38 protein-coding genes and 2 pseudogenes (1 of these 40 cut by a window edge) are annotated in these 45,861 nt (G+C 72.8%); 19 read left to right on the top strand and 21 right to left on the bottom strand.

The window, feature by feature from the left end:
• The 8 genes and pseudogenes from AB0412_RS13350 to AB0412_RS13315 all read right to left on the bottom strand — a co-directional run.
• Positions 1-243, bottom strand: a pseudogene (locus tag AB0412_RS13350) (glucose-6-phosphate isomerase); the annotation flags it as partial.
• Positions 236-1,168, bottom strand: a complete 933-nt coding sequence (opcA, locus tag AB0412_RS13345) for a glucose-6-phosphate dehydrogenase assembly protein OpcA (protein WP_366402664.1) — start codon at positions 1,166-1,168, stop codon at positions 236-238. The pseudogene AB0412_RS13350 and the gene opcA, both read right to left, overlap by 8 nt.
• Complete coding sequence (zwf, locus tag AB0412_RS13340) at positions 1,165-2,751, bottom strand: glucose-6-phosphate dehydrogenase (protein ID WP_366402663.1); 1,587 nt, start codon at positions 2,749-2,751, stop codon at positions 1,165-1,167. Before zwf ends, opcA begins: the two co-directional genes overlap by 4 nt.
• A 340-nt stretch (positions 2,752-3,091) precedes the next feature.
• Positions 3,092-4,513, bottom strand: coding sequence for a glycoside hydrolase family 16 protein (locus tag AB0412_RS13335; RefSeq protein WP_366402662.1), 1,422 nt, complete (start codon positions 4,511-4,513; stop codon positions 3,092-3,094).
• A gap of 309 nt (positions 4,514-4,822) precedes the next feature.
• Positions 4,823-6,925, bottom strand: coding sequence for an MMPL family transporter (locus AB0412_RS13330; protein ID WP_366402661.1), 2,103 nt, complete (start codon positions 6,923-6,925; stop codon positions 4,823-4,825).
• 128 nt (positions 6,926-7,053) lie between these two features.
• Positions 7,054-7,725: a response regulator transcription factor gene (locus tag AB0412_RS13325; RefSeq protein WP_366402660.1), complete on the bottom strand. Its 672-nt coding sequence runs from the start codon at positions 7,723-7,725 to the stop codon at positions 7,054-7,056.
• Entirely contained in the window at positions 7,722-8,915 is a 1,194-nt protein-coding gene (locus AB0412_RS13320) for a sensor histidine kinase (RefSeq protein WP_366402659.1), read from the bottom strand. The genes AB0412_RS13325 and AB0412_RS13320 overlap by 4 nt, the downstream gene beginning before the upstream one ends.
• Positions 8,916-8,948: 33 nt before the next feature.
• Positions 8,949-9,734, bottom strand: a complete 786-nt coding sequence (locus AB0412_RS13315) for an IclR family transcriptional regulator (RefSeq protein WP_366402658.1) — start codon at positions 9,732-9,734, stop codon at positions 8,949-8,951.
• A gap of 257 nt (positions 9,735-9,991) precedes the next feature.
• Here AB0412_RS13315 and AB0412_RS13310 point away from each other — a divergent pair, with 257 nt between their 5' ends.
• Positions 9,992-11,329, top strand: coding sequence for a 6-phospho-beta-glucosidase (locus AB0412_RS13310; protein WP_366402657.1), 1,338 nt, complete (start codon positions 9,992-9,994; stop codon positions 11,327-11,329).
• A gap of 612 nt (positions 11,330-11,941) precedes the next feature.
• On the opposite strand, the pseudogene AB0412_RS13305 reads toward AB0412_RS13310, so the two are convergent.
• A pseudogene (locus tag AB0412_RS13305) lies at positions 11,942-12,982 on the bottom strand (ATP-grasp domain-containing protein); the annotation flags it as partial.
• A 321-nt stretch (positions 12,983-13,303) separates the two neighbouring features.
• Between AB0412_RS13305 and AB0412_RS13300 the strand changes: the two are divergent.
• Together AB0412_RS13300 and AB0412_RS13295 are read left to right on the top strand one after the other, a co-directional pair.
• Positions 13,304-14,164, top strand: a complete 861-nt coding sequence (locus AB0412_RS13300) for a metallophosphoesterase (RefSeq protein WP_366402656.1) — start codon at positions 13,304-13,306, stop codon at positions 14,162-14,164.
• Complete coding sequence (locus AB0412_RS13295) at positions 14,161-14,838, top strand: 4'-phosphopantetheinyl transferase superfamily protein (protein WP_366402655.1); 678 nt, start codon at positions 14,161-14,163, stop codon at positions 14,836-14,838. Before AB0412_RS13300 ends, AB0412_RS13295 begins: the two co-directional genes overlap by 4 nt.
• Positions 14,839-14,885: 47 nt before the next feature.
• Here AB0412_RS13295 and AB0412_RS13290 read toward each other — a convergent pair whose 3' ends face one another.
• From AB0412_RS13290 to AB0412_RS13280, 3 genes are all read right to left on the bottom strand, one after another.
• Entirely contained in the window at positions 14,886-15,122 is a 237-nt protein-coding gene (locus AB0412_RS13290; protein ID WP_366402654.1) for a hypothetical protein, read from the bottom strand.
• A gap of 173 nt (positions 15,123-15,295) precedes the next feature.
• Positions 15,296-15,835, bottom strand: a complete 540-nt coding sequence (locus AB0412_RS13285) for a toxin-antitoxin system, toxin component (protein WP_366402688.1) — start codon at positions 15,833-15,835, stop codon at positions 15,296-15,298.
• A 31-nt stretch (positions 15,836-15,866) separates the two neighbouring features.
• The gene (locus AB0412_RS13280; RefSeq protein ID WP_366402653.1) at positions 15,867-16,526 is read right to left on the bottom strand and encodes a helix-turn-helix transcriptional regulator; all 660 of its coding nucleotides are present in this window, start codon (positions 16,524-16,526) and stop codon (positions 15,867-15,869) included.
• Positions 16,527-16,749: 223 nt separating this feature from the next.
• Between AB0412_RS13280 and AB0412_RS13275 the strand changes: the two genes are divergently transcribed.
• The 13 genes from AB0412_RS13275 (at position 16,750) to AB0412_RS13215 (ending at position 31,103) form a co-directional block, all read left to right on the top strand.
• Complete coding sequence (locus tag AB0412_RS13275; protein ID WP_366402652.1) at positions 16,750-17,409, top strand: hypothetical protein; 660 nt, start codon at positions 16,750-16,752, stop codon at positions 17,407-17,409.
• A 70-nt stretch (positions 17,410-17,479) separates the two neighbouring features.
• A complete protein-coding gene (locus tag AB0412_RS13270; protein ID WP_366402651.1) occupies positions 17,480-18,643 on the top strand; it encodes an FAD-binding oxidoreductase in 1,164 nt (387 codons plus the stop codon).
• Positions 18,640-18,939 carry a (2Fe-2S)-binding protein gene (locus tag AB0412_RS13265; protein WP_366402650.1) on the top strand — a complete coding sequence of 100 codons (300 nt, stop codon included), beginning with the start codon at positions 18,640-18,642 and terminating at the stop codon, positions 18,937-18,939. Before AB0412_RS13270 ends, AB0412_RS13265 begins: the two co-directional genes overlap by 4 nt.
• Positions 18,929-20,314, top strand: coding sequence for an FAD-dependent oxidoreductase (locus AB0412_RS13260; protein ID WP_366402649.1), 1,386 nt, complete (start codon positions 18,929-18,931; stop codon positions 20,312-20,314). Before AB0412_RS13265 ends, AB0412_RS13260 begins: the two co-directional genes overlap by 11 nt.
• The gene (locus AB0412_RS13255) at positions 20,311-21,204 is read left to right on the top strand and encodes a dihydrodipicolinate synthase family protein (protein ID WP_366402648.1); all 894 of its coding nucleotides are present in this window, start codon (positions 20,311-20,313) and stop codon (positions 21,202-21,204) included. Before AB0412_RS13260 ends, AB0412_RS13255 begins: the two co-directional genes overlap by 4 nt.
• 12 nt (positions 21,205-21,216) lie before the next feature.
• On the top strand, positions 21,217-22,218 hold the full coding sequence (locus tag AB0412_RS13250) for a proline racemase family protein (RefSeq protein ID WP_366402647.1): 1,002 nt from the start codon (positions 21,217-21,219) through the stop codon (positions 22,216-22,218).
• Positions 22,215-22,883 carry a GntR family transcriptional regulator gene (locus AB0412_RS13245; RefSeq protein ID WP_366402646.1) on the top strand — a complete coding sequence of 223 codons (669 nt, stop codon included), beginning with the start codon at positions 22,215-22,217 and terminating at the stop codon, positions 22,881-22,883. Before AB0412_RS13250 ends, AB0412_RS13245 begins: the two co-directional genes overlap by 4 nt.
• A 57-nt stretch (positions 22,884-22,940) precedes the next feature.
• A complete protein-coding gene (locus AB0412_RS13240) occupies positions 22,941-23,939 on the top strand; it encodes a LacI family DNA-binding transcriptional regulator (protein WP_366402645.1) in 999 nt (332 codons plus the stop codon).
• Between the two features lie 157 nt (positions 23,940-24,096).
• The gene (locus AB0412_RS13235) at positions 24,097-25,440 is read left to right on the top strand and encodes an extracellular solute-binding protein (RefSeq protein ID WP_366402644.1); all 1,344 of its coding nucleotides are present in this window, start codon (positions 24,097-24,099) and stop codon (positions 25,438-25,440) included.
• A 5-nt stretch (positions 25,441-25,445) separates the two neighbouring features.
• Positions 25,446-26,399, top strand: coding sequence for a sugar ABC transporter permease (locus tag AB0412_RS13230; protein ID WP_366402643.1), 954 nt, complete (start codon positions 25,446-25,448; stop codon positions 26,397-26,399).
• Complete coding sequence (locus AB0412_RS13225) at positions 26,396-27,259, top strand: carbohydrate ABC transporter permease (RefSeq protein ID WP_366402642.1); 864 nt, start codon at positions 26,396-26,398, stop codon at positions 27,257-27,259. The genes AB0412_RS13230 and AB0412_RS13225 overlap by 4 nt, the downstream gene beginning before the upstream one ends.
• Before the next feature lie 33 nt (positions 27,260-27,292).
• The gene (locus AB0412_RS13220; RefSeq protein WP_366402641.1) at positions 27,293-28,882 is read left to right on the top strand and encodes a glycoside hydrolase family 13 protein; all 1,590 of its coding nucleotides are present in this window, start codon (positions 27,293-27,295) and stop codon (positions 28,880-28,882) included.
• 61 nt (positions 28,883-28,943) lie between these two features.
• Positions 28,944-31,103, top strand: coding sequence for a discoidin domain-containing protein (locus AB0412_RS13215; RefSeq protein ID WP_366402640.1), 2,160 nt, complete (start codon positions 28,944-28,946; stop codon positions 31,101-31,103).
• A 44-nt stretch (positions 31,104-31,147) separates the two neighbouring features.
• Here the strand turns inward: AB0412_RS13215 and AB0412_RS13210 are convergent, their stop codons facing one another.
• From AB0412_RS13210 to AB0412_RS13200, 3 genes are read right to left on the bottom strand one after another with little or no spacing between them, the layout of a single operon-like run.
• A complete protein-coding gene (locus AB0412_RS13210) occupies positions 31,148-32,110 on the bottom strand; it encodes a PDR/VanB family oxidoreductase (protein ID WP_366402639.1) in 963 nt (320 codons plus the stop codon).
• Positions 32,107-32,277, bottom strand: coding sequence for a hypothetical protein (locus AB0412_RS13205; RefSeq protein WP_366402638.1), 171 nt, complete (start codon positions 32,275-32,277; stop codon positions 32,107-32,109). The genes AB0412_RS13210 and AB0412_RS13205 overlap by 4 nt, the downstream gene beginning before the upstream one ends.
• Positions 32,274-33,344 (bottom strand): aromatic ring-hydroxylating dioxygenase subunit alpha, encoded by a 1,071-nt coding sequence (locus AB0412_RS13200; protein WP_366402637.1) that lies wholly within the window; start codon positions 33,342-33,344, stop codon positions 32,274-32,276. The genes AB0412_RS13205 and AB0412_RS13200 overlap by 4 nt, the downstream gene beginning before the upstream one ends.
• 292 nt (positions 33,345-33,636) lie before the next feature.
• Between AB0412_RS13200 and AB0412_RS13195 the strand changes: the two genes are divergently transcribed.
• Positions 33,637-35,688 (top strand): phosphocholine-specific phospholipase C, encoded by a 2,052-nt coding sequence (locus tag AB0412_RS13195; RefSeq protein ID WP_366402636.1) that lies wholly within the window; start codon positions 33,637-33,639, stop codon positions 35,686-35,688.
• A 121-nt stretch (positions 35,689-35,809) separates the two neighbouring features.
• On the opposite strand, the gene AB0412_RS13190 is transcribed toward AB0412_RS13195, so the two are convergent.
• Together AB0412_RS13190 and AB0412_RS13185 are read right to left on the bottom strand one after the other, a co-directional pair.
• Positions 35,810-36,763 carry a hypothetical protein gene (locus AB0412_RS13190; RefSeq protein WP_366402635.1) on the bottom strand — a complete coding sequence of 318 codons (954 nt, stop codon included), beginning with the start codon at positions 36,761-36,763 and terminating at the stop codon, positions 35,810-35,812.
• Positions 36,760-37,662 (bottom strand): phosphatase PAP2 family protein, encoded by a 903-nt coding sequence (locus AB0412_RS13185; protein WP_366402634.1) that lies wholly within the window; start codon positions 37,660-37,662, stop codon positions 36,760-36,762. The genes AB0412_RS13190 and AB0412_RS13185 overlap by 4 nt, the downstream gene beginning before the upstream one ends.
• A gap of 156 nt (positions 37,663-37,818) precedes the next feature.
• On the opposite strand from AB0412_RS13185, the gene AB0412_RS13180 reads away from it, so the two are divergent.
• Entirely contained in the window at positions 37,819-38,433 is a 615-nt protein-coding gene (locus AB0412_RS13180; RefSeq protein WP_366402633.1) for a TetR/AcrR family transcriptional regulator C-terminal ligand-binding domain-containing protein, read from the top strand.
• Between the two features lie 189 nt (positions 38,434-38,622).
• Here AB0412_RS13180 and AB0412_RS13175 read toward each other — a convergent pair whose 3' ends face one another.
• Complete coding sequence (locus tag AB0412_RS13175) at positions 38,623-39,636, bottom strand: DUF2510 domain-containing protein (protein ID WP_366402632.1); 1,014 nt, start codon at positions 39,634-39,636, stop codon at positions 38,623-38,625.
• A gap of 250 nt (positions 39,637-39,886) precedes the next feature.
• Here AB0412_RS13175 and AB0412_RS13170 point away from each other — a divergent pair, with 250 nt between their 5' ends.
• A complete protein-coding gene (locus AB0412_RS13170; RefSeq protein ID WP_366402631.1) occupies positions 39,887-42,571 on the top strand; it encodes an AAA family ATPase in 2,685 nt (894 codons plus the stop codon).
• Between the two features lie 319 nt (positions 42,572-42,890).
• Here the strand turns inward: AB0412_RS13170 and pcaD are convergent, their stop codons facing one another.
• The 3 genes in view from pcaD to pcaG are tightly spaced (each overlapping or abutting the next) and all read right to left on the bottom strand, a layout consistent with a single transcriptional unit that may run on beyond the window.
• Positions 42,891-44,018, bottom strand: coding sequence for a 3-oxoadipate enol-lactonase (gene pcaD / locus AB0412_RS13165; protein ID WP_366402630.1), 1,128 nt, complete (start codon positions 44,016-44,018; stop codon positions 42,891-42,893).
• Entirely contained in the window at positions 44,015-45,352 is a 1,338-nt protein-coding gene (gene pcaB, locus AB0412_RS13160) for a 3-carboxy-cis,cis-muconate cycloisomerase (RefSeq protein WP_366402629.1), read from the bottom strand. The genes pcaD and pcaB overlap by 4 nt, the downstream gene beginning before the upstream one ends.
• On the bottom strand, positions 45,349-45,861 hold the 3' portion of the coding sequence (gene pcaG / locus AB0412_RS13155; protein WP_366402628.1) for a protocatechuate 3,4-dioxygenase subunit alpha. The gene runs 93 nt beyond the window's last position; 513 of the gene's 606 nt are visible here — the last part of the coding sequence; its start codon lies beyond the right edge, outside the window — the gene reads right to left on this strand; its stop codon occupies positions 45,349-45,351. The genes pcaB and pcaG overlap by 4 nt, the downstream gene beginning before the upstream one ends.

Here is a 45,861-nt window from a genome sequence, read left to right as displayed (position 1 = left end):
GTCCCGCAACCCGAACACATCCGTCGCCACCGCCAGCTCCCGCAGCAACGCCAGCGTCTCGTCGGTCACCAGATGCTTCGAGTAGTCGATGTACAGATCACCCACGCGCAGGACATAGCGCTCCGCGCGGGACGGGTCGGCGGCGAACAGCTCGCGCAGGTCCGGCCGGGGCAGGGCGTCCGCGCGGTGGTCGTCCAGGGCGGCCCACTCGGGGCGCCGGGTCGGCACGGGGGTGTCAGGCATGGGCGGGGATCCCCTCGGCCTCGCCGCGCAGGGCGACGGCGTACATCTCGTCCGCGTCCAGGCGCCGCAGTTCCTCGGCGATGAGCTCGGACGTGGGCCGGACCTTCAGGGCGAGCCGGCGGGAGGGCTGGCCCGGCAGGGACAGCGTGGCCAGCGGGCCCTCGGGCCGGTCGATGACGATCTCGCCGTCGACGGTGCCCAGGCGGACGCCCGTCACCACCGGCCCCGGCGTCTCCACCCGCTCCACCGGCACCTTCAGCCGGGCCTCGAGCCAGCGGGCCAGCAGCTCCGCACTCGGGTTGTCGGCCTCGCTCTCCACGGCCGCCGAGGTCACCTTCAGCCGGGCCTGGTCGAGGGCGGCGGCCAGCATCGAACGCCAGGGGGTCAGCCGGGTCCAGGCGAGGTCGGTGTCGCCGGGCGCGTAGGTGCGGGCCCGGGTCTGCAGGGCCTCCAGGGCGTGCTCGGCGGCGTACAGATCCGTGATGCGGCGCTGGGCCAGCGCGCCCAGCGGGTCCTTCGAGGGGTTGTCGGGGGAGTCCGCGGGCCACCACACCACCACCGGCGCGTCGGGAAGCAGCAGCGGCAGCACCACCGAGTCGGCGTGCTCGGACACCTCGCCGTAGGTGCGCAGCACGATGGTCTCGCCGGTGCCTGCCTCGGATCCGACGCGGACCTCCGCGTCCAGCCGCGGGTGGGTGCGCTCGCGCGGGGTGCGGGCGTGCCGCTTGATGACGACCAGGGTGCGGGAGGGGTGTTCGTGCGAGGCCTCCTCGGCCGCCTTGATCGAGTCGTAGGCGTTCTCCTCGTCCGTGACGATCACCATCGTCAGCACCATCCCCACCGCGGGGGTGCCGATCGCGCGGCGGCCCTGCACCAGCGCCTTGTTGATCTTGCTTGCCGTGGTGTCGGTCAGGTCGATCTTCATGGCCTGCGCCAGCTCCGTCCGTCTCGTGCGAGCATCTCGTCGGCTTCCGCGGGTCCCCAGCTGCCCGAGGCGTACTGCGCGGGTGTGCCGTGAGACGCCCAGTACTCCTCGATCGGGTCGAGGATCCTCCAGGACTCTTCCACCTCCTGGTGACGGGGGAACAGGTTGGCATCCCCCAGGAGGACATCCAGAATGAGCCGTTCGTACGCCTCCGGGCTGGACTCGGTGAACGACTCGCCGTAGGCGAAGTCCATCGTCACGTCCCGGATCTCCATCGACGTGCCCGGCACCTTGGAGCCGAACCGCACCGTCATGCCCTCGTCCGGCTGCACCCGGATGACGATGGCGTTCTGCCCGAGTTCCTCGGTGGCCGTGGTGTCGAAGGGGGAGTGGGGCGCCCGCTGGAGGACCACCGCGATCTCGGTGACCCGGCGGCCGAGCCGCTTGCCGGTGCGCAGGTAGAAGGGGACGCCCGCCCAGCGGCGGTTGTCGATGCCCAGCTTGATCGCGGCGTAGGTGTCGGTGACGGAGGCCGGGTCGATGCCGTCCTCCTCCAGATAGCCGCGCACCTTCGTGCCGCCCTGCCAGGCCGCCGCGTACTGACCGCGCACAGTGTGCCGGCCCAGGTCCTTCGGCAGCCGCACCGCCCGCAGGACCTTCAGCTTCTCGGTGAGCAGCGAGCCGGCGTCGAAGGCGGCCGGTTCCTCCATCGCGGTGAGGGCGAGCAGCTGGAGCAGGTGGTTCTGGATGACGTCGCGGGCGGCGCCGATGCCGTCGTAGTAGCCGGCCCGGCCGCCGATGCCGATGTCCTCGGCCATCGTGATCTGGACATGATCGACGAAGGACCGGTTCCAGATCGGCTCGAACATCTGATTGGCGAAGCGCAGTGCCAGGATGTTCTGGACGGTCTCCTTGCCCAGGTAATGATCGATGCGGAAGACCTGCTCCGGATCGAACACCTCGTGCACGATCGCGTTCAGCTCCTCGGCCGACTTCAGATCGTGCCCGAACGGCTTCTCGATCACCGCACGCCGCCAGGCGCCCTCGGGGCTGTCGGCCAGCCCGTGCCGCTTCAGCTGCTGGACCACCTTCGGGAAGAACTTCGGCGGTACGGAGAGATAGAAGGCGTAGTTGCCGCTGGTTCCGCGGGACCGGTCCAACTCCTCGACGGCCGCGCGCAGTTGCTTGAACGCCGAGTCGTCGTCGAAGTCGCCCGGGATGAACCGCATGCCCTCGGAGAGCTGCTGCCAGACCTCCTCGCGGAAGGGGGTGCGGGCGTGCTCCTTGACCGCGTCGTGCACCACCTGTGCGAAGTCCTGGTCCTCCCAGTCCCGGCGGGCGAAGCCCACCAGGGAGAAGCCCGGCGGCAGCAGCCCGCGGTTCGCGAGGTCGTACACGGCGGGCATCAGCTTCCGGCGGGACAGGTCACCGGTCACGCCGAAGATGACGAGCCCGGACGGGCCCGCGATCCGGGGCAGCCGGCGGTCCTGGGCGTCCCGCAGCGGATTCGACCAGCCGGCCGCCGGTGCGGTGGGTGGCACCGCACCGGCATCCACCGGATCCTGGGTCGTCTCGTCGGTCATCGGGCGTCAACTCCCTTGTCGTCCAGCGACTTCGTCACCGCGTCGAGCCTCCGGCGCCGCGGGTGCACGGCCCGGCACGATCAGCTCCTCCCATACAGGGTGTCCCGGTATGCCGGATCCTTCACTTCCGGCCTGTTCGCCGGTCCCTGCGGGAGACCGTCTGCGCCCGGTATGTCGGCATGTTTCGACTCTAACTCCCCGCCGTCCCCGGAACGCGTCGGATCATCGCCTGACCTGCGGTGATGCCCCCGTCCGGGCGGCGGACGCACGAGAAAGGGGGCCCCACGCGTGCGTGGGGCCCCCTTCTGTCCGGCCGGGGAGGGCCGGTGTGGGGGGTGGATCAGTGGGCGAAGGTGAACCAGTTGACGTTGACGAAGTCGGCCGGCTGGCCGCTGGTGAAGGTCAGATACACGTCGTGCGTGCCCGTCACGGAGCTGATGTTCGCCGGGATCGTCCGCCAGGACTGCCAGCCGCCCGTGTTGGCCACCGCGAAGCTGCCCACGGGCGCGTTGCCGCGGCTGTCCAGGCGCACCTCGACCAGTCCGCTGACGCCGCCCGCCGCGCCGCTCGCCACGCGGGCGGAGAACTGCCGGGCCGGGTTCGATCCGAAGTTCACGCCCTTGAAGTGCAGCCAGTCGCCGTTCGCGAGCGCGCCCACGTTCTGGCCGCCTCCCGAGTCCGCCGTGGTCTCCGTCATGACGCCCGACTGACCGTCGTAGGACTCGGCCTGGATGGTGCCGTAGGCGTCGCGGTTGCCGCTCGGCGGCGGAGTGGTGCCGCCGCCTCCTGAGGTGAGCACCTGCACGTAGTCGACGAGCATGGAATGACCGGGCTGGGTGCCGGCGTCCGGACCGCCGCCGAAGGCGTCGGGGAAGCCGCCGCCCATCGCCACGTTGAGGATGATGAAGTATCCGTGGTCCGTGGCGTTCGACCACGTGGTGGCGTCCACCTGGTTCTCCCGCACGGTGTGGAAGTTGGTGCCGTCGAGGTAGAAGCGGATCTCCTCCACGCTCGCCGAGCGGTCCCACTCCATCCGGTACGTGTGGAAGCCGGCCTGACAGGTCGTGCCCTGGCAGGTGGTCGAACTGCCGATGCCGCTGTTCTCGTTGCAGGGACCGCCCGGTGCGGTGCCGCAGTGCATCGTGGCGAACACCGTGTTCAGGCCCTGCGTGTTCTCCATGATGTCCAGCTCGCCGACCGCCGGCCAGTTCCAGTAGTTGCCGCGGTAGGGGGCGCCGAGCATCCAGAACGCCGGCCAGTAGCCCTTGGCGGCGGCGCCGGTGACGTTCGGCACCTGGATACGGGCCTCGACGCGCAGCTTTCCGCCGGACGGGGGCTCGAAGTCGGTGCGGTTGGTCTCGATACGGCCCGAGGTCCAGTTGCCGGCGGCGTCGCGGCGCGGGGTGATCCGGAGGTTGCCGTTGCCGTCGAGGGAGACGTTGTCCGTGCTGGAGGTCATCGTCTCGATCTCACCGGTGCCCCAGTTGGCGGGGCCGCCCGGGTAGCCCTTGCCGGTCGCGTACTGCCAGCGGGAGGTGTCGACACCGCTGCCGGCGGGCCCGTCGAAGTCGTCGACGAAGAGCTGGTTCCAGCCCGACGGGGGAGGCGGCGCGGAGGCGCTGGCGGACGGGGTGCCGACGGTCGCGGCGGCCGCCGCGAGGCCGAGCGTGCTGACGACGGCGAGCAGGGCCCGTCGCACGGGGCGGTGTCGGGGTCTGCGAGAGGTACGAGTGGTGCGTGGTGTGCCGGAGGTGTCACTCATGTGGGGATGCCTCTCGGGTACGGATGGCCGAATGCGGGGAGTGCCCTGCGAGCGCCGGTCGCCGTTCTGAGAGCGCTCTCAAGGGTGCCGCCAATGTGCTCCGTGCCCCTTCGGTCGTCAAGAGGTGTAACCGAGAAAGTCCTTGCGGGATCGGTGAGTTCAGCTCATGAAGGGTGCGAATGGGGGCAAGCGCGCTGTGCTCGCCCACGGGGACGCCGGACGCGGCGCCCGGGGACGGTTCCCCGGGCGCCGCGCCTGCCCTCGCGCTCGACCGTTCGACTGCGCGCCCGCGGGACGGGCCCGGTCCGCTCAGACCTTCTCCGGCACCCTCGGCCGCGGCGTCTCCTCCTCGTGCAGCCCGATGCGCTCGTGCGCCCGGCGCAACGGTGCCGGGGCCCACCAGGCGCGGCGGCCGAGCAGGGCCATGGTGGCCGGGACGAGGAGCATGCGGACGATCGTCGCGTCGATGAGGACGGCCAGGGTGAGGCCGAGGCCGATCTGCAGGATCGGGGAGAAACCACCCGTCATGAAGGCGCCGAAGACGACGGCGAGCAGCAGGGCCGCGCAGGTGCCCACGCGGCCGGAGCGGCGCAGTCCCGTCACCACGGCCTCGCGCTCGTCGCCGGTGTGCTGCCGTGCCTCGCGCATCCGCGCCAGGATGAACAGCTCGTAGTCCATGGCGAGTCCGAACGCGATCGCGACGATCAGGGGCGGCGCGGTGAGACTGAGCGCGCCCAGACCCTCGGCGCCCAGCAGCCCGGCCAGATGACCGTCCTGGAACACCCACACCACCACGCCCAGCGCGGCGCCCAGGCTGAGCAGGGTGGTCACGATCGTGCGCAGCGGCAGCAGCACGGAGCCGGTGAACGCGAACAGCAGGAGCAGGATCCCGCCGAGCACGGTCACGACCGCCCAGGGCGCCCGGTCGGCGAGCATCGCGCGGAAGTCCACCAGTCGGGCGGCCACGCCCGTCACCTCGACCGGCTCGTCACCGCGCAGTTCCCGTACCCGTTCGACCAGTTCGGTGGCCGCCGCGCCGTCGGCCTCGCCGGGCGGCCGGACCTCGATCACCGCGGCCCCGCCGGGCAGTTCCCGGGTCACGGCGCCAGGCGACAGGGCGCGGATCCGGTCCGCGGTCGCGGCGTCGGTGCCGGGCTCGACCACGACACTGATGGGCGAGACCCCGGTGCCCGGCGGGAAATGGTCGCCGACGATGTCGTACAGCTGCCGCGCCTCGGTGTCCGTGGGCAGCTGCCGGGCGTCGCCGACGGCGATCCGCATCCCCGACACGGGCAGCGCCAGCACCAGCAGCGCCGGGACCACCACGGCCAGCACGGCGATCCTGCGCCGGGCCGCGAAGGCGGCGATGCGCCCGAACAGCCGCCCCTCCGCGCCCTCCGGCCGTGCCTTCGCCGGGGCGATCCGCCCGCCGAACCGCGCCAGCAGCGCGGGCAGCAGGGTCAGCGCGGCCAGCATGTCGACCACGACCACCGCGGCGACGGCCAGCCCCATGCTGCGCAGGAACACGCTCGGGAACACCAGCGGCCCGGTCAGACTGACCGCCACCGTCAGCCCCGAGAACAGCACCGTCCGCCCGGCCGCGGCGACCGTACGGTGCACCGCCTCGACGACGTCCTCGGTGTGCCGGCGCTCCTCACGGAACCGCACCAGCATCAGCAGCGCGTAGTCCACCGCGAGCCCGAGCCCCAGCATCGTCGTCACCTGGATCGCGTACACGGAGATGTCGGTGACCTCGCTGAACGCGAACAGCGCCAGGAACGCCCCCGCGATCCCGCTCACCGCCACCAGCAGCGGCAGCAGCGCCGAGCGCAGCCCGCCGAACACCACGAGCAGCAGCGCCAGCACCACCGGCAAGGAGATCAACTCGGCGTTCTTCACGTCCTGCTGGGCCCGTTCGCCGAGCTGCTCCCCGAGCAGCGGGCCGCCGCTCACATGGACGTGGGGGGCGTCGATCTCCTTGATGCGCTCGACCGCCGCGTCCAGCGTCCGCTCCTCGGCCGCGTCCTCCAGCCCGCCCGCCAGGGTGACCGAGACCAGCAGCGCCCGCCCGTCCTCGGCGGTCAGCCCGCGCGTGGCGTACGGATCCGGTACGGCGGCGACCCCGGCGATGTCGCGCAGGTCCGCCACCGTCCGCTCGACCTCGGCGCGCAGCTCCGGATCGCGGACGGCGGTGCCCGCCACCACGCCGGTGATCGAGTCGCCGGCCGGATCCGCCCGGTCCAGGTACCGGGCGGCCGACTCGGACTCGGTTCCCGGCACTTCGGCCACATTGTCGGACAGCCGCGCGAACACGCCCGTCCCCAGCCCGAATCCGAGCAGCAGAAACAGCCCCCACAGGAGCATCACGGTCAGAGGGCGGCGAGTAGCCGCCCGGGCGAGTGCGAGGAGCACGGTCCCTCCCGGCGAGTGTGAGTCGGTGACGCCCTCAGACTCGTGCCGGACGGGGTGCTGCCGGATCGCCGACGGGAGCGGTTCGCGGGCCTCGCCCGTGCGGGGGAGGCGCGGGCCGGACTCACCCGTCAGGGGGATCCCGGGGTGACCAGACCCGACTCGTACGCGCAGATCACGGCCTGCACCCGGTCCCTGAGACCGAGTTTGCTCAGCACGTTGCTCACATGCGTCTTGACCGTGTGCTCACTGACGAACAGGGTCGTGGCGATCTCCGCGTTGGACAGCCCCCGCGCCAGCAGACGCAGCGTCTCCACCTCACGCGCGGTGAGGGCGTCCAGGCGCTGCGGGGTGGCGGACTCGGCGGCGGCCTGCTCCCGGCGCCGCCGCACGAGGTCCGCGACCAGCCGCCGGGTCACCGTCGGCGCGAGCAGCGAGTCACCGGCCGCGACCACCCGCACCGCGTGCACCAGGTCGTCACGGCGCACGTCCTTCAGCAGGAACCCGCTGGCACCCGCGTACAGCGCGTCGTACACGTACTCGTCCAGGTCGAAGGTGGTCAGCATGACGACCTTGCAGTCCGACTGCGCGCACACCCGCCGCGCCGCCTCCAGGCCGTCCATCACCGGCATGCGGATGTCGAGCAGCAGCACGTCGGGAGCGTGCCGGCGCACCGCCGCCACCGCCTCCTCGCCGTCACCGGCCTCGGCGACCACCTCGATGTCGTCCTGCGCGTCCAGGATCATGCCGAACCCCGCGCGCACCAGCTCCTGGTCGTCGGCGACGACCACCCGGATGCTCACCCGAGGGCCGCGGGCCGGCCGACGGACACGGGCAGCCGTACGACGACCCGGAAGCCGCCGTCCGGGCCGCTGCCGGTCTCGGCGCTGCCACCGCAGGCGGCGGCCCGCTCCCGGATGCCGATCAGCCCGTGCCCGCCGCCGGACACGGACGGACCCCGCCCGTCGTCGGTCACCGTGAGCATCAGACAGTCCTCCGCCCAGTCCAGTTGCACGGTCGCGCAGGAAGCGTACGCGTGCTTCACCGTATTGGTGAGGGCTTCCTGGACCACACGGTAGGCGGCGACCTCCGTGTCCGGGGGCAGCGGGCGCGGCTCGCCCCTGGTGCGCAACTCGGTGCGCAGACCGGCCGACTGCCCGACCTGCCGCACCAGCCCGGGCAGCGCCGCCACCCCCGGCTGCGGCAGCCGCCCGGCCGCCTCCCCCGGCCGCTCCTCCTTCAACACGCCCAGAATGCGCCGCAGTTGTGCCATCGCGTCCCGGCCGGTCGAGGCGATGGTGTCGAACGCGGCCTCCGCGCGCTCCGGATCCTTGCGCACCACGACCGGACCGGCCTCCGCCTGCACCACCATCAGGCTCACCGCGTGGGCCAGGATGTCGTGCATGTCGCGGGCGATCCTGGCCCGCTCCTCGGCACGGGCCCGCGCGGTGTCCGCGGCCCTCTCCCGTTCCAGCCGCCCCGCCCGGTCCTCCAGTTCGGCGGTGTAGGCGCGCTGCACGCGGGCCAGCATCCCGAGGGCGTAGGCGCAGACGACGCTCATCAGCTGGAAGGCGTACTCGTAGGCCCGCTCGCCGTCCTTGTGGTGCATGGTGACGACCACCCCGATCAGCCACCCCACCAGCATCAGCCTGCGTTCCCAGCGTCTGCCCTGCGCGGCGATCGTGTAGAGGGCGACCATCCCGCCGTACATCACATCCGGCGGGGGCGCGTGGTACACCGCCTGCACCGGGGTGGCCACCGACACCACGCACGCGGTGGCGAACGGCGCCCGCCGCCGCCAGATCAGCGGGACGGCCGTGGCGGCACCGATCAGCCAGCCCCGCCAGGTCAGCCGCTCGTCCCCCTCGGACGGGAAGATCCATTGCAGGGACACCGCGAACAGCACCAGCGCGGCGAGCGCCGCGTCCACGGCGTACGGATTCGCCGTGCGCCACCGGGTGACGACGGGCGTGAGGGCGTTCCGGAAGGACATCAGCGGCTCCTCGGGGCGGGGGCCGCTCCAGTATCACGAGCGCCCGGCGGAGCGGTCCTCACCGGTGAGAGGGATATCCGGCTGCCAGCCCAGCGCCCTCGCTATGCCGCGGGCCGCCAGCCGCAGTGCCGGGACCAGCACCGGGACCTGGGCGTCGGCGTGCGGGACCACGACCGACACGGCCGCGGTGACCGAGCCGTCCGGTCCGCGCACCGGCGCGGCCACCGACAGGGCGTCCTCGGTGACCTGCCGGTCGCTCACGGCGACCCCCGAACGGCGCACCTCGGCGAGCATCCGCCGCACCCGCACCGGGTCGGTGACGGTGTACGGGGTGAAGGCGGCGAGCGGGCCCGCGCAGTACTCCTCCTGGAAGCCCGGATCGCTGTGCGCGAGCAGGGCCAGACCGACACCGGTGGCGTGCAGGGGCCAGCGGGCGCCGACCCGGATGTGCACCCCGACCGCCGAGCGGCCCGACAGCCACTCGGTGTAGACGACCTCGCTCCCGTCGCGCACCGCGAGCTGCACGTTCTCGTGCGTCGCCTCGTACAGGTCCTCCAGATACGGCAGCGCCACCTGCCGCAGGGCGAGCCCGCGCGGGGCGAGCGCGGCCAGCTCCCACAGCCGCAGCCCGATGTGGTACCGCCCGGCCGCGTCCCGCTCGAGCGCACCCCACCGGCCGAGCGCCCCCACCAGCCGGTGCGTGGTGGTCAGCGTGAGCCCTGCCCGGCGGCTGATGTCCGTCAGGGTCAGCGCCGGATGCTCGTGATCGAAGGCGGCGAGGACGGCGAGCAGCCGGTCGGGGGCGGAGGAGTGGGTCACGGGGGTGGCTTTCGGACGGGGGCGGGGACTGTCAGCTGAGTCGGAGGGGGCCGGGCGTGGGACGGCGGCGACCTGGGCGCGTGCGGATGATGGCGGGCCGGGTGTGCGTGGTGCGTGCGGGCGGTGGTGGACCGGGTGAGCGTGGCCCGGGTGGCCGGCGCCGCGCAAGACCCTGGGTGCGGGCGTCCGTGGACGACGCCGAGGAGGCGGTGGCGGCGCGTTAAGGTGCACGTCGGCGGCGTGGGAAGGGTGCGGACGTGAGGCTGGCGATTCTGGGCGGTGGCGGCTTTCGCGTGCCGCTGGTGTACGGGGCTCTGCTCGGCGACCGCGCCGAGGGGCGGGTCACCGAGGTCGTGCTGCACGACGTGGACGCCGGTCGGCTCTCCGCCGTGCGCCGGGTCCTCGCCGAGCAGGCCGCCGGCCGGCCCGACGCGCCCGAGGTCACCGTCACCACCGAACTCGACGAGGCGCTGCGCGGCGCCGACTTCGTCTTTTCCGCGATCCGTGTCGGCGGCCTGGAGGGCCGCGCTCAGGACGAGCGGGTCGCCCTCGCCGAGGGGGTCCTCGGTCAGGAGACGGTCGGCGCGGGCGGCATCGCCTACGGCCTGCGCACGGTCCCCGTCGCCGTCGACATCGCCCGGCGGGTGGCCCGGCTCGCCCCCGACGCCTGGGTCATCAACTTCACCAACCCCGCGGGCCTGGTCACCGAGGCCATGTCCCGCCACCTCGGCGACCGCGTCATCGGCATCTGCGACTCACCCGTCGGCCTCGGCCGCCGCATCGCCCGCGTGCTGGGCGCCGACCCGGACCGGGCGTGGATCGACTACGCCGGTCTCAACCACCTCGGCTGGGTACGCGCCCTGCGCGTCGACGGACACGACCTCTTGCCGCGCCTGCTCGCCGACCCTCAGCTGCTCGGCTCCTTCGAGGAGGGCCGGCTGTTCGGCGCCGACTGGCTGCGGACCCTCGGCGCGATCCCCAACGAGTACCTGCACTACTACTACTTCAACCGGGAGACCGTCGCCGCCTACCGCGGCGCGGAGCGCACGCGGGGCGCCTTCCTGCACGACCAGCAGGCCCGGTTCTACGCCGAGATGGCCGACCCGCACGCCCCCGCCCTGGACCTGTGGAACCGCACCCGCGCCGAACGCGAGGCCACCTACATGGCCGAGAACCGCGAGGCGGCGGGCGCCGGCGACCGCGACGAGGACGACCTGTCCGGCGGCTACGAGAAGGTGGCCCTCGCCCTGATGCGGGCCATCGACCGCGACGAGCGCACCACCCTGATCCTCGATGTCCGCAACCGCGGCACCCTCTCCGCCCTGGACGCCGACGCCGTCGTGGAGGTGCCGTGCCTGGTCGACGCGAACGGCGCGCACCCCGTCACCGCCGACCCGCTGTCGGCGCACGCAGCCGGACTGGTGTGCGCGGTCAAGGCGGTCGAGCGGGAGATCCTGGCCGCCGCGGAGTCGGGCTCGCGCAGCACCGCGGTGAAGGCCTTCGCGCTGCACCCGCTCGTCGACTCCGTGAACGTGGCCCGCAGGCTCGTCGACGGCTACAGGGCCGTCCATCCGGGGCTGGCCTATCTCACGTAGCCATACAGCCCGGCCTGTCCGGGGTGCGCCGTCGTGCGCATCGGGTCGGCCGGTCGCCCCCCGTGACAGCGGCCGACCGACCCGAGCCCCCCGTTCCCCCGTGCTTCCCCCCGGAGCGCCCCCCGGCGCCTCGCACTGTTAAGAGCACCAGGCCGGCCGCCTGATACACCCTCCGCGAAAAAATCATGGAGAAAAGACGGGAGCGGCGGACTGGTCGGTGCCGGCGGTCCCGCTCATGGGCTCCACGGGCGCCGCGGGCGCGGGCACGGCGCCGAGCGCTGACGCGGACGGCGCCGGGGGAGAGGGGACGCCGGCGAGCGCGGACGGCGCCGGCGCCGGCGACGAGGCAGAGGGGACGCCGGCGAGTGGGGAGGGCGACGGCGAGGGCGACGGCGAGGGTGTCGGGGCAGCGGGACCGGCGCTCAGAGGTGACGGAGACGGGGCAGAGGTACCGGAAGTCAGAGGTGACGGAGACGGGGCAGAGGTACCGGAAGTCAGAGGTGACGGAGACGGGCCAACGGACCCGGTACTCACGGGCGACGGAGACGGGCCCGGGGACGCGGCGCTCACCTGCGAGGCCGGCGGTCGCGAGGACGACACCGCCGCCTCCGCCCGCTGGTGCGGCAATGTCACCGGACGCAGCGGACGCGGACCGGCGACCACCGTGTAGTCCTGGCCGAGGAACGGCGGCGTGAGCTCGCCCGGGTCGTCGCCGAGCGCCAGCCGGACCGCGGCCCACGGTGCGTTCACCCCGCACAGCGCCAGCTGGTGCAGCCCGCCGGCCGGACGCGTGTTGACGTCCATCAGCACCGGCCGGTCACCCAGCATCCGGAACTGGATGTTGGACAGGTGGTGCAGACCGAAGCCCTCCGCGATCCGCCGGGCCGGCTCCAGCCACTGCTCGTGCAGGGTGAAACCCCTGCGACGGCCGTTCTTGGTGCGCCCGACCGCCAGCCGGATCCGGTTGTCGGGCCCGGTGAGACAGTCCACCGACACCTCCGGCTGCTCCAGCCGCGGCATCACCAGCCAGTCCACCGGCTCGTCGGCCCGCCGCACCGCCTCCAGCACCAGGTCCAGCGGAACCTGCGGGCCGGGAAAGCCGTTCAGCTGCGCCAGCGAGAACGGCGTACGGGTGATCACCCGGAAGCCCACGCCACCCGCACCGGAGGCGGGCTTGAAGCAGGCGCGATACCCCCGGCCCTCCAACTCGTCCACGGCCGCGAGGAGTTCGTCCGCCGAACGGACCCGCCACCACGGCGGCACGGGCACCCCGATCGCCTGGACCGCCTCGTAGGCGATCACCTTGTCCTCGAAGACGGCCACCGCCTCGGGCGTCGGCGCGAGCAGCGCCGTACCGGCCGCCTCGAACTCGGCGCGGTGCGCCACGATCGCCGCCTGGTGCAGCCGGGGCACGAACACGTCGATGCCGCGCCGCTCGCACTGGGCGAGCGCGTACTCCACGTACGCCGCCGCGGACAGGCCCTCGGGCTCGAGCTCGGCGGTGTCGGCGGCGGCCAGCACGGGGGAGTCGGGGTCGCCGTGCGTGGCGTGGATCTCGACCGCACGATCGCTGGGATTTCGCCGCAGCTGATCCATGAAGAACACGTTCTCCGCGTACGTGCGGTTGAGCCAGACGCGTACGCGAGAGGCCATGCAGGCCGCCTTTCACGGTGTGCGGGCAGGGCTCGGCGGCCCGTGCCCGGGCAGGAGGAAGGAAGGGTCACCAAACCGCCCTGGGCGAAGGGCTGCTGCGGCGGTGGTGTCGGCCAGATCATACGGCCTTAGCGGAGGCCGGCGTGCAACGCGCGTGTTACGGCTGAACGCCGATCACGACCGCCCGCGGCGCACCTGTCCGAGTCCCCCCGGTCAGCGGGGTGCGCCGGGCGGCCGCTCTTGTTTCCGGCGGCACGGATGTGATCTCGTGGGGGTGTTCGAGCGGCGTTTCGGATCGAGCGAGTCCAAGGGGGGCGACCGGTGACGTCCACGGCCGGTGGGGGCGGACAGCTGTGGGCCGTCAGCGACCTGCACATCAGCTACCCCGAGAACCGTGCGCTCGTGGAGCGGATGCACCCCGAGTCGGACAGCGACTGGCTGCTGGTGGCGGGCGATGTCGCGGAGACCGTCGACGACATCCGCTGGGCCCTGAAGACACTCTCCGGCCGGTTCGCCCAGGTCGTGTGGGCACCCGGCAACCACGAACTGTGGACCCACCCCAGCGACACCGTCACCCTGCGCGGCGTCGCCCGCTACGAGCATCTCGTCGAGGTCTGCCGCGAGCTGGGCGTACTCACCCCCGAGGACCCCTACCCCGTGTGGGAGGGCCCCGGCGGTCCGGTGACCGTGGCGCCGCTGTTCCTGCTCTACGACTACTCGTTCCTGCCGGCCGGCTGCCGCACCAAGGACGAGGGCCTGGCGTACGCGCACGGCACCGGCGTCGTCTGCACCGACGAGTATCTGCTGCACCCCGACCCCTATCCGAGCCGGGAGGCCTGGTGCCGGGCCCGGGTCGCCGAGACCGGCCGCAGGCTCGAGGCACTGCCGGGCGACATGCCCGTCGTGCTCGTCAACCACTACCCCCTGCACCGGCATCCGACGGACGTCCTGTGGCACCCCGAGTTCGCCATGTGGTGCGGCACCACGCTCACCGGCGACTGGCACCGCAGGTTCCCCGTGCACACCATGGTCTACGGCCATCTGCACATCCCGCGCTCCACCCGGCAGGACGGGGTCCGCTTCGAGGAGGTGTCGGTGGGCTACCCCCGCGAGTGGCGTACGCGGCAGCAGCCGCCGGGCCGGCTGCGCCGGATCGCACCGAGAGAGGACGAACACCGGTGATCGAGGAGCTGCTGCCGCAGACGGTGGTGGTCGTGGAGGCCCGCGGCGACGAGGGCACCGACGCCCCGCTCTTCCCCGCGGAAGAGGCGCTCATGGCGAAGGTGGTCGACAAGCGGCGCCGGGAGTTCACCGCCGTGCGCTCCTGCGCCCGCCGCGCCATGGAGAAGCTCGGGGTGCCCGCGCAGCCGGTGCTGCCCGGGGACCGCGGCGCCCCCGGCTGGCCGGCCGGGCTCATGGGCAGCATGACCCACTGCGACGGCTACTGCGCCGCCGCCCTGGTCCGGGCCGGCGATCTCGCCTCCCTCGGCATCGACGCGGAGGTCCACGCGCCGCTGCCCGAGGGGGTGTTGTCCGCGGTCGCCCTGCCGGCGGAGACGGTACGGATCGGCAGGCTGTCCGCCGAGCGGCCGGAGGTGCACTGGGACCGGCTGCTGTTCAGCGCCAAGGAGTCCGTGTACAAGGCGTGGTTCCCGCTCACCGGCAAGTGGCTGGACTTCACCGAGGCCGACATCGAGCTGTACGCAGACCCCGGCGAGCGCAGCCGCGGCGGGTTCCGCGCCACCCTCCTCGTCCCCGGCCCGCTGGTGGGCGAGCGCCGCCTCGGCCGCTTCGAGGGCCGCTGGATCGGGGAACGGGCCCTGATCGCCACGGCGGTCGCCGTGCCGCACGGGTGAACCCGCCCGGCGCGCGGCCGGGTTCGCCCGTACGGCGGGGAGCGGGCTCAGCCCTCCGGGCACCAGTCACGCAGCATCCGGAAGAACTCCTCCTCGTTGCCGGTCAGTCCCGCGCGGGCCAGGGCCGCCTCCGCCTCCTCCAGCACGGCGGGCGGCACGACGGGAGGCCTGAAGGCGTCCGGCGGTCCGGTCCGCGTGTCGAAGGCGGCGCGCACGGTGTGCAGCAGCCGCAGATAGGCCTGAACGGCGGTGCGCTCGCGGTCGGTCAGTACGGCGGTGGGCATCGCTCGGCTCTCCCCGTGTCGTGATCGAAGGTCCCGCGCCCCCGGCACGCGGGGCACGCACCTCCAGCTTGCCGCCCACCACTGACAATCGCCCCGAACCGCGGCGCCCACCGACCGCAGCCTGCCCCCGACCGGCCCTGGCCGCCCCGGAGGTCGCGGCCGTCCCGACCGGGCTAGCCCTTCGGTCCCAGATACCCCAGCGACACCTCGATGCGGCCCGCCAGGTGGTCCCGCTGCACCGGACCCCGCAGCGACGAACCGGCCAGCCATGTACGGCACTTGCTGGCGAGGAGCAGGCCGAAGGTCTCGGCCTCCTTCTCGTCGGCCAGGTCGAACCGGGTGCGCGCGGCGACCTTCAGGACCGTGGCACGCAGGTCGTCCTCGTCGCAGGTCTCGTTCAGTAAGCGGGTCGCCACCTCGGCGCCGGCGACATGGTGGCCGTGGTGTCCGGCCGTCATGTGCCACAGTTCGTGGCCCAGGATCACCAACTGGTGGTCCGGGGCGGTGCGTTCCTCGATCACCACGAGGTCCTGGTCCGCCATGTCGAGCCACAGCCCGCTCGCCGTGCCGGGCGGGAAGGCCGCCGTACGGAACAGCACCGGCCGGCCGCGGCGTCTGCTCATGGCCTCGCACAGCGCGCCGTACAGGTCCGTGGGCCGCGCCGGGACGGGAAGCGTCAGCTCCGCGACCAACTCGCCGCACAGGCGGCGCATCTCCCTGCCGATGCCCACAGTTCTCCCCAGGTCAGGACTCGGGCCGCTGGACGCTCTCCAGGAGCATGTCCAGCCACTCCGCGACCTTGTCGCGGTGCTGGTCGGTGGGCAACTGCGCGGCTCGCCAGGCGATCCCGCGCACCCCGTGGTCCTGCAGCAGCCGCTCCAGCGGGTCGTCGGCCGCCGCGGCCGCCTTCCGCTCGCGGTCCGCGAGCTTCTGCAGCAGATCCTGCTCCGTGTGCTGGAGCGCGCTCGCCAGCGCCTCGGGGTCCTCGGCGGTGAGGAAACCCGCGTGCACCCGGAAGAACCGCTGGATGGCGTCGCAGTGCTCCATCGTGGGACGCCGGTCGCCGTTGATCAGCGCGCCGGCCTGCTGCCGTGACATCCCCGCGCCGTCGGCGATCTCCTGTTGCGTGTACCGGCGCCCGTTCGGCTTCAGCCGGGTGCGGCGCAGCAGGTCCAGCCGCTGTACGAACCGGGTCTGCACATCGGGCTCGCCCGCGGGCCGGCCGCTCAGCAGCGCCTTGACTACGGGCTCCGGGACACCGGAGGCGACGGACAGCCGGCCGGTGTCGAAGACCTCGGCGTGCGGCACTCCGAGCCGGTCGGCGAGCGCGGTGACGCGGGCGACGACCGCGGACAGCGCGGCCGTCGGCGCGGTGCCCGGATCCTCGAAGCCCCCACCCGTCACCGACAGATCTCCTATGTCTCTCACAGGCTTCTCACAAGCGTTCGCCGTGAACTTCACGGAGACTAGCCCCAGGATCGAACTCACATCCAGGCATCGCCACAACTGTGGCCAATTTCAGCCGTCAACCGGCACGGAATGCCACGATAGTTGACACGCGTTGCGTCCGGGCAGCAGGATCGGGGCGCCGCGTCAAGGCCGCACAGGCAAGAGGGGTGACCTCCCGATGGCATATCAGGCAGGAGGGCAGCGGCCGGCACCGCGGCCCGTCCCCGAGACACCCGAGGCCCAGGCCTACCTGGAGGACTACGCCGCGTTCCTCGAGGCCGTCACCTTCCCCTCCCTGGTGGTCGACCACCGCTGGGACGTGCTGCTCACCAACAGTGCTTTCCGGTCACTTTTCCGGGAGGTCGGCCCGCATCCGACGGCCATGCCCGGCGACAACTTCCTGCGCTTCGTCCTCTTCCACCCGGACGCCGCGACCGTGCTGGGCGATCACGAGTCCAGCTGGTGCCTGCCGATGCTGGCCCACTTCGCGCAGACCACCGAGCGCTACGGCCACGATCACGGCCTGCAGGCCATCCGCCGCGACATCGCCGAGGACCCCATCATGGAGGCCGCCTACCGGCACGGCCTGCCGCACTGGCTGCGCGTCGTCGGCGAGCGCGCCGCCGAACACGACGGCGCCGTACGCCCGTTGCGGCACCCGGATCCGCGCTGGGGAGCCACCGACTGCCGTATCGTCGCCGAGACGACCGGCACCCTGAAGGACCTGGGCTGCACCCGTCTGACCCTGGTCCTGCGCGAGGCGCGCCGCGCACCGGTCAGGCCCCGCAGGCCCCGTCGTGCGGTCTCCCACCTGAGCGTGGTCCCCGCGGCGGACTGAACCGGGCCGCACCTCACCCCGTCGCTTCCGCCCTCTTCTGCCCGACTGTGCTGTGTGACATAGTACTGGCGTGAGCGAGTCGCTGACCTGCGATGTCGTGGTGGTGGGCGCCGGGATGACGGGCGCCGCCTGTGCCCTGTACGCGGCCCGAGCGGGCCTGGACGTGATCGTCGTGGACCGCGGCCCGGTCGCCGGCGGCACCACCGGCGCGGGCGAGGGGAACCTCCTCGTCTCCGACAAGGCCCCCGGACCCGAGCTCGAACTGGCCCTGCTGTCCCTGCGGTTGTGGTCCGAACTCGCCGAGGAGGCCGGCCAGGAGATCGAGTACGACCCCAAGGGCGGACTCGTCGTCGCCGGGACACCGGCCGCACTCCACGGACTCGAGCGGTTCGCGGCCGCGCAGCGCGCCGCCGGAGTACGGGCCGACCCCGTTCCCGCCGACCGGCTCGCCGCTCTCGAACCCCACCTCGCCCCCGGCCTCGCGGGCGGCGTCCACTATCCGCAGGACGCCCAGGTGATGCCCGCCCTCGCTGCCGCCCACCTGCTACGCGCCTCCGGCGCCCGCCTCCTCACCGGCCGTGAGGTGACCCGCGTCCTGTGCAGAACCGACGGCACCGTGCGCGGCGTCCGCACCGACCGGGGCGACCTGCACGCCCCCGCGGTCGTCAACGCGGCCGGCACCTGGGGCGGCGAACTGGCCGCCCGCGCCGGGGTGACGCTGCCCGTCCTGCCCCGCCGCGGCTTCGTCCTGGTCACCGAACCCCTCCCGCCCCGCATCCGGCACAAGGTGTACGCCGCCGACTACGTGGCCGACGTCGCCAGCGACTCCGCCGCACTCCAGACGTCCCCGGTGGTGGAGGGAACGGCCGCCGGACCCGTCCTGATCGGCGCCAGCCGCGAACGCGTCGGCTTCGACCGCACCCTGTCCCTGCCGGCGGTACAGGCCCTCGCGGCGGGCGCCACCCGCCTGTTCCCTTTCCTCTCCGGAGTACGTGCCCTGCGCGCCTACGCCGGCTTCCGCCCGTACCTCCCCGACCACCTGCCCGCCATCGGCCCCGACCCGCGCGCCCCCGGCCTGCTGCACGCCTGCGGCCACGAGGGGGCGGGCATCGGACTGGCCACCGGCACGGGACACCTGATCGCCCGCGCGCTCATGGGGCACGGGCCCGAGCCGGCCCTCGCTCCCTTCCGCCCCGACCGCTTTCCCGATGCGCCGCAGGAGGCCGAGGAATGAACCCCCTGGACCTGGCCGGGGCCCGTCCCGGACCCGCGTTCACCGTCACCTTCGACGGGCGGCCCCTCGACGCCCTGCCGGGCCGGACCATCGCCGCGGTGCTGTGGGACGCCGGGATCACCTCATGGCGCACCACCCGCGGCGCGGGACGACCCCGGGGCGTCTTCTGCGGCATCGGCGTGTGCTTCGACTGCCTGGTCACCGTCAACGGCCGCCCGGACCAGCGGGCCTGTCTCGTCCCGGCACGCCCCGGCGACGTGATCCGCACGCAGGAGGGGACGGGCCGTGGGCACTGACCTCGCGGTGATCGGCGCGGGACCGGCCGGACTCGCCGCGTCCCTCGCGGCGGCGGCACGCGGCGTCCGGGTCACCCTCGTCGACGCGGGCACCGAGCCGGGCGGCCAGTTCTACCGGCAGCCCTCCGCCGGACTGCGCGCCCGGCACCCCGAGGCACTGCACCACCGGTGGCGCACGTGGACGCGGCTGCGGGACGGGCTCGCCGCGAGCACCGTGCGGGTCCTCACGGACCATCATGTGTGGTGCGTGGAAAGGACCTCGGACGGCTTCGTCGTGCACGCGCTGCTCGGTCCCGAGCAGGAGCAGCCCGTCGAGGTGCACGCCACCACGCTGCTGCTGGCCACCGGTGGCTACGAGACCGTGCTGCCCTTTCCCGGCTGGACCCTCCCCGGTGTGGTCACGGCGGGCGGGGCACAGGCCCTGCTCAAGGGCGCCCTCGTCGTCCCCGGCCGCACCGCCGTCGTCGCCGGCACCGGGCCGCTGCTGCTGCCGGTCGCGACCGGACTCGCCGCCGCGGGCGTGTCCGTCGGCGCCGTGGTCGAGTCCACCGGCCTCGGACACCTGACCCGGCACGGCACGTCCCTCGCCGGCAGATTCCCCGAGGCAGCCCGATACGCCGCCCGGCTGCTGCGGCACCGGGTACCGTTCCTCGCCGGCCACACAGTCGTCCGGGCCCACGGCGACGACCGGCTGACCGGCGTGACCGTCGCCGCCCTCGACGCACACGGCCGCGTCAGGTCCCGCACCCAGCGGCACCTGCCCTGCGACACGCTCGCCGTGAGTCACGGCATGCTGCCGCACACCGACCTCGCCGAGACCCTGGGCTGCCGCCTCGACGGTCTCACCGTGGCCGTGGACGACCAGCAGCGCACGGACGTCCCCGGTGTCTGGGCGGCCGGCGAGACCACCGGCATCGGCGGCGCGCCCCTCGCCCTCGCCGAGGGGCATGTCGCCGGCCGGTCCGTCGCCGCCCACCTGCACGGCACCCCCTTCGATCCCGCACCGGCCGCCCTCGCGTCCCGCGCCCGGCAGCGGAAGGCCGCCGACGCCCTGCGCCGCGCCTACCCGCCCCCCGCCCGCTGGACCGACCAGGTCACCGACCACACCGTCGTCTGCCGCTGCGAGGAGGTCACCGCGGGCGAGATCCGCGCGGCCGTCGGGCTCGGCGCCGCCGACACGCGGAGCGTCAAGCTGCTCACCCGTGCCGGCATGGGCTGGTGCCAGGGCCGGATGTGCGGGCCCGCGGTCGCCGGGCTCACCGGATGCGAACCCAGCCCCGTCCGGCGCCCGTTCGCGCGCCCCGTGCCGCTCGGCGTCCTCGCCGCACAGCATCCCGGACCCACACCGCCCCCTTCCGAGGAAGGATCCTCATGACCGACCACGACCGCCCCTGGCGCGGCGTCCTCGTCGCCACCGCCCTCCCGCTGAACGACGACCTCTCCGTGAACCTCGACCGCTACGCCGAGCACTGCTCCTGGCTGATCGACAACGGCTGCGACGGCGTCGTACCGAACGGCTCCCTCGGCGAGTACCAGGTGCTCACCCCCGAGGAGCGGGCCCGGGTCGTCGAGACGGCGGTCGCCGCGGTCGGCGGGGAGCGGGTGATGCCCGGCGTGGCCGCCTACGGGTCCGCGGAGGCCCGGCGCTGGGCCGAGCAGGCCGCCGGGGCCGGGTGCCGCGCCGTGATGCTGCTGCCGCCCAACGCCTACCGCGCCGACGAGCGTTCGGTCCTCGCCCACTACGCCGAGGTCGCGAGGGCAGGGCTGCCCGTCGTCGCCTACAACAACCCCGTCGACACCAAGGTCGACCTCGTACCGGAGCTGCTCGCCCGGTTGCACGGCGAGGGACACATCCACGCGGTGAAGGAGTTCTCCGGAGACGTCCGCCGCGCCTACCGGATCGCCGAACTCGCCCCCGGACTGGACCTCTTGGCCGGGGCCGACGACGTCCTGCTGGAACTCGCCGTCGCGGGCGCCAGGGGCTGGGTGGCCGGCTACCCCAACGCGCTGCCCCGCTCCTGCGTGGACCTCTGGCGCGCCGCCACGAGCGGTGACCTGGAGAACGCGCTGCCGCTGTACCGGCAGCTGCATCCCCTGCTGCGCTGGGACTCACGCGTCGAGTTCGTCCAGGCGATCAAGCTGTCCATGGACGTCGCCGGCCGCTACGGCGGGCCCTGCCGTCCACCGCGTACGCCGCTGCTGCCCGAGCAGGACGCGGCCGTGCGCGCGGCCACCGAGAAGGCCCTCGCGGCCGGACTCGCGTAAGGAGAGGGCATCGTGCGCAGCACACTCGTCCTGCACGCCGTCGACTCGCACACCGAGGGCATGCCCACCCGGGTGATCACCGGCGGCGTCGGGACCGTCCCCGGCGCCACCATGAACGAGCGGCGGCTGTACTTCCGTGAACACCGGGACCACATCAAGCAGTTGCTGATGAACGAGCCGCGCGGGCACTCCGCGATGAGCGGCGCGATCCTCCAGCCGCCGACCCGGCCCGACTGCGACTGGGGCGTCGTCTTCATCGAGGTCTCCGGCTATCTGCCGATGTGCGGGCACGGCACCATCGGCGTGGCGACCGTGCTGGTGGAGACCGGCATGGTCGAGGTCAGCGAACCGGTCACCACCATCCGCCTGGACACACCCGCCGGCGTCGTCGTCGCCGAGGTGGCCGTCGAGGGCGGCGCCGCCAAGGCGGTGACCCTGCGCAACGTGCCGTCCTTCGCCGTCGGCCTCGACCGCCGGGCGACCCTGCCCGACGGCCGCACGGTGACGTACGACCTCGCCTACGGCGGCAACTTCTACGCCATCCTGCCGCTGGCCCGGTTCGGCCTGCCCTTCGACCGCTCCCGCAAGGACGACATCCTCGCCGCCGGACTGAGCCTGATGGAGGCGATCAACGCGGCCGAGGAGCCCGTCCACCCGGAGGACCCGTCCATCCGCGGCTGTCACCACGTCCACCTGTACGCCCCCGGCGCCACCGCCCGGCACTCACGCCACGCCATGGTGATCCACCCCGGCTGGTTCGACCGCTCACCGTGCGGCACCGGCACCAGCGCCCGCATGGCCCAGCTGCACGCACGCGGAGAACTTCCCCTGCACACCGAGTTCGTGAACGAGTCGTTCATCGGCACCCGCTTCACCGGCCGGCTGCTCGGCACCACCGAGGTGGCGGGCCGGCCGGCCGTGCTGCCCAGCTTCACCGGCCGCGCCTGGATCACCGGCACCGCGCAGTACCTGCTGGACCCCGAGGACCCCTTCCCGGCAGGGTTCGTGCTGTGAACCGCGACGATTTCGTCCTGCCGCGGCTGGACGGCCGGAAGCCGAGCTACCGGGAGCGTGTCGCGGACGCCCTGCGGGCCGCGCTGATCGCCGGCGAGCTGCGCCCCGGCGAGGTCCACTCGGCCCCCGGTCTGGCCGCCCGCTTCGGTGTCTCCGCCACCCCGGTGCGCGAGGCGCTGCTCGACCTCGCCAAGGAGGGCCTGGTCGACACCGTGCCCAACAAGGGGTTCCGGGTCACCGCCGTCTCCGAGCGGCAGCTCGACGAGTACACGCACATCCGCTCCCTGATCGAGACGCCGACGACGGCCCAGCTGGCCACGACCGCCGACACCGCAGCCCTGGAGGCGCTGCGCCCGGTCGCCGAGGAGATCGTCACCGCGGCCGTCGCCGGGGACCTCATCGCGTACGTCGAGGCCGATCTGCGGTTCCACCTCGGGCTGCTGGCGCTCGCCGGCAACGAGCACCTGGTCGAGGTCGTACGGGACCTCAGGCGCCGCTCGCGGCTGTACGGGCTGACCGCGCTGGCCGAGCAGGGGCGGCTCCAGGCGTCGGCCGAGGAGCACCTGGAGATACTCGACGCGCTGCTCGACCGGGACGAGGACGCCGTACGGGCCGTGATGACCCGCCATCTCGGGCACGTCCGAGGTCTCTGGGCAGCGCGTTGACAAGAATTTTGCGCAACTCCGCAAGCAGCTTGCGTTTCTTGCGCTACGCTTGCGCTCATGACACGTCGACTTGCTGTGGTGGCGAAGAAGGTCGGGGTCAGCGAGGCCACGGTCAGCCGGGTGCTCAACGGCAAACCGGGAGTCTCCGAGGCCACCCGGCAGGCGGTGCTGTCCGCGCTGGACGTGCTCGGCTACGAGCGGCCCACCCAGCTGCGCGGTGAACGCGCCCGGCTGGTCGGCCTGGTGCTGCCCGAGCTGCAGAACCCGATCTTCCCCGCCTTCGCCGAGGTCATCGGCGGCGCGCTCGCCCAGCTCGGCCTGACGCCGGTGCTGTGCACCCAGACCCGGGGCGGCGTCTCCGAGGCGGACTATGTGACGCTGCTGCTCCAGCAGCAGGTCTCCGGCGTCGTCTTCGCGGGCGGTCTCTACGCCCAGGCCGACGCGCCGCACGACCACTACCGGCAGCTCGCCGAGCGCAACATCCCGGTCGTCCTGGTCAACGCGGCGATAGAGCACCTGGGTTTCCCGGGTGTCTCCTGCGACGACGCGGTGGCCGTGGAGCAGGCGTGGCGCCATCTGGCCTCGCTCGGGCACGAGCGGATCGGGATGGTGCTGGGCCCCGGTGACCATGTGCCCTCCGCCCGCAAGCTCGCCGCCGCCCGCGCGGTCGCCGGGGAGGTGCCCGAGGAGCACGTCGCCCGCGCCATGTTCTCCATCGAGGGCGGCCACGCCGCCGCCACGCGGCTCATCGAGCGGGGCGTCACCGGCTTCATCTGCGCCAGCGACCCCCTCGCCCTCGGGGTGGTACGCGCCGCCCGGCGCAAGGGACTCGACGTCCCGTCGCAGATCTCGGTGGTCGGGTACGACGACTCGGCGCTGATGAACTGCACCGAGCCCCCGCTGACCACCGTCCGGCAGCCCATCGAGGCCATGGGCAAGGCGGTGGTGGAACTGCTGAACGCGCAGATCAACGGCAGTTCCGTGGCCGCCGAGGAGCTGCTGTTCGAACCCGAGCTGGTGGTGCGCGGGTCGACCGCGCAGGCGCCCCGGACCTGAGCGAGCGGCCGTCCGTCTCTGAGATCCACTTCTCTGTCGAATAATTTCAATCTCTACGCGACATCTTGCGAAGCGATGTCGACGGTGCTTGAGTGTGCCCCGCCCACCGCAGCTGTTCCGCGGGGTTCACTCGCTCCTGCCCAAAGGGGTTCCACCGATGAGAAGCACCGGGATCCGCCGTACCCTCGTCGCGCTAGGCGTCGGCGCCCTCACGCTCACCGCTTGCGGATCGAACGACGACGATGCCGCCGGCGGCAAGACCCGCATCACGGTCAACTGCATGCCTCCGAAGAGCGCCAAGGTCGACCGGCAGTTCTTCGAGGAGGACGTCGCCGCGTTCGAGAAGAAGAACCCGGACATCGACGTCGTCCCGCACGACGCCTTCCCCTGCCAGGACCCGAAGACGTTCGACGCCAAGCTCGCCGGCGGGCAGATGGAGGACGTCTTCTACACCTACTTCACCGACGCCAAGCACGTCGTCGACATCAGGCAGGCGGCCGATCTCACCCCGTACGTCAAGGAGTTGAAGAGCTACGAGACCATCCAGAAGCAGCTGCGGGACATCTACACCATCGACGGCAGGGTCTACGGCATCCCGCGCACCGGCTACTCCATGGGGCTGATCTACCACCGGGAGCTGTTCGAGAAGGCCGGACTCGACCCCGACCGGCCGCCCACCACCTGGGCCGAGGTCCGCGCCGCCGCCAAGAAGATCGCCGCTCTCGGCGACGGCACCGTCGGCTACGCCGACTACAGCGCCCAGAACCAGGGCGGCTGGCACTTCACCGCCGAGCTGTACTCGCAAGGAGGCGACGTCGTCAGCCCCGACGGCAAGAAGGCCGCCATCGACGGCCCCGAGGGCCGGGCCGTCCTGCAGACCCTCCACGACATGCGGTGGAAGGACAAGTCGATGGGCAGCAAGCAACTGCTCGTCATCAACGACGTCCAGCAGATGATGGGATCCGGCAAGCTCGGCATGTACCTCGCCGCCCCCGACAACATCCCGATCCTGGTGAAGGAGAAGGGCGCCGAGTACCAGGACATCGCCATCGCCCCCATGCCCGGCGGCAACGCCACCCTCATCGGCGGCGACGGCTACATGTTCAACAAGAAGGCGAGCCCGGCGCAGATCCGCGCCGGACTGAAGTGGCTCGACCACATGTTCCTCACCCCCGGCGACGGCTTCCTCGGCGACTACGCCCGCGCCGCCGAGAACGACGCCCCCGTCGGCCTGCCCGAGCCCCGCCTGTTCACCGGCGCCGCCGACGCCAGGGACCAGCAGGTCAAGAAGGCCCACGCCAATGTCCCGGTGGAGAACTACCAGGCGTTCCTCGACGGCAACGAGAACCTGGAGATGAAGATCGAGCCGCCGCACGCCCAGCAGCTCTACTCCGTCCTCGACGGTGTCGTCTCCGCCGTCCTCACCAAACAGGACGCGGACATCGACAGGCTCCTGAAGGACGCCTCCGGCAAGATCGACGGCATCCTGGCCCGGAGCTGACCGGGATGAAGACCGTCGCACGCCGCACCGTCGACGCGGTCGAGGTCCGCGCCGTCGAGGCACCGCCCCCGGCAGGGGACCGGGGGCGGCGCCGCCTCACCGGGCAACTGCGCGCCTACGGCTTCCTCCTCGGCGGCCTGGTCTGCTTCGCCCTGTTCTCCTGGTACCCGGCGATCCGCGCCATCGTGATCGCCTTCCAGAAGTACACACCGGGCTCCGAGGCCGAGTGGGTCGGCACCGCCAACTTCACCCGCGTCCTGAACGACCCCGAGTTCGGGGCGGCCTGGCGCAACACGCTCACCTTCACCCTGCTCGCCCTGCTGATCGGCTTCGCGATCCCGTTCGTGCTCGCCCTCGTCCTCAACGAACTCCGGCACGCCAGGGCGTTCTTCCGCGTGGTCGTGTATCTGCCGGTGATGATCCCGCCGGTGGTCAGCGCCCTGCTGTGGAAGTGGTTCTACGACCCGGGGGCCGGCCTCGCCAACGAGGCACTGCGCCTTCTGCACCTGCCCACCTCGAACTGGTCCAACGGCGCCGACACCGCACTGGTCTCCCTGGTCATCGTCGCCACCTGGGCCAACATGGGCGGCACCGTCCTGATCTACCTGGCCGCCCTGCAGTCCGTCCCCGGCGAGCTGTACGAGGCCGCCGAGCTCGACGGAGCGAGCCTGTGGCAGCGCATCCGGCACGTGACGATCCCGCAGACCAGGTTCGTCATCCTGATGCTGATGCTGCTTCAGATCATCGCCACCATGCAGGTGTTCACCGAGCCGTTCGTGATCACCGGAGGCGGACCGGAGAACGCCACCGTCACCGTCCTCTACCTCATCTACAAGTACGCCTTCCTCTACAACGACTTCGGCGGCGCCTGCGCGCTGAGCGTGATGCTCCTCGCCTTGCTGGGGCTGTTCTCCGCCGTCTACCTCCGCCTCACCCGCTCGTCCGAGGAGGCCGCATGAGCAGCACCCGCACCCTCGTCTCCCCGGCCGTCCTGGCCCGCCCGCGCGGCAGGGCCGTCTACTGGACCGTGTTCACCGGCGTCGTCGTGCTGTTCGCGCTCGCCTTCCTCTTCCCCGTCTACTGGATGGTCACCGGTGCCATGAAGTCACCGGACGAGGTGGCGCGCACCCCGCCCACCCTCGTCCCCGAGCAGTGGACCACCGGCGGGTACACCGACGCCTGGGAGCTGATGCAGCTGCCCACCCACCTGTGGAACACCGTGGTGCAGGCGGCCGGCGCCTGGCTGTTCCAGCTGGTGTTCTGCACCGCCGCCGCCTACGCCCTGTCCAAGCTCCGGCCCGCCTTCGGCAAGGTCGTCCTCGGCGGCATCCTCGCCACCCTGATGGTCCCGGCGCAGGCCCTCGTCGTCCCCAAGTACCTCACCGTCGCCGACCTGGGCCTGCTCAACGAACCGGCCGCCATCTGGCTGCCGGCCGTCGCCAACGCCTTCAACCTCTACCTGCTCAAGCGGTTCTTCGACCAGCTGCCCCGAGACGTGCTGGAGGCCGCCGAGATGGACGGCGCCGGCAAGCTGCGCATCCTGTGGTCGATCGTGCTGCCCATGTCCCGCCCCGTGCTCGGCGTGGTGTCGATCTTCGCCCTGGTCGCCGTGTGGCAGGACTTCCTGTGGCCGCTGATGGTGTTCTCCGACACCGGCAAACAGCCGATCAGCGTGGCGCTCGTGCAGTTGTCGCAGAACATCCAGCTGACCGTGCTCATCGCCGCCATGGTGATCGCCAGCATCCCCATGGTCGCGCTCTTCCTCGTGTTCCAGCGGCACATCATCGCCGGGATCAGCGCGGGCAGCACCAAGGGCTGACGCCCTCCCTCCCCGAACAGAAAGGCACGCACCGTGGGACAGCCCACCCCTGCCCGCAACGACGCCGACTGGTGGCGCTCCGCCGTCATCTACCAGGTGTACGTCCGCAGCTTCGCCGACGGTGACGGCGACGGCACCGGCGACCTCGCGGGAGTCCGCGCGAAACTGCCCTACCTCGCCGGACTCGGCGTGGACGCCCTGTGGTTCAACCCCTGGTATCTGTCGCCGATGAAGGACGGCGGCTACGACGTCGCCGACTACCGGGCGATCGACCCCGCGTTCGGCACCCTCGCGGAGGCGGAGAAGCTGATCGCCGAGGCCCGGGAGACCGGCATCCGCACCATCGTCGACATCGTGCCCAACCACGTCTCCGACCAGCACCCGTGGTTCCGCGCGGCGCTGGCCGGCGGCCCGGAGCGCGAGCTGTTCCACTTCCGCCCCGGACGCGGAGCGCACGGCGAACTCCCGCCCAACGACTGGACGTCCGAGTTCGGCGGCCCCGCCTGGACCCGGCTGCCCGACGGCGACTGGTACCTCCACCTGTTCGCCCCCGAACAGCCCGACCTCAACTGGGCCCACCCGGTGGTCCGCCAGGAACACGAGGACATCCTGCGGTTCTGGTTCGAGCGGGGCGTCGCCGGCGTCCGCATCGACTCCGCCGCCCTGCTGGTGAAGGACCCCCGGCTGCCCGACTTCGTCGCGGGCCGCGACCCGCACCCGTACGTCGACCGCGACGAACTGCACGACATCTACCGCGGCTGGCGGGCCGTCGCCGACGCGTACGGCGGCGTGTTCGTCGGCGAGGTGTGGCTGCCCGACACCGAACGCTTCGCCCGCTACCTGCGCCCCGACGAACTGCACAGCGCCTTCAACTTCTCCTTCATGACCTGCCCCTGGGACGCCGCCCGGCTGCGCGCCTCCATCGACGACACACTCGCCGAGCACACCCCCGTCGGCGCCCCCGCCACCTGGGTGCTGTGCAACCACGACGTCACCCGCACGGTCACCCGCTACGGCCGCGCCGACACCGGCTTCGACTTCGCCACCAAGACCTTCGGCACCCCCACCGACCTGGCCCTCGGCACCCGCCGGGCACGCGCCGCCGCCCTCCTGACGCTCGCCCTGCCCGGCTCGGTCTACCTCTACCAGGGCGAGGAACTCGGCCTGCCCGAAGTCGAGGTGGCCCCCGAGCACATCCAGGACCCGATGCACGCCCGGTCCGGGGGAGTCGACCCGGGACGCGACGGATGCCGGGTGCCGCTGCCGTGGGCCGCGGACGAACCGTACGCGGGCTTCGGCTCACGGGACACCGCGCCCTGGCTCCCGCAGCCGGACGACTGGCCGTCGTACGCCGTCGACCGCCAGCAGGACGACCCCGGCTCCATGCTCACCCTCTACCGCGAGGCCATCCGCATGCGCCCCGCCTTCGGCGACGGTCCCCTCACCTGGCTCCCCGCCCCCGACGGCGTCGTCCACTTCAGCCGCGAGGGCGGCGCGCGCTGCCTGGTGAACCTCTCAGGCACCCCCGTCGACCTGCCCGAGCACACCCGGGTACTGCTCACCAGCGGCCCGCCGGCCGCGGACGGCCGGCTGCCCGGCGACACCGCCGTCTGGCTGGTCTGATCCGGCCGGCCACCCTCACGACCCGCTATCCCCGTACCCCCACCACGAAGGGATCAGCACCATGCACAGAAGTCTCAGAAGCACCTCGGCGACCGCCACGGCCGTCGCGCTGGCCGCGGGCACGCTCGTCGCCCTCGCGCCCGCCCCGGCGCACGCCGCCGCGGGCGCCACCCTCCCCTTCACCTCCGTCGAGGCCGAGTCCGCCACCACCACCGGAACGAAGATCGGTCCCGATCACACGCAGGGCACCCACGCCGCCGAGGCGTCCGGCCGGCAGGCCGTGCGCCTGAACACCGGACAGCGCGTGGAGTTCACCGTGCCGCGCGCCGCCGACGCCGTGAACGTCGCCTACAGCGTCCCCGACGGCCAGTCCGGCGCCCTGAACGTCTACGTCAACGGCCAGAAGCTCGCCAAGACCCTGCCCGTCACCTCCAAGTACTCCTACGTCGACACCCCGTGGATCGCCGGATCCAGGACCCACCACCTCTACGCCAACGGCCGCATGCTGCTCGGGCAGCACCTCCAGGCCGGCGACAAGGTCGCCTTCGAGGCGGCGAACGTGCAGGTCACCGTGGATGTCGCCGACTTCGAGCAGGCCCCGGCGCCGGCCTCCAAACCCTCCGGTGCCGTGGCCGTCACCGACAAGGGCGCCGACCCTAGCGGCCAGGGCGACTCCACGCAGGCCTTCCGGGAGGCCATCGCCGCAGCCCGCGGCGGCACGGTGTGGATCCCGCCGGGGGAGTACCGGATCACCTCCTCCCTGAACGGCGTCCAGGACGTCACGATCCGCGGCGCCGGCCACTGGCACTCGGTCGTGCGCACGTCCCGGTTCATCGACCAGCCGAGCTCCTCGGGCAACGTCCACATCAAGGACTTCGCGGTCATCGGCGAGGTCACCGAGCGCGTCGACTCCAGCCCCGACAACTTCGTCAACGGCTCGCTCGGACCGAACAGCTCGGTCTCCGGCATGTGGCTGCAACACCTCAAGGTCGGCCTCTGGCTGACCGGCAACAACGACAACCTCGTCGTGGAGAACAACCGCATCCTCGACACCACCGCCGACGGCCTCAACCTCAACGGCAACGCCCGCGGGGTGAAGGTCCGCAACAACTTCCTGCGCAACCAGGGCGACGACGCCCTCGCCATGTGGTCCCTGCACGCTCCCGACACCGACAGCAGCTTCGAGAACAACACCATCAGCCAGCCGAACCTCGCCAACGGCATCGCCGTCTACGGCGGCACCGACATCACGGTCAGGAACAACCTGATCTCCGACACCAACGCCCTCGGCAGCGGCATCGCGATCTCCAACCAGAAGTTCCTCGACCCCTTCCACCCGCTCGCCGGCACGATCACCGTCGACGGCAACACCCTCGTGCGCACCGGCGCGATGAACCCCAACTGGAACCACCCCATGGGCGCGCTGCGCGTCGACTCCTACGACAGCGCCATCGAGGCCCAGGTCAGGATCACCGACACGACCATCACCGACAGCCCGTACAGCGCCTTCGAGTTCGTCTCCGGCAGCGGGCGCGGCCACGCGGCGAAGAACATCACCGTCGACGGGGCGACCGTGCGCGGCACCGGCACCGTCGTCGTCCAGGCCGAGACCCAGGGCGCCGCCACCTTCCGCAACGTGACCGCGACCGGCGTGGGCGCCGCCGGGGTCTACAACTGCCCCTACCCGGCCGGCTCGGGCACCTTCACCCTCACCGACGGCGGCGGCAACTCCGGCTGGGACAGCACGTGGCCGGACTGCTCCACCTGGCCCGAGCCCGGCCAGGGCAACCCCGGCCCCGACCCGGACCGCAACCTCGCCCAGGGCCGTCCCGCCACCGCCACCGGCTCCCAGGACGTCTACACGCCCGGCAAGGCGGTCGACGGCGACCCGAACACCTACTGGGAGTCGACCAACCACGCCTTCCCGCAGTCCCTCACCGTCGACCTCGGCTCCGCGCAGCCCGTACGCCGTCTGGTGCTGAAGCTGCCCCCGCAGCCCGCGTGGCAGGCCCGCACCCAGACCCTGTCTGTGCAGGGCAGCAGGGACGGCTCGGCGTACTCGACGGTCGTCGCGTCGAAGGAGTACCGCTTCGACCCGGCCACCGGAAACACGGTGACCATCCCCGTCGACGCCGACCTGCGGTACCTGCGCCTGCACGTCACCGGCAACACCGGCTGGCCGGCGGGCCAGTTCAGCGAAGTGGAGGCATATCTGTCCTGACCGGCCGACCGTCCTCCTGACCGAGTCCGTTGCCGGCCTGCGCGTCACAGGTCCAGCACGAGCCGCCGCCCACGGCACCGGGACACACAGATGAGCATCGTCTCCCCGGCGGCCCGCTCCTGCTCGGTGAGGACACAGTCGCGGTGGTCGGGGGTGCCCTCCAGCACGTCGGTCTCACAGGTGCCGCAGCTGCCCTCGGTGCAGGAGTAGAGCACCTCGACTCCCGCCGCGCGCACCGCGTCGAGCACGGAGACGTCCGGTGCGACGGTGAGCGTCCGGCCACTGCGGGCGAGAACCACCTCGAACTCGGCGCCGGACGCGGCGGGCTGCTCGGCGGGCCGGAAGCGCTCCACCCGCAGTATCTCCGCCGGGCACCGCTCCTGCATCGCGTCGAGGAGTGACCCGGGTCCGCAGCAGTAGACGAGCGTGCCGTCGGAGAGGCCGTCCAGTGCCGCGGCCAGGTCCAGCTGTCCCGTCTCGTCCTCGGGGGCGAGGGTGACCCGGTTGCCGTAGCGGGCAGCCAGCTCCCCCGTGAACGCCATCGACCGGCGCGTGCGCCCGCCGTAGAGCAGTGACCAGTCGGCGCCCGCCGCCTCGGCCGCGGCCAGCATCGGCAGGATCGGGGTGATGCCGATGCCGCCGGCCACGAAGCGGTAGCGGGCGGCGGGCTCCAGCCGGAACCGGTTGCGCGGCCCGCGTACCCGCACCTTGTCGCCGGTCCTCACCTGCTCGTGCACATGAGCCGATCCTCCAGCAGCCTTCGGCCGTGGGGACCCCCGCCGCCCGGCGGGCTCCCGCAGCACGGCGATCCGCCACGCCCGCCGGTCGGCGGGGTTCCCGCACAGCGAGTACTGCCGCTCCAGACCCGGCCCCAGCAGGAGGTCGATGTGCGCGCCCGGCTCCCACCCGGGGAGCGCCTCGCCCAGCGGGTGGCGCAGGGTGAGCGCGAGTACCCCTTCGGCGGCGAACTCCCGCCGTTCCACGACGAGTTCGCTCTCATAGGTCATCGGCCCGCTCCCTGCGGCTCGTGCCCCCGCGGGTGGGCGAGCATCCACTCCCACATCTCCACGGGGTCCTGGGCGGTGTGCTCGCGGCCGCAGTGACAGGTGCCGTGCAGCAGATCGGTGCCCGGCAGCCAGTCGATGCGGTAGATCTCGCCGCTGCGTCCGGTCATCGGACCTGCTCCACGGGCTTGTCGCCCTCCTCCACCAACCGGGCGAGGATCCGGCGCGCGGCCAGGCCGCCGGTGTCGATGTTGATGCTGAGCTCCTGGTAGCCCGTCCGTTCGGTGCCGAGTGTCCTCTGGAGCAGGTTCAGCGCGGTCACGTCCTGCATCACCACCGTGTGGTTGCTGGCCCGCAGGAACTCGGTGACCTCGGCGTCGTCCGTGGCCCAGTCGCGGGAGACCGCCCAGAAGTCGTACACCTTGCCGTCCGCCGACGGGGTGATCGCATAGGTGATCTCGGTGTGGAAGCCGCCCGGGTCCGTGCCGTCCGGCTCGGGCAGCACGCCCACGGGGGCGATCCTGCTGTGCAGGACATACAGACAGGGGGCGTGGTACTCGATGTCCTGCCAGCGGGTGATGCGCCCCTCGATGCCGGTCGAACGGGCGTAGAAGGGCGGGCACTCGGCGTCGTCCATGTGCCGGCTCACCCGCACGATGCCGGCGCCCTCGTCGACCTCGGTGGTGATCGGTGTCTCGGCGACCTCGGGGGTGCCGATGTACCCGCCGTGCAGATACGTCTCGTGGGACAGGTCGAGGAGGTTGTCGACCAGCAGCCCGTAGTCGCAGTCGATGGGCTCCATGCCGCGCACGGTCACCCAGCCCGGCGCGTCGAGGTGCCGGGCGCGCGGAAGGGTCGCAGGGTCGGCGAGCGCCGGGTCGCCGATCCACACCCACACCAGCGAGTCCTGCTCCATCACGGGGTAGGAGGTGACCCGCGCGGTCCTGGGCACGCGTTTCTGGCCCGGCACGTACACGCACGTGCCCCTGGTGTCGTACGTGAACCCGTGGTAGCCGCACACGATCCGGTCCCCGTCCAGCCGGGTCGGGGCCTCGGAGAGCGGATAACGCCGGTGCACGCAGCGGTCCTTGAGCACGACCGGCCTGCCGTCCTCCTCGGTCCGGTACAGCACGAGCGGCTCACCGAGCACGGTCCGGCCGAGCAACTCCCGGCCCACCTCGTGACTGTAGGCGGCGACGTACCACTGGTTCCTGGCGAAAGCGGTCATATGAGGCATGGGCGTCCCTGTCCCTCTCGGCGGGGCGTCCCCGCCCCGCGTGCCGTGCCGTCGTCGCCTCCAGGCTGGTGACGCACGCCACAACCGGGCAAGGCCGCTTCCGTCTGACGGAGCCCGGCCGGTCTCCGCCGGAGTGCCCCCGGCCGCCGCGACCGGCCTCCCGTACCGGCGAGCTTCACCCCGGCGCCATCGCACCCTTCCCCGATGTTCGGTTCCCCTGGAACACTCCTTCCGCGCGCACCGCACCAGCCCCGGCCGGCCCACCCCCCTCACGGCGAGAGGTCACTCATCCATGTCCGAAGTCAACCGGCGACGTTTTCTCCAACTCGCGGGCGCCACAACGGCGTTCAGCGCGCTGTCGGCCAGCATCGAGCGGGCCGCCGCGCTGCCGGCCGCGCGCCGCACCGGTTCCCTCGAGGACGTCGAGCACATCGTCGTGCTGATGCAGGAGAACCGTTCCTTCGACCACTACTTCGGCCGGCTCAAGGGTGTCCGCGGATTCGGCGACCCGCACCCCGTGACCCTGGCGGGCGGCAGGTCGGTGTGGCACCAGACCGACGGCACCAAGGAGGTGCTGCCGTTCCACCCGGACGCCGACGACCTCGGCATGCAGTTCCTCGAAGGGCTCCCGCACGGCTGGCCCGACGGCCAGGCCGCCTACAACAACGGCAAGTACGACAAGTGGCTGCCCGCCAAGGGCACCACCACCATGGCGTACCTCGACCGTGAGGACATCCCCTTCCACTACGCCCTCGCCGACGCCTTCACCGTCTGCGACGCCTACCACTGCTCGTTCATCGGCTCCACCGACCCCAACCGCTACTACATGTGGTCGGGCCACACCGGCAACGACGGCAAGGGCGGCGGCCCGGTCCTCGGCAACGACGAGCTCGGCTACGACTGGACGACCTACCCCGAGCGGCTGGAGCAGGCCGGGATCTCCTGGAAGATCTACCAGGACATCGGCGACGGACTGGACGCGGCCGGTCACTGGGGCTGGATCGAGGACGCCTACCGCGGCAACTACGGCGACAACTCGCTGCTGTACTTCAACAAGTACCGCAACGCCAAGCCCGGTGACCCGCTGCACGACAAGGCCCGCACCGGCACCGACGTGAAGAACGGCGACGGCTACTTCGACCGGCTGCGCGCGGACGTCAAGGCCGGCCGGCTGCCGCAGGTCTCCTGGATCGCGGCCCCCGAGGCCTTCTCCGAGCACTCCAACTGGCCGTCGAACTACGGCGCCTGGTACATAGCCCAGGTGCTGGACGCGCTGACCTCCAACCCCCAGGTGTGGGCGAAGACCGCGCTGTTCATCACCTACGACGAGAACGACGGCTTCTTCGACCACGTCGTGCCGCCGCTGCCGCCGAAGTCCGCCGCGCAGGGCCGCTCGACGGTCGACGTCTCCCTGGACGTCTTCCAGGGCAGCGCCACACACCGCGAGGGCTTCTACGGGCTCGGCCCGCGCGTGCCGATGCTGGTCGTCTCGCCCTGGAGCAAGGGCGGTTACGTCTGCTCGGAGACCTTCGACCACACCTCGATCGTCCGGTTCATGGAACGGCGTTTCGGTGTGGAGGAGCCGAACATCTCGCCGTGGCGCCGCGCCATCTGCGGCGACCTGACGTCGGCCTTCGACTTCTCCCGCACGGACAGCCGCCCGGCCGCGCTGCCGGACACCGACGCCTACGAGCCGCCGGACCGCGAACGCCACCCCGACTACCGTCCGACGCCCCCGGCCGACCCGAGCCTGCCCCGGCAGGAACGGGGCCTGCGCCCGGCGCGTCCGCTGAAGTACGCCCCTGCGGTGGACGGTTCGGTGGACCCGGAGGACGGAACGTTCACGCTGGCCTTCGCCTCCGGCGCCAAGGCGGGCGCCGCCTTCCTCGTCACGTCCGGCAATCGCACCGACGGCCCCTGGACCTACACGACCGAGGCGGGCAAGACCCTCACCGACACGTGGAACTCGGTGTACTCGGGCGGCTCCTACGACCTGACCGTGCACGGCCCGAACGGCTTCCTGCGCGTCTTCAAGGGCTCCAACAGGACCGCGGGCTGCGAGGTCACCGCCCGCCACACCGGCGACGACATCCGCCTGACGTTCACCAACCAGGGCACGGGCACGGCCCGCCTGCGCCTGACCAACGCCTACGGCGGGAGGACCAGCACGGTCACCGTCCGCCCCGGCAGCACCGTCCACCGCACGATCGACCTGCGCGCGAGCCGCCGCTGGTACGACCTGACGGTGACGTCAGCGGCGGACGCCGCGTTCCACCGCCGGTTCGTGGGTCACGTGGAGAACGGCCGGCCCGGGGTGAGCGACCCGGCGATCATCACGGACTGACGGCACGTGCCGCGGTCAGGGGGCGGTTCGGCCTCCTGACCGCGGAACATCCCTCGCGTCGGCGCCCGGCGCGCCGCAAGGCCGGTGCGTCACAGGGCGAGTGCGCCGCGGGGCGGGTGCGTCACAGGGCCGCGGCGTGTTCCGCGGCGGGCCGGCGCGGTGGCAGGGCCGGGGCGGGCGGTGCCGGATCGGTGCCGTCGGCGGTGTGGTCGTGGCCGGCGCCGGCCGGTTGGTCCGCCGGGGTGTGCGCCGGTGGGGCGGCTGTCGACCGGGTCAGGAGCAGCACCCCCCACGCCGCGAGGCCCGCACCGGTCAGGGCCGACAGGACGCCCAGAGGGCCACCCCGGAGATGTTCGCCGAGCAGAGTGAGGCCGATCGCCGCGGCGGCCACCGGGTTGGCCAGCGTCACCACCGCGAGTGGGGCGCCGAGCCCGCCCCGGTACGCCGTCTGGGACAGCAGCAGCCCGCCCGTCGCGAAGGCGGCGACGAGCACGACCACCCCGATCACCTGCACGCTCAGCAGCGGACCCGACCGGTCCGTCACGGCGACCGTCACGGTCTGGGTGAGCGCCGACGCCACCCCGGACGCGACCCCCGAGGCGGTGGCGTGCCGCAGACCGGGCCGCGACCCCGGCCACGCCAGCATGCCGATGAGTGCCGCCGTACCGCCCGCGACCGCGAGCGCCTCGGGCACGCTCAGCAACTCGTCCGGCGCCGGGCCGGACGCCGTGACCAGCACGGCCGCCAGACCGGCCAGCGTGGCCACCGTCCCGCGCCACTCGCCCGCGCTCACCGCGCGCCCCGCGATGCGCGCACCCAGCGGCACGGCTGCGACCAGCGTCAGCGCTCCGAGGGGCTGCACCACCGTCAGCGGTCCGTACGTGAGCGCCACGACGTGCAGCAGGGCGGCCGAGGCGTTCAGCGCGACCGCCGCCCACCAGGCGCCGCGCCGCAGCAGCCGCAGCACACCGGTGCCGGAGCTTCGCGAGGCGAGCCGTTCCTGCGCGACCGCGGCGGCGGCGTAGGCGACGGCGGACATCAGGGACAGCAGGACGGCCACGAGCACGGCGCTCATCGCCCGGCCTCCACCAGTTCCCTGCCGCTCGCCACAGCGCTCCCGGCCGGTTCGCGTGCGCTTCCGACCACACCGTCGGTCCCGACGCCGCCGCCGGTCCCGGCAGCCACACCACCGGTCCCGACCCCGACGTCGGACTCGTCCGTGGCTCGGCCCTCGGACGCAGCCCGGACCCTCTCCCGGCCCAGCGGCCGGTTCACCGCGAGCGCGAGTCCGAGCAGAGCTCCCGCCACCAGCGCGTCCAGCCAGTAATGGTTCGCCGTGCCCACGATCACCAGCAGCGTGAACAGCGGATGCAGCAGCCACAGCCATCGCAGGCGCGAGCGGCCGGCCACGATCAGGCCGATCGCCACCATCAGCGCCCACCCGAAGTGCAGGGAGGGCATCGCCGCGAACTGGTTCGACAACTGGTCGGTGTGGGGCGGACCGTAGACGGACGGCCCGTACACCCGGCCGGTGTCCACCAGCCCCGTGGCCGCCAGCATCCGCGGCGGCGCGAGCGGGAACGCCAGATGCAGCACCAGCGCGGCGCCGGTGACCCCGGCCAGCACCCGGCGCGCCCCCACGTAGTGGGCCGGGCGCCGCAGATACAGCCAGACCAGGAAGGCGGCCGTGGCCGGGAAGTGGACGGCGGCGTAGTAGGTGTTCGCCAGCTGCGCCAGACCCTCCCCGTGCAGCAGCACGGACTGGACCGTGCCCTCGCCCGGCAGCCCGAGCGCACGTTCCAGGTCCCATACGTCATGACCGTTGCGATACGCCTGAGCCGTGTGGCCCGTCGCCAGGTGCCGGCCGAGCTTGTAGACGAGGAACAGCCCTGCCACCAGCAGCAGCTCACGCAGAAGTGGCGGGCGCGAAGATGCGCCGGACCCTGCCGGTTCAGGCTCCTCGCGGGTCTTCATCCCCGGCCCCCTCGTCCCAGATCGTGCCGTTCTCTCATCGATACGCGAGCGTACCGATACGCCAGTGTACCGATACGCTCCCGTACCGGTACACTGGCGTATCGATGGACATGCGCCACACTGGAGTCCGAGCGATCAGGGCAAGGAGCTGAGCCGATGACGTCGCAGGCCGCGGACCGACCGGAGCCGGTCGGCACCTCGCGCCGCTCCAAGATCACGCCCGAGCGTGAGCGGGAGTTCTTCGACGCCGTGCTGGACCAGATCCGCGAGTGCGGCTACGACGCGGTCACCATGGAGAAGGTCGCCGCCAGCACGCGGTGCAGCAAGTCCACGCTCTACCGTCAGTGGCGGACGAAACCCCGGTTCGTCGCCGCCGCCCTGCGCTCCAACCGGCAGGCCCGGTTCACCGGTATCGACTCCGGCACGCTCGCGGGCGATCTGCGTGAGGCGGCGCGTCGCGCGGGGGAGTGGTCGGCGAAGGACTCCACGCTGCTCCAGGCGCTGGGGCACGCGGTCACCCAGGACCGGGAACTGGCCCAGGCGCTGCGCGAGGCGCTGGTCGACCCGGAGATCGCCGCGCTGGAGGAGATCCTCCGGCGCGGGGTCGAGCGCGGGGAGGTCGCCGCGGACAACCCCGCGCTGCCCTACGTACCGGCGCAGATCTTCGGCGTCCTGCGCGCCCGGCCCGTGCTGGAGGGTGAGAACGCCGACCCGGACTATCTGCTCCGGTTCGTCGAGGCCGCCGTACTGCCGGCCCTCGGCCTCCCCTGAGACCCGGGCCGCCGTCCACGGGATGACCGGACGGCTGCCTGACCGCGCCGCACCGTGGGGACGGGGGCGGCGCGCACCCCCCGGCCGGGTGGGGTGCCCCTTGAGCGGAGGGGCACCCCACCCGGCCGCCGCAAGGGACCCATACGCGCGGTACGGCTCACCGCAGGAGACCGGTCCGAGCCGTACGGCTCAGACGTCCTGCCCGTTGCCGCCGCCCGACGCCGCCTCGATGCCCTCGGTGATCTCGTCGAGCACGGACTGCTTCTGATCGGTGTCCACACCGAAGCGGACCACCACGATCCGCTCGGGCTGCGCCGGGGAGGGGAAGGCGAGCGACTGGACGAATCCGTCGGAGCCCTTGCTGGTGACCGCCCTCCAGCGCACGAGATAGCCCTTCTGCCCGGCCACGGTGACGGCCTTCGAGGCGAGCACGTCGTGGGAGGTGATCTTCCCGTACGACGAACCCCCGTACGACTCCTCGGCGTTCTCGGCGATGTCCGCCTTGGCGACCTCCTCGGCGGTGGACCCGCGGGTGCCGAGCACCAGGGCCGGCGTCGAGTAGGCACCGCCCTTCGAGCACGTCTTGGACGTGTCGCCCGGGCACTTGTACGTCTCCTCCGACGACACCTGGGCGCCCGCCTGCATCTCCTGGCCGACCCAGCCGTCCGGGACCGGCAGACTGATCCCGCTCAGCGCGTCGGTCACCGACCCGCTCCTCACCAACGGCGGCTCGGAGCTCTCCGGCCCCGGACTCGCCCCACCCGAGCCCCCCGAGCCCCCCGAACCGCCGTCCGAGCCCCCGTCCGACCCGCCGCCCGAATCCCCGCCGGACCCCCCGGGCCCGCCGTCCTGGCCGCCCGGCCCGCCGAACGGCCCCTCCTGACCGCCCGGTCCGCCGCTCCGGCCCCCGGGGCCCTGTGAGCTCGCCGAACCACCGCCCCCACCGTCGTCGGCCAGCACGTACACGCCCACGCCGATGCTCGCCAGGACGGCGACGGCCGCGGCCACGGCTATCCCGATCCGCACCCCGCGCCCCCGTCCGGACGGCGGCTGCGCGGGCGGCGGAGGAGGCCACACGGCGGCCGACCCCACCGGGCGCACCTGATCCGTCCAGGCACCGCCGTCCCACCAGCGCTCGGTGGCCGGGCCGTCATTCGTCTGCCCGGGGTCGGGGTACCACCCGGGAGGAGTCAGCTGCGTCATGCCCCCACCGTAAGAGGCGTCCGTGAAAGCCGGATGAGAGAACCCCGCACTGTCCGCACTGCCCGTCATGTCCCGCCCCCTTGACAGCGGTTGACCGACAGCGCCCCAGGTGAGGCCACCGACGCGTCGACCCCCTGCCCCCCGAGTCACCCGTCACGGCAACTCCTGGTCCGACAGGTCACCGTTCGGGCACGTGGGGGACTACGCTCGACTTCTGTACGTCGTTCGGGCGACTTGGGGAGGTAGCGGGATGACGGAGGTACGGCCCAGGGCCGGCGCCTCGGCTTCCCTGTGGGAGCGCGACGCGGAGATCGCGGCCATCACACAGGCCGTCGACACCCTGTGTGCCGACCGCTCCTCGTCCGGCAGCCTGCTGGTGCTCCGCGGCGAGGCGGGACTCGGCAAGACCGCGCTGCTCGCGGAGACCCGCCGCATCGCCCAGCAGCGCGGCTGCACCGTGTGGTCCGCTCGCGGCGGCGAGACCCTGCGCTCCGTCCCCTTCAACGTCGTACGCCAACTCCTGCAGCCCGCACTGGTGTCGATGCTGCCGGAGGAGGCCCGCGAGTACCTCGGCGACTGGTACGACATCGCCGGACCCGCCCTCGGCATAGCGGAACCCGGCGAGCGGCACGCCGACCCGCAGGGCGTGTGCGAGGGCCTGGTCGCCGCGGTGCGCCGGCTGGCCCGCCGGGACTGGCCGCTGGTGCTGCTCATCGACGACGCCCACTGGGCCGACCAGGAGACCCTGCACTGGCTGGCCGCCTTCGCCGAACGGCTGGACGACCTGCCCGTGCTGCTGGTGGTGGCCCGCAGGCCCGGCGAGATCTCCGGAGTGAGCGCGCGCCACCTGGACGCCGTGGCCGCCGCGTCCGACCGGCCCGTCACCACCCTCAGCGCCCTCACCCCGGAGGCGACGGCCGGGCTCACCCGCGCCACCCTCGGCGAGCACGCCGACGCCGCGTTCTGCCGCGAGGTGTGGGCCGTCACCGGCGGTAACCCGTACGAGACCGTCGAACTCCTCGCCAAGCTCCAGGACAGCGAACTCGAACCGGTCGAGGCGCACGCCGGCGAACTGCGCGCGCTGAACCAGTCCGCCCGCGGCGGCGGCCTCGTCGCCCGCCTGGAGCAACTCGGCATCGACGCCACCCGGTTCGCCTGGGCCGCCGCCATCCTCGGCACCGGCATCACCGTCGACCTGGTGGCCCGCCTCGCCACCCTGGAGCACGCCGACGCCGTCCGCTGCGCCGAACTCCTGCGCAGCGCCCGCATTCTGACCGCCCCCGACCCGGCGGGCGCCCGCAGCGGACCGGCCGATCTGGAGTTCGTGCACCCGCTGATCGCCACCGCCGTCTACAACTCCATCCCCGACGCCCTGCGCCGTGCCATGCACGGCATCGCCGCCCGCATCGTCACCGACTCCGGGCGGGGTGCCGCCGCGGCCGCCCGCCACCTGGTCGAGGTGCATCCGGACGACGACGAGGAACTCGTCGAGCAGCTCCGCGAGGCCGCCCGCGAACACCTCGCCGTCGGCGCCCCCGACGCCGCCCGCCGCTGTCTGGAACGCGCCCTGGAGGAACCGCCGCGCCCCGAGGTCCACGCGCACGTGCTGTACGAACTGGGCTGCGCCACCTTCCTCACCGCACCCGCCCGGACCATCGGCCATCTGCGTGCCGCGCTCGGCATGCCCGGCCTCGACGGCGACCAGCGGGTGGACGCCGTGGTCCGGCTCTCCCAGGCGCTGCTGCACAACGACCAGATGGAGGAGGCCGTCCGCACCGTCGAGGCGGAGGCCGCCCGGCTGGAACCGGGCCCCGTCCGGATGCGGTTGCAGGCCGTGCAGTTCATGTGGGAGGGCATCCACGCGGGCGAGACCACCTCACCGGGCCGCTCCGAGCGGCTCGCCGAACTCGCCGCCACCTGCACCGGCCGCGACAACTCCGAGCGGGCCCTGCTGATCCTGCGCGGCTTCGACGCCATGATGCGCGGCGAGAACGCCGAGGAGATCGTCGAGCTGTGCGACCGCGCCCTCGTCAACGGCCGCCTCGCCCCCGGTCTCGGCTGGACCGACTCCGAGTGGGGCGTCGAACTCCTGCTCATGCTGGCCGGCGTGTACGCGTACACCGACCGCCTCGACCGCGCCGAGAGCCTCTACAACGAGGCCCTGCACGCCTACGAGTCGGCCGGCTGGAGCGGCGGTCACCTGGCCCTGGCCCACGCCTACGTCGGGCTCGGCCACCGCAGGCGCGGCCGGCTGGACGCGGCGGAGACGTCCCTGCGCGAGTCGCTGCGGCTGGCCGAACACGTCGGGCGGGGGCTGCCCTTGTACTGGACGGCCACCTGCAACCTGGTCGACACGCTGCTCGCCCGCGGCCATGTCGACGAGGCCTGGGCGGTCGCTGAACGGCACGGCTTCACCCCGCCCTACCCGTCCACCATCGTGCTGCCCGACCCGCGCTCGGTGCGCGGCCGGCTGCTGCTCGCCGTCGGCCGCACCAAGGACGGCATCAACGAACTCGAGGCCGCCGAGAAGGCCGCCGCGGCCCGCGGCCACCACAACCCCGTCCACGTCTTCTGCGCCGCCGACCTCGCCCGCGCACTGGCGACCGAGGACCCCACCCGGGCCGGACGGCTCGCCGTCGACGTGCGCCGCCGGGCCGAACGCTTCGGCACCGACACCGCCATAGGGGAGGCGCTGCGGGTGGCCGCCGCACTGGAGACCGGCCAGCGCGCGGTGCGCCTCGCCGCCCAGGCCGTGACCTACCTGGAGTCCTCGCCCTGCCAGTACGAACACGCGGCGGCCCGCGTCGAGTACGGCATCCTCGCCCGCTCCGAGCCCGACCTCAGACGAGGGCTGGCACTGGCCCGCTCGTGCGGCGCGGACGGCCTGGCAGAACAGGCCGAGGCAGAGCTCGACCCGGGCACGCACCTACGCTGAGCCCGCCCCGCCCCGCAAGGCCGACCTGGCCCGCGGAACCGGCTGGGCGAACGCGGAACCGGCATACAGCGGCGTCATCAGCCGCACTGAGGGTCGAGCCGGGCCCGCGTAACACGGAACCGGCTGCTGAGCCGAGCCGACCCGGGCCTCTGCCCGCGTCAAGGCCGAGCCGCCCCGCCGGGGCGCGGCGAGAGGCGGGCCGCGCGTGGAGCCGGCCCGGGCCATGGTGGAACCGGCTCATACAGAGGTGAATCCAGCCGCGCCGGCCCATCGGGTCCTGCCCGCGCCACAGCCGAGCCGGGCTGCCGGCGTGGCGGGGTTACGCCGGGCCTTCGGCTTCCTCCGCGAGGACTCGTTGGGCCGTCGCGAACGCCGAGTTGGCTGCGGGTACCCCGCAGTACACCGCCGTCTGCAGCAGGACCGCCCCGATCTCCTCGGGCGTGAGGCCGTTGCGGCGGGCGGCGCGGACATGCATGGCCAGCTCGTCGTAGTGGCCGTGCGCGACCAGCGCCGTGAGCGTGATCATGCTGCGTTCGCGGCGGCTGAGCGTCGGGTCCGTCCAGATCTCGCCCCAGGCGTAGCGCGAGATGAAGTCCTGGAACCGCGCCGTGAACGGCGTCTGCCGCTCCTGCGCCCGGTCCACATGGGCGTCCCCCAGCACCGCGCGGCGCACCTCCATGCCGCGCCGGGCGCCCCCCTGGAGGTGCGCGCGCAGCGCCGTCAGCACCGCCTCCGGGCACTGCGCCGGCGCCAGATGCGAGGCCCCCGGGATCTCCACCAGCGCGGCGTCCGGCACGGCGTCCGCGATCTCCCGCAGATGCTCCGGCGGAGTAGCAGGATCCTCCCGCCCGGCGATCAGCAGCGTCGGCACCCGGATCTCGGCCAGCCGCTCCCGCAGATCGAACGCGGCCAGCGCGTCGCAGCAGGCGGCGTACGCCTCCGGGTCGGCCTCCCGATGGTCGCGCACCAGCTCCGGCACGGTGAAGTCGCCCGCGAACCAACGGGCGTTCGCGCTCTCCGCGAGCTCCGCCAGCCCCTCGCGGCGCACCAGCTCCGCCCGCTCCTGCCAGGGCTTCGCCCCGTTGAAGTGCGCCGAGGAGCAGATCACGGCCAGCGACGACACCCGCTCGGGACGGTGCACGGCCAGATGCAGCCCCACGGCGCCACCGAGCGAGACCCCCGCGTACGCGAACCGCTCGATGCCGAGCGAGTCGGCGAGCGCGAGCACCAGCTCCGCCAGATCGCCCACGCTCGCGCCGGGGCCGATCAGCCCGGCCGGCGAACCGCCGTGCCCCGGCAGGTCCCAGCGCACCACCCGGTGGCCGGCCGACAGCTCGGGCGCCACCTTGTCCCACAGCGCGTACGAGGTGCCCAGCGAGGGCCCGAGCAGCAGCGGGGGGCCGGAAGCCGGGCCCTCGGTACGGTGATTGAGCAGCTTCCTTGTCAACGTCGCTCCAGAGCACGGTCGGTGAGGGCGGCAGCGGCGCCCGTGTAGCGGGTGGGGTCGGTCGCGGCGGCCAGGTCGAGGCCGAGGTCCTTCAGCTCCGGCTCGGCGGCGAGGAGTTCGCCGAGGGTGCGGCCCTCCTCGTACGTCCGCCGGGCCAGCCGGGTGAGCAGTTCCTTGGCGCGGGCGCGGCCGAGCACGGGGGCGAGCTCGGCCGACAGCCGCTCGGAGACGATCAGCCCGTGGGTGAGGCCGAGATGCTCGCGCATGGCATCCGGGTGCGCCTTCAGCCCCTCGGCGAGTTCGGCGGCGTCCCGAGCGGCACCGCCGGCCAGCCGGAGCAGATCCCTGAGCGGTTCCCACTCGGCGTGCCAGGCACCGGCCGGCCGCTCGTCCTCGGCGGCCATCGACCCGTACAGCGTGGCCGCGAGCTGAGGTGCCCGCCGGGCCGCCGCCGCGATCAGCGTGGCCCGCACCGGGTTGGCCTTGTGCGGCATGGCGGAGGAGCCTCCGCCGCTGCCCTCGCTCACCTCCGCGATCTCGGTGCGCGAGAGCGTGAGCACATCCGCGGCGAGCTTGCCCAGGGCGCCCGCCGTGAACGCCAGGCACCCGGCCAGATCGGCCACCGGGGTGCGCAGGGTGTGCCAGGGCAGCGCGGGCGCCCGGAGCCCGAGTTCCCGGGCGTAGGCGCCCGGCAGCTCAGTGGCGTCGTCCGCGCCGTACGCCGTGAACGCCGCCAACGTCCCCGCCGCGCCGGCGAGTTGTGCGGGCAGTGAGGCGCGCACGGCCGTAACCCGGTCCCGTGCGTCCAGCACCAGCGCACGCCAGCCGGCCGCCTTCAGCCCGAACGTGGTCGGCACGGCGTGCTGGGTGAGCGTCCGGCCCGGCAGCGCGGTGTCCCGGTGCTCGGCGGCCAGCCGGGCCAGCGCACGCGCACAGCGGTCGAGGTCGCCGAGCACCAGGGTGAGCGTGCGGCCGGCGACCAGCATCATCGCCGTGTCCATGATGTCCTGGCTGGTGGCACCCCGGTGCACATACGGGCCGTACGGTTCACCCACCGCCCGCGTCAGCTCCGCGACCAGCGGGATCACCGGGTTGCCGCCGCCCCGCGCCCGCCCGGCGAGCGCGCCGAGGTCGAAGCGGCCGGGGTCGGCCGCCCCCGACACCGCCGCCGCGGCCTCGGCCGGGGCGAGACCCAGCGCGGCCTGGGCCCGCGTCAGCGCCGCCTCCGCGTCGAGCAGCGCCCGCAGGAACGCCGTGTCACTCGTCGCGTCGGCGGCCGGGGAACCGGCCCACCCGGGGGCGAGCAGACCGGCACCGGAATCGGCTGATGTCACTGGAACTCCAGGAAGACCGTCTCGCCTTCGCCCTGAAGGCGGATGTCGAAACGGTACGTGCCCTGCCCCTCGTCCACGCCGATCAGCGTGTCGCGGCGCCCGGCGTCGACGCGCGAGAGCAGGGGGTCCGCCGCCAGCGCGGCCTCGTCGCCCGGCAGATAGATGCGGGTGAACAGATGCACCAGCAGTCCTCGCGCGAACACGCAGACACTCAGATACGGGGCGTGGCGGCCGCGCGCTCCGGGGCGCAGGGTCCGTGCGTACCAGTGGCCGTTCGCGTCGGTCTGGATGCGGCCGAAGCCGGTGAACTCCACCCCGTTGCGGCCGAGGAAGCCGCCGCTCGCCGGGTCCCGGCGCATCGAACCGTCCGTCGTGGGGACGTTGCCCTCGGGGTCCGGCCCCCACAGTTCCAGCAGCGCGTCCGGCAGCGGCCGTCCCTCACCGTCGTACACGTGCCCGTGCACGGTGATCGTGTCCGGGTGGCCGACGGGCGCGATGTCCTCGCCGCC

Origin of the sequence: Streptomyces sp. NPDC052012 (genome assembly GCF_040689265.1) — a bacterium.
In the GTDB taxonomy this organism is placed as follows: Bacteria; Actinomycetota; Actinomycetes; order Streptomycetales; family Streptomycetaceae; genus Streptomyces.
Note: the sequence above shows the minus strand (reverse complement) of the source record. Positions and strands in the feature narration are given on the sequence as shown.

Excerpts from the sequence above, each read along its gene's own strand:
- AB0412_RS13175 (WP_366402632.1), bottom strand. The coding sequence starts at position 39,636 with ATGACGCAGCTGACTCCTCCCGGGTGGTACCCCGACCCCGGGCAGACG.
- AB0412_RS13195 (WP_366402636.1), top strand. The coding sequence starts at position 33,637 with ATGTCCGAAGTCAACCGGCGACGTTTTCTCCAACTCGCGGGCGCCACA.
- AB0412_RS13190 (WP_366402635.1), bottom strand. The coding sequence starts at position 36,763 with ATGAGCGCCGTGCTCGTGGCCGTCCTGCTGTCCCTGATGTCCGCCGTC.
- AB0412_RS13230 (WP_366402643.1), top strand. The coding sequence starts at position 25,446 with ATGAAGACCGTCGCACGCCGCACCGTCGACGCGGTCGAGGTCCGCGCC.
- AB0412_RS13205 (WP_366402638.1), bottom strand. The coding sequence starts at position 32,277 with ATGACCGGACGCAGCGGCGAGATCTACCGCATCGACTGGCTGCCGGGC.
- AB0412_RS13335 (WP_366402662.1), bottom strand. The coding sequence starts at position 4,513 with ATGAGTGACACCTCCGGCACACCACGCACCACTCGTACCTCTCGCAGA.
- AB0412_RS13225 (WP_366402642.1), top strand. The coding sequence starts at position 26,396 with ATGAGCAGCACCCGCACCCTCGTCTCCCCGGCCGTCCTGGCCCGCCCG.
- AB0412_RS13265 (WP_366402650.1), top strand. The coding sequence starts at position 18,640 with ATGAACCCCCTGGACCTGGCCGGGGCCCGTCCCGGACCCGCGTTCACC.
- AB0412_RS13215 (WP_366402640.1), top strand. The coding sequence starts at position 28,944 with ATGCACAGAAGTCTCAGAAGCACCTCGGCGACCGCCACGGCCGTCGCG.
- AB0412_RS13285 (WP_366402688.1), bottom strand. The coding sequence starts at position 15,835 with ATGCGCCGCCTGTGCGGCGAGTTGGTCGCGGAGCTGACGCTTCCCGTC.
- AB0412_RS13185 (WP_366402634.1), bottom strand. The coding sequence starts at position 37,662 with ATGAAGACCCGCGAGGAGCCTGAACCGGCAGGGTCCGGCGCATCTTCG.
- AB0412_RS13240 (WP_366402645.1), top strand. The coding sequence starts at position 22,941 with ATGACACGTCGACTTGCTGTGGTGGCGAAGAAGGTCGGGGTCAGCGAG.
- AB0412_RS13200 (WP_366402637.1), bottom strand. The coding sequence starts at position 33,344 with ATGCCTCATATGACCGCTTTCGCCAGGAACCAGTGGTACGTCGCCGCC.
- AB0412_RS13275 (WP_366402652.1), top strand. The coding sequence starts at position 16,750 with ATGGCATATCAGGCAGGAGGGCAGCGGCCGGCACCGCGGCCCGTCCCC.
- zwf (WP_366402663.1), bottom strand. The coding sequence starts at position 2,751 with ATGACCGACGAGACGACCCAGGATCCGGTGGATGCCGGTGCGGTGCCA.
- AB0412_RS13210 (WP_366402639.1), bottom strand. The coding sequence starts at position 32,110 with ATGACCTATGAGAGCGAACTCGTCGTGGAACGGCGGGAGTTCGCCGCC.
- opcA (WP_366402664.1), bottom strand. The coding sequence starts at position 1,168 with ATGAAGATCGACCTGACCGACACCACGGCAAGCAAGATCAACAAGGCG.
- AB0412_RS13290 (WP_366402654.1), bottom strand. The coding sequence starts at position 15,122 with ATGCCCACCGCCGTACTGACCGACCGCGAGCGCACCGCCGTTCAGGCC.
- AB0412_RS13170 (WP_366402631.1), top strand. The coding sequence starts at position 39,887 with ATGACGGAGGTACGGCCCAGGGCCGGCGCCTCGGCTTCCCTGTGGGAG.
- AB0412_RS13235 (WP_366402644.1), top strand. The coding sequence starts at position 24,097 with ATGAGAAGCACCGGGATCCGCCGTACCCTCGTCGCGCTAGGCGTCGGC.
- AB0412_RS13320 (WP_366402659.1), bottom strand. The coding sequence starts at position 8,915 with ATGTCCTTCCGGAACGCCCTCACGCCCGTCGTCACCCGGTGGCGCACG.
- AB0412_RS13255 (WP_366402648.1), top strand. The coding sequence starts at position 20,311 with ATGACCGACCACGACCGCCCCTGGCGCGGCGTCCTCGTCGCCACCGCC.
- AB0412_RS13180 (WP_366402633.1), top strand. The coding sequence starts at position 37,819 with ATGACGTCGCAGGCCGCGGACCGACCGGAGCCGGTCGGCACCTCGCGC.